Annotated in this window: 50 protein-coding genes and 1 tRNA gene (1 of these 51 only partly in view); 21 read left to right on the forward strand and 30 right to left on the reverse strand. The window is 52.1% G+C overall.

Annotated elements, in window-relative coordinates; all coding sequences use genetic code 11:
* The first annotated feature begins 390 nt into the window (after positions 1-390).
* On the forward strand, positions 391-1,152 hold the full coding sequence (locus H8L32_RS24170) for a substrate-binding periplasmic protein (RefSeq protein WP_186950241.1): 762 nt from the start codon (positions 391-393) through the stop codon (positions 1,150-1,152).
* 14 nt (positions 1,153-1,166) lie between these two features.
* On the opposite strand, the gene H8L32_RS24175 is transcribed toward H8L32_RS24170, so the two are convergent.
* The 6 genes from H8L32_RS24175 to H8L32_RS24200 form a co-directional block, all read right to left on the reverse strand.
* Entirely contained in the window at positions 1,167-1,784 is a 618-nt protein-coding gene (locus tag H8L32_RS24175; RefSeq protein ID WP_186950243.1) for a hypothetical protein, read from the reverse strand.
* Positions 1,785-1,986: 202 nt separating this feature from the next.
* Positions 1,987-2,124: a hypothetical protein gene (locus tag H8L32_RS24180; RefSeq protein ID WP_186950245.1), complete on the reverse strand. Its 138-nt coding sequence runs from the start codon at positions 2,122-2,124 to the stop codon at positions 1,987-1,989.
* 9 nt (positions 2,125-2,133) lie between these two features.
* A complete protein-coding gene (locus tag H8L32_RS24185) occupies positions 2,134-2,793 on the reverse strand; it encodes a hypothetical protein (RefSeq protein WP_186950246.1) in 660 nt (219 codons plus the stop codon).
* Between the two features lie 240 nt (positions 2,794-3,033).
* Positions 3,034-3,648, reverse strand: coding sequence for a DUF4337 domain-containing protein (locus H8L32_RS24190; protein WP_186950248.1), 615 nt, complete (start codon positions 3,646-3,648; stop codon positions 3,034-3,036).
* Between the two features lie 143 nt (positions 3,649-3,791).
* Positions 3,792-4,784, reverse strand: a complete 993-nt coding sequence (locus tag H8L32_RS24195) for an HAAS signaling domain-containing protein (protein ID WP_186950250.1) — start codon at positions 4,782-4,784, stop codon at positions 3,792-3,794.
* Positions 4,781-5,116 carry a PadR family transcriptional regulator gene (locus H8L32_RS24200; RefSeq protein ID WP_186950252.1) on the reverse strand — a complete coding sequence of 112 codons (336 nt, stop codon included), beginning with the start codon at positions 5,114-5,116 and terminating at the stop codon, positions 4,781-4,783. The genes H8L32_RS24195 and H8L32_RS24200 overlap by 4 nt, the downstream gene beginning before the upstream one ends.
* A gap of 245 nt (positions 5,117-5,361) precedes the next feature.
* On the opposite strand from H8L32_RS24200, the gene H8L32_RS24205 reads away from it, so the two are divergent.
* The 4 genes from H8L32_RS24205 to H8L32_RS24220 all read left to right on the forward strand — a co-directional run bounded on the left by H8L32_RS24205 (position 5,362) and on the right by H8L32_RS24220 (position 9,367).
* A complete protein-coding gene (locus H8L32_RS24205; protein WP_186950254.1) occupies positions 5,362-6,627 on the forward strand; it encodes a histidine kinase in 1,266 nt (421 codons plus the stop codon).
* Positions 6,620-7,390 carry a LytR/AlgR family response regulator transcription factor gene (locus tag H8L32_RS24210; protein ID WP_186950255.1) on the forward strand — a complete coding sequence of 257 codons (771 nt, stop codon included), beginning with the start codon at positions 6,620-6,622 and terminating at the stop codon, positions 7,388-7,390. Before H8L32_RS24205 ends, H8L32_RS24210 begins: the two co-directional genes overlap by 8 nt.
* On the forward strand, positions 7,390-8,793 hold the full coding sequence (locus H8L32_RS24215; RefSeq protein ID WP_186950257.1) for a DUF4407 domain-containing protein: 1,404 nt from the start codon (positions 7,390-7,392) through the stop codon (positions 8,791-8,793). Before H8L32_RS24210 ends, H8L32_RS24215 begins: the two co-directional genes overlap by 1 nt.
* 235 nt (positions 8,794-9,028) lie before the next feature.
* Positions 9,029-9,367: a hypothetical protein gene (locus tag H8L32_RS24220; protein ID WP_186950259.1), complete on the forward strand. Its 339-nt coding sequence runs from the start codon at positions 9,029-9,031 to the stop codon at positions 9,365-9,367.
* Positions 9,368-9,434: 67 nt separating this feature from the next.
* On the opposite strand, the gene pcp is transcribed toward H8L32_RS24220, so the two are convergent.
* From pcp to H8L32_RS24280, 12 genes are all read right to left on the reverse strand, one after another.
* Complete coding sequence (gene pcp / locus H8L32_RS24225; RefSeq protein WP_186950261.1) at positions 9,435-10,085, reverse strand: pyroglutamyl-peptidase I; 651 nt, start codon at positions 10,083-10,085, stop codon at positions 9,435-9,437.
* 48 nt (positions 10,086-10,133) lie between these two features.
* Positions 10,134-11,120 carry a DUF979 domain-containing protein gene (locus H8L32_RS24230; RefSeq protein ID WP_186950263.1) on the reverse strand — a complete coding sequence of 329 codons (987 nt, stop codon included), beginning with the start codon at positions 11,118-11,120 and terminating at the stop codon, positions 10,134-10,136.
* Entirely contained in the window at positions 11,117-11,878 is a 762-nt protein-coding gene (locus H8L32_RS24235; RefSeq protein ID WP_222619479.1) for a DUF969 domain-containing protein, read from the reverse strand. The genes H8L32_RS24230 and H8L32_RS24235 overlap by 4 nt, the downstream gene beginning before the upstream one ends.
* A gap of 133 nt (positions 11,879-12,011) precedes the next feature.
* Positions 12,012-13,361 (reverse strand): CDP-diacylglycerol--serine O-phosphatidyltransferase, encoded by a 1,350-nt coding sequence (gene pssA / locus H8L32_RS24240; protein ID WP_186950266.1) that lies wholly within the window; start codon positions 13,359-13,361, stop codon positions 12,012-12,014.
* 71 nt (positions 13,362-13,432) lie between these two features.
* Complete coding sequence (locus tag H8L32_RS24245; protein ID WP_186950268.1) at positions 13,433-14,458, reverse strand: patatin-like phospholipase family protein; 1,026 nt, start codon at positions 14,456-14,458, stop codon at positions 13,433-13,435.
* Positions 14,459-14,546: 88 nt separating this feature from the next.
* Positions 14,547-15,158, reverse strand: coding sequence for a methyltransferase domain-containing protein (locus H8L32_RS24250; RefSeq protein ID WP_186950270.1), 612 nt, complete (start codon positions 15,156-15,158; stop codon positions 14,547-14,549).
* A 13-nt stretch (positions 15,159-15,171) separates the two neighbouring features.
* The gene (gene ubiB, locus H8L32_RS24255) at positions 15,172-16,737 is read right to left on the reverse strand and encodes a ubiquinone biosynthesis regulatory protein kinase UbiB (protein WP_186950273.1); all 1,566 of its coding nucleotides are present in this window, start codon (positions 16,735-16,737) and stop codon (positions 15,172-15,174) included.
* A complete protein-coding gene (locus tag H8L32_RS24260) occupies positions 16,734-17,306 on the reverse strand; it encodes a ubiquinone biosynthesis accessory factor UbiJ (RefSeq protein ID WP_186950359.1) in 573 nt (190 codons plus the stop codon). The genes ubiB and H8L32_RS24260 overlap by 4 nt, the downstream gene beginning before the upstream one ends.
* A 320-nt stretch (positions 17,307-17,626) precedes the next feature.
* A complete protein-coding gene (locus H8L32_RS24265; protein WP_186950275.1) occupies positions 17,627-18,553 on the reverse strand; it encodes a Tim44 domain-containing protein in 927 nt (308 codons plus the stop codon).
* Between the two features lie 34 nt (positions 18,554-18,587).
* A complete protein-coding gene (gene ubiE, locus H8L32_RS24270; protein ID WP_186950276.1) occupies positions 18,588-19,322 on the reverse strand; it encodes a bifunctional demethylmenaquinone methyltransferase/2-methoxy-6-polyprenyl-1,4-benzoquinol methylase UbiE in 735 nt (244 codons plus the stop codon).
* A 64-nt stretch (positions 19,323-19,386) separates the two neighbouring features.
* Positions 19,387-22,443, reverse strand: a complete 3,057-nt coding sequence (locus H8L32_RS24275) for a glycosyltransferase family 4 protein (RefSeq protein ID WP_186950279.1) — start codon at positions 22,441-22,443, stop codon at positions 19,387-19,389.
* Positions 22,444-23,110: 667 nt separating this feature from the next.
* Positions 23,111-24,043, reverse strand: a complete 933-nt coding sequence (locus H8L32_RS24280) for a LysR family transcriptional regulator (protein WP_186950281.1) — start codon at positions 24,041-24,043, stop codon at positions 23,111-23,113.
* Positions 24,044-24,149: 106 nt separating this feature from the next.
* Between H8L32_RS24280 and H8L32_RS24285 the strand changes: the two genes are divergently transcribed.
* Complete coding sequence (locus H8L32_RS24285; RefSeq protein WP_186950283.1) at positions 24,150-25,184, forward strand: NADP-dependent oxidoreductase; 1,035 nt, start codon at positions 24,150-24,152, stop codon at positions 25,182-25,184.
* A gap of 4 nt (positions 25,185-25,188) precedes the next feature.
* Positions 25,189-25,884: a hypothetical protein gene (locus tag H8L32_RS24290; protein ID WP_186950284.1), complete on the forward strand. Its 696-nt coding sequence runs from the start codon at positions 25,189-25,191 to the stop codon at positions 25,882-25,884.
* 1,050 nt (positions 25,885-26,934) lie between these two features.
* Here the strand turns inward: H8L32_RS24290 and H8L32_RS24295 are convergent.
* The 5 genes from H8L32_RS24295 to H8L32_RS24315 form a co-directional block, all read right to left on the reverse strand.
* Positions 26,935-27,354: a gamma-butyrobetaine hydroxylase-like domain-containing protein gene (locus H8L32_RS24295; protein ID WP_186950286.1), complete on the reverse strand. Its 420-nt coding sequence runs from the start codon at positions 27,352-27,354 to the stop codon at positions 26,935-26,937.
* Complete coding sequence (locus tag H8L32_RS24300; RefSeq protein ID WP_186950288.1) at positions 27,351-27,779, reverse strand: HIT family protein; 429 nt, start codon at positions 27,777-27,779, stop codon at positions 27,351-27,353. The genes H8L32_RS24295 and H8L32_RS24300 overlap by 4 nt, the downstream gene beginning before the upstream one ends.
* A complete protein-coding gene (locus H8L32_RS24305; RefSeq protein ID WP_186950290.1) occupies positions 27,779-31,753 on the reverse strand; it encodes a DUF3683 domain-containing protein in 3,975 nt (1,324 codons plus the stop codon). Before H8L32_RS24305 ends, H8L32_RS24300 begins: the two co-directional genes overlap by 1 nt.
* Before the next feature lie 447 nt (positions 31,754-32,200).
* Positions 32,201-33,502 carry an HAD family hydrolase gene (locus H8L32_RS24310; protein WP_186950292.1) on the reverse strand — a complete coding sequence of 434 codons (1,302 nt, stop codon included), beginning with the start codon at positions 33,500-33,502 and terminating at the stop codon, positions 32,201-32,203.
* A 211-nt stretch (positions 33,503-33,713) separates the two neighbouring features.
* Positions 33,714-34,205, reverse strand: coding sequence for a YqaA family protein (locus tag H8L32_RS24315; protein ID WP_186950294.1), 492 nt, complete (start codon positions 34,203-34,205; stop codon positions 33,714-33,716).
* Between the two features lie 113 nt (positions 34,206-34,318).
* Between H8L32_RS24315 and ilvA the strand changes: the two genes are divergently transcribed.
* The 7 genes from ilvA to rapZ all read left to right on the forward strand — a co-directional run bounded on the left by ilvA (position 34,319) and on the right by rapZ (position 42,784).
* Complete coding sequence (gene ilvA, locus H8L32_RS24320; RefSeq protein ID WP_186950296.1) at positions 34,319-35,854, forward strand: threonine ammonia-lyase, biosynthetic; 1,536 nt, start codon at positions 34,319-34,321, stop codon at positions 35,852-35,854.
* Between the two features lie 65 nt (positions 35,855-35,919).
* Positions 35,920-36,765 (forward strand): NADPH-dependent 7-cyano-7-deazaguanine reductase QueF, encoded by an 846-nt coding sequence (queF, locus tag H8L32_RS24325; RefSeq protein WP_186950298.1) that lies wholly within the window; start codon positions 35,920-35,922, stop codon positions 36,763-36,765.
* Between the two features lie 119 nt (positions 36,766-36,884).
* Positions 36,885-37,469 (forward strand): hypothetical protein, encoded by a 585-nt coding sequence (locus tag H8L32_RS24330; RefSeq protein ID WP_230412395.1) that lies wholly within the window; start codon positions 36,885-36,887, stop codon positions 37,467-37,469.
* 154 nt (positions 37,470-37,623) lie between these two features.
* On the forward strand, positions 37,624-40,290 hold the full coding sequence (locus H8L32_RS24335) for a sensor domain-containing protein (RefSeq protein WP_186950300.1): 2,667 nt from the start codon (positions 37,624-37,626) through the stop codon (positions 40,288-40,290).
* A 103-nt stretch (positions 40,291-40,393) separates the two neighbouring features.
* Entirely contained in the window at positions 40,394-40,867 is a 474-nt protein-coding gene (locus H8L32_RS24340) for a PTS sugar transporter subunit IIA (RefSeq protein ID WP_186950302.1), read from the forward strand.
* A 91-nt stretch (positions 40,868-40,958) separates the two neighbouring features.
* A complete protein-coding gene (hprK, locus tag H8L32_RS24345) occupies positions 40,959-41,900 on the forward strand; it encodes an HPr(Ser) kinase/phosphatase (protein WP_186950363.1) in 942 nt (313 codons plus the stop codon).
* Positions 41,901-41,920: 20 nt separating this feature from the next.
* Positions 41,921-42,784: an RNase adapter RapZ gene (gene rapZ / locus H8L32_RS24350; protein WP_186950304.1), complete on the forward strand. Its 864-nt coding sequence runs from the start codon at positions 41,921-41,923 to the stop codon at positions 42,782-42,784.
* 26 nt (positions 42,785-42,810) lie between these two features.
* Here rapZ and H8L32_RS24355 read toward each other — a convergent pair whose 3' ends face one another.
* The 7 genes from H8L32_RS24355 to H8L32_RS24385 form a co-directional block, all read right to left on the reverse strand.
* Positions 42,811-43,974, reverse strand: a complete 1,164-nt coding sequence (locus H8L32_RS24355) for an ABC transporter permease (protein WP_186950306.1) — start codon at positions 43,972-43,974, stop codon at positions 42,811-42,813.
* Positions 43,974-44,804, reverse strand: coding sequence for an ABC transporter ATP-binding protein (locus H8L32_RS24360; protein WP_186950308.1), 831 nt, complete (start codon positions 44,802-44,804; stop codon positions 43,974-43,976). Before H8L32_RS24360 ends, H8L32_RS24355 begins: the two co-directional genes overlap by 1 nt.
* A complete protein-coding gene (locus H8L32_RS24365) occupies positions 44,801-46,312 on the reverse strand; it encodes an alpha/beta hydrolase (RefSeq protein WP_186950309.1) in 1,512 nt (503 codons plus the stop codon). Before H8L32_RS24365 ends, H8L32_RS24360 begins: the two co-directional genes overlap by 4 nt.
* A 78-nt stretch (positions 46,313-46,390) precedes the next feature.
* The gene (mutY, locus tag H8L32_RS24370; RefSeq protein WP_230412396.1) at positions 46,391-47,533 is read right to left on the reverse strand and encodes an A/G-specific adenine glycosylase; all 1,143 of its coding nucleotides are present in this window, start codon (positions 47,531-47,533) and stop codon (positions 46,391-46,393) included.
* A gap of 30 nt (positions 47,534-47,563) precedes the next feature.
* On the reverse strand, positions 47,564-49,501 hold the full coding sequence (locus tag H8L32_RS24375; RefSeq protein ID WP_186950314.1) for a dynamin family protein: 1,938 nt from the start codon (positions 49,499-49,501) through the stop codon (positions 47,564-47,566).
* Positions 49,502-49,603: 102 nt separating this feature from the next.
* A complete protein-coding gene (mutM, locus tag H8L32_RS24380) occupies positions 49,604-50,425 on the reverse strand; it encodes a bifunctional DNA-formamidopyrimidine glycosylase/DNA-(apurinic or apyrimidinic site) lyase (RefSeq protein WP_186950316.1) in 822 nt (273 codons plus the stop codon).
* Positions 50,409-50,624, reverse strand: coding sequence for a hypothetical protein (locus H8L32_RS24385; protein WP_222619476.1), 216 nt, complete (start codon positions 50,622-50,624; stop codon positions 50,409-50,411). The genes mutM and H8L32_RS24385 overlap by 17 nt, the downstream gene beginning before the upstream one ends.
* Before the next feature lie 13 nt (positions 50,625-50,637).
* Here H8L32_RS24385 and H8L32_RS24390 point away from each other — a divergent pair, with 13 nt between their 5' ends.
* The 7 genes from H8L32_RS24390 to ggt all read left to right on the forward strand — a co-directional run.
* Positions 50,638-52,389: a tetratricopeptide repeat protein gene (locus H8L32_RS24390; RefSeq protein ID WP_186950320.1), complete on the forward strand. Its 1,752-nt coding sequence runs from the start codon at positions 50,638-50,640 to the stop codon at positions 52,387-52,389.
* Positions 52,390-52,553: 164 nt separating this feature from the next.
* A complete protein-coding gene (gene lolB / locus H8L32_RS24395; protein WP_186950322.1) occupies positions 52,554-53,210 on the forward strand; it encodes a lipoprotein insertase outer membrane protein LolB in 657 nt (218 codons plus the stop codon).
* Positions 53,207-54,097 (forward strand): 4-(cytidine 5'-diphospho)-2-C-methyl-D-erythritol kinase, encoded by an 891-nt coding sequence (gene ispE / locus H8L32_RS24400; RefSeq protein ID WP_186950324.1) that lies wholly within the window; start codon positions 53,207-53,209, stop codon positions 54,095-54,097. The genes lolB and ispE overlap by 4 nt, the downstream gene beginning before the upstream one ends.
* A gap of 32 nt (positions 54,098-54,129) precedes the next feature.
* Positions 54,130-54,206, forward strand: a tRNA-Gln gene (locus H8L32_RS24405).
* 120 nt (positions 54,207-54,326) lie between these two features.
* Positions 54,327-55,289, forward strand: coding sequence for a ribose-phosphate pyrophosphokinase (locus H8L32_RS24410; protein WP_186950326.1), 963 nt, complete (start codon positions 54,327-54,329; stop codon positions 55,287-55,289).
* 112 nt (positions 55,290-55,401) lie between these two features.
* Complete coding sequence (locus H8L32_RS24415; RefSeq protein ID WP_186950328.1) at positions 55,402-55,989, forward strand: 50S ribosomal protein L25/general stress protein Ctc; 588 nt, start codon at positions 55,402-55,404, stop codon at positions 55,987-55,989.
* Positions 55,990-56,119: 130 nt separating this feature from the next.
* Positions 56,120-57,671 carry the 5' portion of a gamma-glutamyltransferase gene (ggt, locus tag H8L32_RS24420; RefSeq protein ID WP_186950330.1) on the forward strand. It continues 194 nt past the right edge of the window, so 1,552 of the gene's 1,746 nt are visible here — the first part of the coding sequence; its start codon is at positions 56,120-56,122; its stop codon lies beyond the right edge, outside the window.

The raw sequence follows: 57,671 nt of genomic DNA on the forward strand, positions 1-57,671 counted from the left end.
GGTAACCATGACCGCGACAGCATAAAACAGGAGGCGATAAGCCTCCTGTTTTTTATACAACGAGCCTGTCATTATTTCGTCAATATTTGCGCCTCTTCCGTCCATATCTGAGATTGCTCACCCAAAATAGAACAAATGGAAAAAATGGAACAAATAAAAAAAATGAAACGGAACAGATAAGCATCCACATCAATTTGCAACAAGCTCTGACAATGTTTTACCTAAGTCCCTACCGCTATTTCCATAACTGCTGTAAATTCAGATTACGCACTCCTCCCAGGAATCTGCGCACATCCGGCTGGTGATATTTTTTGCACAATAACATGGCGTTCAAACATGCTTGCTGCATCACTTCACATTTTTTCCTTACGTCTGCGTCATGCTTGCGCCATGCTGGCACTTTCCTGCACAGCTTGTCTGATACACGCCCAGGCTCAGGAACTGCAAATTCTTACTGAAGACTGGCCACCCATCAGTTTTGGCAATGGCAGCAAGGCCGAGGGTATGGCGGTGGATGTGGTGCGCGCCATGCAGGCACATATAGGCAGCAATCAGCCGATACAGGTTGTCCCCTGGGCGCGCGGCTACAAGGCATTACTGGAAGAACCGAATACGCTTTTATTTACAGTGGGCAGATCGGAAGAACGCGAAAAGCTCATGGTCCTGCTAGGCCCCATCGCCATTTCGACCACCTCTTTATATACCCGCAAAGGCAATGCTGCACGCTTGCACGGCATGGGGGATGAAATACAGAAACTCAAGGTCGGGGCTTATCGCTCCAGCATCTTTGCAGATACCGCACGCAAGAAAGGCTTTCAAAATATAGAACAGGCGCCCACACCACAAATCATCGCCAACATGTTGCTGGCCAAACGTTTTGATTTATGGGTCGAGGGCAGCCTGGTGGTTTCATCTGTGCTCAAGGAAATAGGGCACACTGCCGACGATGTTGAAAAGGTTAAAGTTCTCGACAGCCTGGAACTGTATCTGGCTTTTTCAAGCTCCACCTCCGCAGCCACTCTCAAGGTGTGGGAAGATGCCTTGCGCTGGCTGAAGAAGGAGGGTCACTTCAGCCGCATCCATCAAAAATGGCTGCCGAATGAGCCACCACCGATGGCGGTGATACGGCTTGATCCACCGGGGCGGCCTTAGAACCTGAAACAGGATCAGGCGTACTTGATGTTTTCCAGATGAAATGAAAACGGTTTGGAGTCGGCACCCGGGCCACCACCTGTCATCACGATATCTGCGCTGGCGATACCGAGCAGAGACAGCTCTGTATTGAGACTGGAAATAACCGCCGAATTCATGACATCGCCTTCTTCTATTTCTGACGCTGCGCCTATCCACAAGGTCGGTTCCAGCCTGAATGCTGCTCTTTGACCAGGGGCAATGGCGGTCTTGATCGCCAACAGCTTGCCACCCTTGAAGATATGCGCATTGATTGCGCCTTGCGTCAGATTATTACGCACCTGGATTTCTGATGCATTTGTTGCTGGTCCGGCATAAGCAAGGCCGTCGCCAGAGCCAGTCATCGTTGCCTCGAAAATTTGCCCATGCTCGGCTGCCAGTTGTGGCGTGTAATTACCCCAGCTGTCACTGGAAGACACTGTCATGCCAATAGGATAAGTAAAGGGATGGTATTCGTTTTGACCACAATTGCGGATGACCGTCCAGGCCACGGCCTTTTCGTCAAAATCTGCTGCGACATTTTTCTGGAAAATAACGACACTGGAATTATTCGTATCGTTGGATAAATTGCGGAAAGTAAGTTTTATATCCATCGCCTGCCCCCTTTTGCTTGATTCGTAAGAAATTGCCTCTGATATCGAATGCAAATAATCGATTGCAAATAAATTGCAATATTGCCATTTCAATAGTACATCGACAGACAAAGTATCACAAGAGAAATCAAGACAGGGAAAGGGGCAGAAAAGATAATCCAGACCGCAGATCAGCATCCGCAATCTGGATATACACAAAGAATCAGGACAGCATCGCCACCAGTGCTGCATCAGGATGGATATACAGATCAAATAAACCGGCAACGCCCATCAGCACACCAACGTCCGTAGCTACCAGAGTCCGAAATAAAGTCAGCGCTGCCTGACGAGCCGTTGCCAATGTCCAAGCTCAGGTCAGGTCAGACCCATCGGGCAAACCCTGAGCAGGGTTATATTGCATAACGACATTTTCCAATGAAAAAACAAAGGGGGAGGAATTGGCATCTGGGCCGCCACCTGTCATGACGATATCAGCACTGGCTACATCCTTCAGGGATAATTCTGTATTGATGTTGGAAATAATCGCCATGTTCATGACCTGGCCTTGCTCGGCCTCTGAAGCAACACCTATCCAGATAGTCGGTTTGAATTCGAACGTAGCTTTTTGCTGTGGAGCGACGGAGGTTTTGGTCGCCAGCAATTTTTCATTTTTATAAATGTGTACATTGATAGCGCCTCTCGGCAAATTATTCAAGACTTGCATTTGCTTGACGCTGGCGCTATAGCCATCACGAATCAATCTATCACCAGAATACGATAACTCCATCTTAACGAGCTGCCCGTTTTGTATTTCTAATCGCGATGTATAGTTACCATGGGAATCATTTACAGCAACATAATTTCCTAAGCTTAAATAGAAAGGATGATGATCACCTCTGCCACAGTTTTTGATGACCATCCAGGCAACGGGCATTTCATCATAATTTGTTGCCACATTTTTTTGGAAGATAACGATTTCCGAATTATTCAGATCATCTGATCGATTGACAAAATTCAGTTCAGTGCCCATGTCTGGTCCTTTGCTTGATTTGTAAGAAATTGCCTATGATATCGATTGCAAATAAATTGCAATATTGATATTTTTAATAGTACATCTTCACAGAAATCACTTCAAGAGAAATCAAAAGGGGGCCAATGCCTGGCGCGTGCCCTGCCGGACAATAGATGAAGTGGCAAAGGAAGGCTTATCCAGATAGCGGATTGCAGATCATCATCCGCAATCTGGATGAACAGGAAGAATCAGGAAGAATCAGGACAGCATCGCCACCAATGCATCAGGATGGATATGCAGACCCAATAAACCGGCCACGCCCATCAGCACGCCAAAGCCCGTCGGCACAAGGGCCAGGTAATACAGCCATTTCTGTTTGGTCAGGGCAGTCACTGCCAGCAAGGAGATGGCGATGGCCAGCAAGGCATCTGACAGATCGAACTGATCATCCTTGTAATTGGCGTTGTCGTAATCGACCTGGTCCTGCTCTGCCTGCTTCTTCAGTTCTTCTTTTTTCTCGCGCTGTTCTTTGGCGAGTTTGCTGTAAGAATCGATGGCAGCCAGGTATTCTGCCTGTTGTTCAGCGGGTGCGTTTTTTGACGACAACCGCAACTGCAATTCAGTCGCCTTGGCGACTTCTTCACGGATGTTTCTGGCCTGGTAAAACGCCCAGTGATCAATTTTATTGGCTTGCGACTGTTGCATGGCCTGGACGATATTATCGTCCTTGACCTTGCAGATGCCCATGAAGGTCGCCAGCAATGCAACGGTGATGGCAACCAGTATGTTCAGGTGCTGGTTGACCCTGTGCTGCTTGTTTTCTTCCTGCTCTTCCGTTAACTGTTCAACGGTTTCCATTGGATCAACTTCCATGTTCTACTCCATTCATTTATTCGTTCAAAAACGATTCAGACAACAGGCTGACGACGATTTTCCATTCAGCAGAAGACTAGCGCATTTAAAACCATTCCCGCTAGTAGCGCGGGAATATTTATTTTGTAGCATCATGTTACTGGCTACTGACTACTGATATGACTGAGGGTAGAGTCCCTGTCCAATTGCAGCCAGTGCCGCCCATCCCTGAAAACCTGGTAGAGGAGGTACAGCGCATAAGCCGCACAGGCGAAACTAACCGCATGATCAAGCCTGGGCAAGTCACGCAGTGTTGCCTGGCCCTGTGCAGTGGTCACAAAGCGGGTTTCGAGCTGGGCAAAGAGCAGGAACAAAACGGCATACAGCATATTTTGCGCGATGTTCAACATGAGTTTTTTCTTGTCCCAGCGTGGTTGCAGCACGCACCACAGACTGAATGCGATACTGCATGACAATAGCCCGGTCATCCACGGGAAATAGCTGGCCATCGCAGGCGAAAAATCAACAGGCAGGCCATTCAGACTTTGTGCCGGCATCCACCAGGCATGCCAGATCAGCAGCAGGGCAAAGCCGCAGTTGGCCAGGTCGGTGATGATGTCGGTACCGCGTATGGTCTGCCATTCATGCAGTTGGTCAGGCAAATCCTGCACCCGCCATTTCCCCTGCGTCAGCCAGCCAGAGCTGCCTGTCTTGGCTGCACGTACAGAAGCAGCATAAAACAGCAGGGTCACCACCACGAATACCTTTGCCGACTGATCAACAAGACCGGACAATAATTGCAGCAGGGCCTGCATGATCCTGAAATGCTCTGCCTGCAAAAAAGTCATGCCGCTTTTTAAGGATTGCAAGAGCAGGACAATCCCGAAACCGCTGAACAATACCTGCTGGTACAAGGGCATCAGCTCACTGTTGACCAGCGCAGTGGCAGGTCGGTAGCTGGCCGCGACTTTGCCGGGGTGACCCAGTTTTTCCAGCAGCGCAGCCAGTTCTTCCTGGTTGATGTCTCTGCCGAGTTGCTCGCGCTGGCTGTCGATCTGGTCGAGTATGTTGGCCTGCAATTCGCGGGCGATATCTTCACGCTGCGCTTCTGGCAATTCCCGTTTCACAGCGCTGATATAGTTTTGCAGCAGATTCATGTTGATTTCTCCAAGAGCCGGTCCAGAGGGCCGTTGAGCAGATGCCATTCCTGAGTGAGTTTTTCCAGCATGTCGAGTCCGGCAGCAGACAGGGTGTAATAACGCCTTTCCCTGCCTTCAGCCTGTTGCCATTCGCTGTCGAGCAAGCCCTGGTCTGCCAGCCGCCTGACCAGGGGATACAAGGTGCCTTCATCAATATCGATACCGTTATCGAACAGGGCTTTACGCAATGAATACCCATATTGCGGCTGGCGCAATGAAGCCAGTACCGCCAGCACCAGGGCGCCACGGCGCAATTCCAGACGCATTTTGTCCAGCCGTTCTTCTGACATGCGGTATTCCTTCCTGTTTTTTCACATACTGTGTGTTGCACAGCATAATACTATGCGACGCACAGTAAAAATACAAGCGCTCTTTTTCGCTGGCACCAGTGCATGCTTTACAGCAGCTGTCAGTCAGTTTTATTCCCTGTTATCTGCGATTCGTCAGAATTTTTTTGCTTTCGTCGGAAAATGCAAGACGAAAGCCGCGCAGGCAATTATTCTTGGCAACAATTACAAACAAGAAGGAAACAAGCATGTTCACAACTATCTGGTTTATCTTGCGTGCCAGTTTTGGCTGGAGCCTGCTGGTTCTGTTCAGCACCATATTTATCGTCAACGTGATTTTCAGGAATCACATGCCGGACGAAATCATTTTCCTGCCGATTACTGCGGTAGCACTGGTGATGGGCATCAGTTTTTCCCATGTGCGCCGGGTGCGCCTGATCGCCAGCAAGGTGGATGCAGGTACGCTCGCCAATCGCCAGCGCCGCCAGATAGAAATCCCGCTGGAAGCCAGCGAGGCATTTGAACTGGTAGATGCTGCCATACGTGAACTGCCCGGCGCTGAAGACACCGACAGTGCCAAAGACAGTTTGCAAATACGGGCCAAAATCAAACGCATAGATCCTTATCAGGCAAATTTCGTTGACGACTTGAAGATGCTGGATTTTCTGACGACCAAGCGTAACCAGATCCTGGCAACGATCACTCCCGGCGACGGAGTCGGCAGCTTGACCCTGATTTGCGAACCGGAACGCCCGGCCTGGACCGATTTATTCCTGGTCGACAACGGAACCAATCTAGAAAACGCAGAAGCCGTCACCCGCGCCATCACCCGTCGCATTGCCGAACGCAGACGCAAGGAAAAAGCCAGCGCGGCACAATCCGTCACAGAAAAAGAATTGACGGTAGCCAAACTGAATCTCTTGCATGCACAGGTAGAACCGCATTTTCTGTATAACACCCTGGCCAGCGCACAATTATTGACGCGGGCAGATCCGGCCGCAGCCGATCAGATGTTGGGCAACCTGATCACCTACCTCCGTCATTCACTGCCGCGCACTGAAGATACTGCTTCCAGCATAGGGGAAGAACTGGAACGGTCCATCGCTTATCTGGACATCATGAAGATACGCATGGGTGCACGTCTGAACATACAGATCCAGGTACCGGCAGAATTGAAAGCCCTGCCCTTCCCCATGATGATGTTGCAAACCCTGGTGGAAAACGCCATCAAACATGGCCTGGAACCCAAGACTGGCGGCGGCACGATATGGATCATCGCCAGACAGCATGAAGGCAATGTCGCCGTCACCGTCGCCGATGATGGCAATGGCCTGGGAGCAGAAATTGGCGGCACCGGCATAGGCTTGAAGAACGTTCGTGAACGTCTGCGCCTGGCGTATGCAAATACGGCCAGCTTTGTACTGGTTGGCAATTTCCCCAGTGGTGTGGCGGCCACCATTACGGTGCCGGTCATCAGAGAAAAAACTGCGGATAAAGGAGAGCAACATGCCTAAGTGTGTCATCGCCGAAGATGAAAGCCTGTTGCGCGAAGCCCTGCTGCAACAACTGAGTCTGGCCTGGCCAGACCTGGACATTGCAGCAGCCTGCGATGATGGCGGCAGCGCGCTGGAAGCGATAGCCACTCATCAGCCGGATGTGGTGTTTCTTGATATCCGCATGCCGGGTCTGAGTGGACTGGAAGTGGCCGCCGCCATGACAGAAGTCAGTCCGCGCAGCCAGATCGTGTTTGTCACAGCCTATAACCAGTACGCAATCGATGCCTTTGAAAAAGGTGCCGTAGACTACCTGCTCAAACCGATTACCCAGGAACGCTTGCTGGCCGCCGTAAAACGCCTGCAAATGCGTGCCCTGACCGGTGCCACTGACATGCAGGCGATTACCACGCTGGTACGCCAGTTAAGCGGCGGCCCTGCCGATGTGCCCAAACCGGCACCACTGGTATGGATTACTGCCAGTGTAGGCACAGAAACCAGACTGATCATGGTGGATGATATCGCCTATTTCCAGGCCGACAGCAAATACACCGTGGTCATGACAGCTGAAGGTGAATCCCTGCTGCGCAAACCCATACGCGATTTGCTGCAGGTATTGGACAACAGCATGTTCAGGCAGATACACCGGTCCACCATTGTGAATATGCGTGCCATCGCCTCCATCACCCGTGACGATGGCGGCAAGGGACTGGTCAGGCTGAAGACGCGCCCTGAAACCCTGAGCGTCAGCCAGCCCTTCATGGTCTTGTTCAGGAACATGTGATGACCATGCGATTCATTAATGGTCACGCCTGCTTGCAGGCAGGCAAATCCGTATTGGCCCTGTCGGCTGCTGTCAGCCTCAAAGTGCTAGACCAGCAGGACAGCAATGGCAACTACCTGTATGCGCGTGGCCGCCACAAGTATTTTGGCATAGGTGCGCTGGTGATCTTCTTCGCGCTGTTTTCCGGCTACGGCATGGCGCATATGCTGGCCAGCATGGTGAATGTCAGCAGTAGTGGTTCCATCATTGCTGGCTGCCTGTGGGCCATGTTCCAGTGGTGTCTGGAACGCCAGATGATCATGTCCATTCATTCTGACAGCAGTTGGGTCAGCAAAACCATCGGTATCAGCTGGCGCAGCCTGCTGGCCTTGCTGTCTGCCATCACCATGGTGTACCCGTTTTTTGTGGATAGCAACCGGGCCGAAATTGACGTCAAGGTCGGTGAAATGACACGCACGCGACTGATACAGAACCTGCAGACTGCCGAAGCAGCAACAGGTTTACCCGTACTGCAAAAGAGCAGTACAGACCTGGATGAAAAACTGCGCAAGGCAGAAGACGCCATACTGAGCGACCCGCCACAACTGGCAGAGATGCGCAAACAATTGCACAACTGCCGTGATCGTGCTCGTGAAGAAGAACGCAAAGGCATGCAGCAGATTGCAAGCTGGCAGCAGGCATTGTCAGGCATTGCATCCATCAATCCGGAAACGGCTCTGCTACAACAAAAAATCAGCGCAACGCAAAATCGCATCAAGGCTGGCAAAGCCCGGTGCCAACAGTACGAACAGGAAATCAACAATAGCCTGCTGGCATGGAAAAATGAAAAACTCGCAGACAAGACGCTGATAGCGACAGCATTGAAACAGACCCAGTCCAGCATCAGCAAAGCGCAGGAACGCAGCAATGTACTGGAACAAAAACAGACAGCAAAAATAGAAGCGGCCGCTGCGTCCGGCTTTGCCGCTGATTTTGCCGCCACCTGGCAGATGCTGCAAGATGACCAGCACCGTCGCCTGCAATTTATCTGGTGGCTGCTTTGGTTCCTGACGATAGAAATGGTCGCCATCATCATCAAGTTCAGCTCACACACCGATGTGGATGCAAAGCTCAATAGCGACGAAGAACTGGTCAAATTCGATATCAGTCAAAGTACACAGATGCGCCGCGCCGAACTGGCACTCAGGCAATTACATCATGCAATGAATATCAAAGGCCAGCAGGCCGCATTGCAAGCCGATGATGGCAAAAGTGCGGCAGCACTTGCCACCTTGCAGCGGCTTCATGAACTGGAAAAACAGGCAGAAACTGGTAGTGGCCTGTCTTTTGAATCGCAACAGATGCTGCAACAAACCATCAGCGCCATGCATGACAGTTTTGCAAGGCTGCTATTGGTGAAGTAAGATTTAATTCATTGATGCAGAATGATTCATTAAAAGCAATTGTGTCCGGTGTGTCCGCCAGTGTCCGGCCTACCCAGGAATAGCGGACAGTCCGGGGCTGAAAAAGTTCCGTCAACTTGCTGTTTTTATTGAATTTCTTTATTTCAGACCGATGGCACAATCCTTGCAAAAGCTGTAGACGGACACAAGTAGTCAATTGCCATAAAATTATTATTCTATTGGGGATGCAGGCAAAATGAAAACCATACTCATGCTCAAGCTGACATGTGCAACACTTTTGCTGGCTACCCTGTTGCCGGCATCTGCCCGCCAGCCCCTGCCGGTTACGCATCAGGATGCGCAATTGATTTCCTACTTCAGGTCGTATGCACCAGCCGCCGAAGTCATGATCAAGAAAACCGATAGTGGCATGCCAACAAATGGCGATGCCAGTGTTGATAAAAATGGCATACCCAGAAAGGCATCTGTCACAGGCAATCCAGCTGATGGCGATAAACAAAGCAGCCGGATGAATGAAGCAAATCAGCGTGATGACAGACTGGTGATGCCGCAAGCACCACAATTGCCGCAATAAATCACTCCCTCTGCACACCCTGCCCTGCAAGAGCAGGCTTCAATCTCTGGCCTTGACTGTAACTGCTTCAATGCGTGGCACCGCCAGCAATGACCATGTCTTTGCGGGTCTTCAATATTGTTTCCAGCACATGAACCAGACCCGTCTTCATCATGTCCAGCGGCATGCTGGCGGCACCCGGGTGGGCAATGGCCTGTTCAGGCAGATAGGGGATATGGATAAAACCGGCCGCCTGCACATAGTCCATCTTTTCTGCCATATGCATGAGACCGTAAAACACATGATTACAGACATAGGTACCAGCCGTCTGTGATACCCCTGCCGGTATGCCATTCTGTTGCAGATCATGCACGATGGCCTTGACAGGCAGGCGGCTGAAATAGGCTGCCGGGCCATCACTGAATACCGGCACATCAATCGGCTGGGCACCGGCATTGTCAGGAATGCGCGCATCATCCACATTGATGGCAATACGCTCTATGCTGATCTCGGCACGACCACCAGCCTGGCCCAGGGCCAATACAACGGCTGGCCGGTGCTTTTTCAGCGCAGCTTCCAGCGTCTGCAAAGAGCGATGAAATTCGCAAGGCAACAGAACGCTGACAATTTGATGCTGATCACCGATCAGCAAACCTTCCAGTTTGCGCACCACTTCCCATGATGGATTGTTCTGCTCGCCGGCAAAGGGATCAAATCCAGTCAATAGTATTCGCTTCATAAACACCTCATGGAGATGAAATTTCTGGTCGGAGATTCAGCCAAAAATTCAGGGAAAAACAAAGTAATGTATCAAAAGGATATTACACACCAGGACCAGCAAAGCCGTTGGTATCTGTGTCTTGATGACCAGATACTTGTCTTCCAGCTCCAGCAAAGCCGCAGGAACTATATTGAAGTTCGCCGCCATCGGTGTCATCAGGGTACCGCAATAACCAGAGAACATGCCTATCGCAACCAGTGCCGCCGGATGGGCATGATGCTGGTTAATCAGGAATGGCAAGGCAATCCCTGCCGTCATCACCGGAAAAGCTGCAAAAGCATTACCCATGATCATGGTGAACAAGGCCATGCCACCGCAATACATGACGATGAGGGTAAACCGGCTCTCCGGGTTGATGAAGAGATTGACGATGGCCTGTATCGATTGCCCTGTCTTTGCCACCACAAAGACACCGCCCAGCATGGCCAGCATCTGCGGCAATATCAGCGCCCAGCCTATGGCATCGATCAGGCGGCGTGATTCTCTTACCGCCTGCAAAGGTGTGCTGCGGGTATACCGGCAAGCGACAGCCAGGGCCACCAGGCAGGCCAGACAGAGCGATGTCAGCGTCAGATTTTTTTGATCCAGCAAATACCAGGCACCCAGTTGCCAGTCTTTTACCACGACGGTAAGAATAACGGTGATGACGGGTATGGTCAGTGCTGGCAAGAATATCCGGTTACCCAGTCTGCTAAGCGCAGCCAGACGCTGTTGCCGGTCTGTATCGGCATGACTGCCCTTGCCCAGCCAGTTCATGCCTGCCAGCACAGCCATTATGATGACGCCTGTACCTGTCACTTTATAGGTCACCGATTTACCCAGTGTCGCCAGCATCAGGTCACCAAACAAAAAACTGACGCCGAACAGACCCCAGAACAGTGCAGTCGTATAGCGGCGCGGATTGCTGTGATCGCGCAGCGCCATGTATGCCACCAGCATGACGATGATACCGATCAGGTAAAACACCAGATTGATGCTGAGAATAGCGTTCATGACGATACTCCCGCTTTGTCAACAACATCAGTAACATCAGTGACATCAGCAACATCGACAGCCTTGTTGCCTTGTTCCCTTGCACGCCAGGCATGGATGTCACGCGCAATCGCCGCATCCAGCCGCGACAGGCGAAACAGGTGAATGACCAGCGCGCACAGCGCTGTTGGTATACCCCACATGCCTATGCTCAGCGGTTCCACTCCCTGTATGCCGTTTTCCTTGAGGAAGGCACTCATCAGCAATACCGCACCAAAGGCAATGAAAATATCTTCGCCGAAGAACAGGGCAACATTGTCACAGGCGGCAGCATGGGCCGCTATACGCTCACGTATGGGTGCAGGTAAATCGCCATGCTGGTTGCTGGCCGCCGCTTCCGCCATGGGCGACAACAACGGCCGGACCGTTTGCGCCTGTCCACCCAGGCTCAACAAACCCATGGCCGCACTGATTTCACGCACCACAAAATACAGCATCAATATCCTGCCAGTGGTAGCACTGCGTATGCCTGCCACCCAGGCCTGCGCACGTTCCCGCAGACCGGCTCTTTCCAGCAAACCGATCACGGGCAATATCAGCAAGGCACTTGCCAATTGGCGGCTGTTCAGAAATTTCTCACCAAAGGTTTCCAGCAAACTGCCAAAGTCCATGCCTGTCGCCAGCCCCGTCACCAGACCGGCCACAGTCACCACCAGCAAGGGATTGAAACGCAAAGCAAATCCCAGAACCACCACTGGTATGCCTATCAACGGCAACATCAGCGACGACAATGACACCAGATCCATGCTTGCCCCTTTATGCAACTGATATGGAATATTTTTTAGGACTTACGCAAAATTGTCTCAACAAGGAGCTGCAACGCCTTGGGGCGGTTTTACGTAAGTCCTGATTTTATAGAACACGGTATGCCAGCCTGTCCAGGCGAGTGCGACTGAGGCGACTTAGCAATTTACGTACCGGATCGGGATAGTCCGCCAACTTTTCCAGCTCGCGGTAATGCCGGACCTGGCGGGTGTTTTCCATGATGCAGTGTAGTTCCTGTTGTCTTTGTGCCAGCAACTGCAATTGAGGATCATGAATCAGCAAGGCATTTTCCAGGTCCAGACGAAACGCCCTGGGGTTCAGGTTATTACCCGTCATCAGCGCATAATGCTGGTCTATCCACAAACCCTTGAGATGGAAACTGTTGTCGGCATCTTTCCACAAATGCAGTTGCAACTGCTGGCTGGCAATTTCGGCCTGATGGGCTTTGGCAAAGCGTCGCAGATTGACTTCATACAGATATGGCAAGGCAGCGATAACCTTGAAAGGCTGCTCAGGCGGGATAAAAAAATCATTGGCCGTTTTGTCACCGACAATGATGCTGATATGCACGCCACGCTTTAGCGCACGATTGATTTCGCGTGTCACCGCCAGCGGGAAATTGAAGTACGGGGTGCAGATGATGATCTGTTTTTTGCTGGCTGCCAGCAACTGACATATCACCTTGTTCAGGGGATTGTTTTTCCCTACCCCCACCAGCGGAGTGACGCTCAATTGATGTGGGCTGATTTCTGCATCAGGCACATGGCAGTCATAACGTGCACGCTTCAGCTTTTCACGGAATTGCTTAATTTCGCGTCGTATGCTGCGCGTAGCTGGAATCTCTGGCACATCCAATCTGTGCACGGCCGCTGACGACAGCAGGTGTTCACGGATAAACTGCACCATGCAATTGGCCAATGCCTTGTTATGTATCAGCAGATAGCGGTCATGCCGGTATTTATCCTGTTTGTGCAGGTAGACATTATTCAGACTGGCGCCGCTATAGATGACTTCATCATCGATAACAAAGCCTTTCAGGTGCAGAACGCCGAATAACTCTCTGGTCTGTACCGGGATACCGTATAGCGCTACAGCATAATGATTGGCCTTGCTGATGGCCTGATACCAGGCCGCATTGCCGCCACTTTTGCCGGCACCGATCAAACCTCTTTGCGCCCGGTGCCAGTCAATCAGCACGGCAATATCCAGTGCTGGCCTGGCGGCCTTGGCTGCATACAGTGCCTGCAAGATTTCCGCCCCGGCTTCGTCATCCTGCAGATACAGGCTGCACAGATAAATCCTGTGTTTGGCACTGGCAATTTTTGCCAGCAATTCGCTACGGTATTCTGCCGCTGTATGCAGGGTACGTACAGATTCTGCCTGCAAAGGAATGCCAGTCAGGTAAGTGAAATCAGAAGCGGATTTTAATAAGCGCATGGGTATCAATTGCTGCCAGTGAAAAACCTGATGATGGTAACACCAGGGCCTGCTAACAACAATTAAGGGGTTTAACGAAACAGATGTGCCATCCTGAAGGTAGAGCCTCGTCCCAGTTGTTCAAAGCTTTCTGCCAGCCATGCGTCAGCACGCAAGCGACCTTCTGCTTGCAGGCTATGCAGGAAGGCCGGGCTCGCATTCATTTTACTGTGAGAGCTTAACTGGCTCATCAGTTCTGGTGCAGCAATCATGTGCATGTTCAGGTGACGCAAACGCCGCTCCAGTTTGCCCAGCGCCAGCCAGCCGCGTTCAGCCTGGCGTTTGGCCAGCATCAGACCCTGCAGCTCGGTATGGAAGGTTGAACTGAAACCCATTTCTGTCAGGCGTTGCCAGATCTCTGACGCCGATGTCGGTGTATGCGATTGCGCCTGCGCATGCAACAAAATGGCCACGATGTCGCGCGCCATGCATTGATGCACCAGTGGAAACAGGGGTGGATTGGAAGTCAGCCCGCCATCCCAATACGCTTCACCGTCAATTTCTACCGCCCTGTGCACCATGGGCAGGCAGGCCGATGCCAGGAGTACGTCCAGGCTTAGCTGACGGTTACGGAACAGTTTCAGGCTGCCGGTGCTGACCTGGGTCGTGGCGATAAACAGTTTGATGCCGTCCTGTCTGCGCAACGCATCAAAATCAATCTGGGCGGCCAGAATATCGCGCAGGGGATTGATATCAAAGGGATTCAGTTGTGAAGGCGAAAAGAAGCGCGTCAGCCCAAACAAATGCTTCATGCCGGCCGAGATATCGGATTGCGCGACAATATCCTGCATGAAGCCGTATTCTTCATAAGACCGGCTGAAAGGGGAACTGCTAGCCACACTTTCCCAGAAAACTTTCAGAGCCTGCCTCGCACCTTCGCGCCCACCCTGCAAATAACCATGCGCCAGTACCACGGCATTCATGGCCCCGGCGCTGGCACCGCTGATGGCTTCTATGCTGATGCGCTCATCTTCCAGCAGGCGATCAAGCACGCCCCAGGTCAAAGCGCCATGCGAGCCGCCACCCTGCAATGCCAGTGAAACCAGTTTCTTTGTCAAAGTAACTCCCGTCAAGGTCGTAACATGGAGCAAGATTAAAACAGCGAATTGACTACACTATGACGGATGAAGAAGTTGCCAGCAAGGTTTAAGAACGCCGACGCCAGATTTGCCAGCGTTCCCTGCCCTCAAAGACGGAAATCGAGTCGCTGACTGGGTTGTCTTCCAGCATGTCAAAAAAAGGGGCCATCAATTGACGAAATTCATTGCTGTTGATGGTGAAAGGCGGTCCCTTGGTCGATGCATTCTGTGCATCGTCATGAAAGAAATACCCTGCCAGCAAGGCACCGGCCGGTAACAGCCTCGCCCAACGCTTAATGATGTCAGGCCGCATTTCTGGCGGCAAGGCACAAAAGAAGGCACGTTCATAAATCAGCCCCAGCGGCTGCGCGGGCGTGTAGCTAAAAAAATCGGCCTCAATGACATGCCTGCCCCATACACCTATGGCAACCCTGGCGCTTTGCACAGCAGCAGGAGAAAAATCTATCGCAGTCACATCCCACCCGGCCTGAGCCAGATACGCCGCTTCATAACCGTTGCCACATCCAGGGATCAATGTATGCAACGGCTGTGTGGCGGCCTGTACGAATGCCTGTAGTGCGGCAGGCACATTGCCCTTGTCCCATGGCATGAAGTTTTTTTCAAAGCGCTCATCCCAAAAATCCGGGTGACGCGGGTCGCGGGTCAGAAATGTCGCCATTCTAAAAAACTACTCAGCCACTGAAATAAAAATGCAATAACAGTTGCGCGACGATGATGCCGGAAAACAGGCCTGCACCAAAATACACAATGGTACGCAACATGCGGTTGGTACGCCGCTGTTCGCTCAACAGTGCCATCAGCATATCGTCACCGCGGGAAGGTTCACCGGCACGTGTCAGGGCCTGATGGGCAAGACGTGGCAACTGCGGGAAGATATGGCTGTAACGTGGCGCTTCTGCCTTCAGCTTATCCAGCAGGCCGCGCCAGCCTATCTGTTCACTCATCCAGCGTTCCAGATACGGTTTCGCGGTTTTCCACAGATCCAGGTCCGGGTCCAGTTGACGCCCCAGGCCTTCGATATTCAACAGGGTTTTTTGCAGCAGCACCAGTTGCGGCTGCACTTCTACATTGAAACGGCGTGAAGTCTGGAACAGGCGCAGCAAGACCTGGCCGAAAGAAATATCTTTCAGGGGGCGGTCAAAGATGGGTTCACAACAGGCGCGTACTGCCGCTTCCAGTTCATCGACACGGGTTTCTTTGGGTGCCCAGCCGGATTCGATATGGGCTTCTGCCACGCGCTTGTAATCGCGCTGGAAGAAAGCCAAAAAGTTTTGCGACAGATAATCCTTGTCGAAATCATTCAGGGTACCGACGATGCCAAAGTCGAGCGCGATATACCGGCCCAGTGTGGCTGGCGCAGTCGATACCAGGATATTACCCGGATGCATATCGGCATGAAAAAACCCGTCCCGGAACACCTGGGTAAAAAAGATGGTCACACCATCACGCGACAGCTTTTGCAGATCAACACCGGCTTCGCGCAACTTGTCCAGTTGCGAAATCGGTATACCCTGCATACGCTCCATCACAATGACCGACGACGAGCAATAATCCCAGTACATCTCGGGTACCAGCAGCAAATCAGAATCCGCAAAATTGCGGCGCAACTGGCTACCATTGGCAGCTTCGCGCATGAGGTCAAGTTCGTCATGCAGATACTTGTCAAACTCGGCCACGACTTCTTTGGCCTTCAGGCGTTTGCCATCAGCCCACAGGGCTTCCAGCCAGCCGGCGGCAATTTGCATCAGGGCGACGTCATCATCAATGGCTTCTTTCATACCGGGACGCAGTACCTTGACGGCAACTTCGCGGCCATCCTTCAATATCGCAAAATGCACCTGGGCGATGGATGCCGATGCCACCGGTACACGCTCGAAACTGGCAAACAGCTGGTCGGGATGTGAACCCAGGGATTTCTTGATTTGAGCTATTGCCAGATCCGGATCGAAGGAAGGTACACGATCCTGCAAATGCGCCAGTTCATCAGCAATATCCGGCGGCATGAGATCACGCCGGGTAGACAGCACCTGTCCAAATTTGACGAAGATGGGTCCGAGTTCTTCCAGCGCCTTGCGCAGGCGCTCGCCACGCGGTGCCGACAGATCACGCCAAAACAGCAAGAGGTCAATAAAACGAGCGGTACGCGGAACGGACAGGCCAGAAATCGCAATTTCATCGATGCCATATTTAATGGCAATACGAATAATCTTTGCCAGTCTGAGAAACTTCAATATCATCCGCGCATCCTTTCCAGTTTTTCGATGCGCTTGATCAGACGCTCGACATCATCCCGCGTCTTGCTGACTTCGGTACTCATACCCTGCACGGCCACAGGCCTGACCAGCATGGGGTTTTCTTCTAAAAAATATTCTGCCAGGTTTTCCTGGATTTTCTGATGGGTTTCCAGCGCCGTCTGGTGTATGGCTTTGGCCAAGCCGACCATGCGCACGGCAGCAATATCGCCAAACAGCTTGCTCAGGTCTTCTTCTGCTTCCCAGCGCAAATTCTGGCTCACGCTGGAAATGGTATTGGCAAACTCGGCATCGCCTTCTATGCGGACATAAGAAAATGCGCGTTCGCGGTTTTGTGCAATCAACGGTAAATCACTGAGCTTGATATGGATGGTGACCTGAGGTACAACGTCAGCCCCGGCAGCTTCCAGCAAACCATCGGCACCAACTTTCAGGCGCACCTGCATGGTCTGCAAGTCTATGCAGGCGATATGGCCGGCATGCGGCAAAAGCTTGTCTCTGGCCCAGCTTTCCTGTGCCAGCAAATGATTGATAAAGGGGGCGATGGGGATCATGTTCAAATCAGGGCTGTCACAAAATAATCCTGCAATGGCATGGCTTGATTGACCAATCAGCTTACCAGCTAAGGTGCCAATAAAGGTGCCAATAAAAAAGCCGTCCAGCAAATGCGGACGGCTTCCAGTTTAACAGCTTATCGCAGCAAGCATGGCTGCGCAGCATCAAACTTGCTCAAAACCTGTTTTCGATCTGTAGCGAGCGAGCGTCAGCGGGTGTGAAGAGCAGCGCAAAAAGCGGAATGTACTCTAGTACATGAGCATTTTGAGCAGCACATGAGCCCCGATCACGCTAGCGCAGTAAGATCGCAAACAGGTTCTTACATTTGTTGAATACCTGCAAGAACCCAACCACCCTGACCATTGACTGGTTTGGACAGATTCCACACTTCCGTAAAGGCTTCTGCCGGTGCAGTTTGGGATTCCTTGATCATGCCGGTAAACTTGATGCTGGCCAAATGATCTGCACCAACGGTCTCTACACCCAACAAATCTGCATTCAGGGTCACGACATCAGTCACATTGGAAGATGCACCACGCTCCTGAATCTGCAATTTCAGTTCAGCATACATTTCTGCCGTTGTGAATTCACGCAGGTCATTGATGTCGGCTTTGTCCCATGCGGCTTGCAAACGGATGAAATAGCCTTTTGCATTGCGCAGGAAGCCAGGTACATCAAAGTCGGCAGGCACAGTCCAGTTGGTATTCACGTCATTGGCATTCGTGTCAGCAGCAGGCGCAGCATTACCCTGGAAAGCCATAGGCTGCTGGCGTGAGCCGATTTCCGGTGTGCTGTTCGATGGCATACCGGCATACGCAGTCTGGTTAAAACCAGGTGCAGCACCCTGATTATTCTTGTTACGGAACAGACGGATCACAAAGAAAATAGCGAAACCTATCAAGGCAAACGTCAGCAAACTACCTAACATGCTGGCAACTGCGCCACCCAGGCCAAAGTGCGACAAAGCTGCGCCCAGCAAGGCACCGCCGATAAGGCCGCCGACTATGCCCTTCCATGGGGAAGCCGGTTTAGGCGGGATAGCCGCAGCCGGTGCTGCCGCAGGGGCAGCCGGTTTTGCCTGGTTAAAGTTGCTTGTATTCGCTGGCGGTGTGGCTGCCTGACGCGAAACATTATTTGACTGACGCCCGATAGAACCACCGCCGCCCAGGCGTTTGGCTTCCGCGTCAGAGACGGTCATTGCCATCGTACTTGCTACGACCAGCATTGCGATCAGAAATTTTTTCATCATCCGACTCCTGTTGTTTCAAGTTTTATTTGCATCAAAGTTTGATGCCGGTGTGTAATGCGGCCACACCTGCCGTCAAATTAAAATACTGCACTCTGTCCAGTCCTGCCGTTTCCATCATCGTTTTCAGGGTTTCCTGATCCGGATGCATGCGTATCGATTCAGCCAGATACTTATAACTCTCGGCATCGCCAGCAATTTTTTGTCCCATCCATGGCAAGACCTTGAAAGAATACAGGTCATACGGCTTTTGCAAGATTTCCGGTACCTTGGAAAATTCCAGCACCAGTAATTTGCCCCCCGGCTTCAGTACACGCTGCATTTCTGCCAGTGCCTGGTCCTTGTGGGTCATATTGCGCAAACCGAATGCCACGGTCACTCTGTCAAAGTAATTGTCCTGGAAAGGCAATTTTTCCGCGTCACATAGTAAAGTGGGGGTGATCAGGCCTTTATTCAAGAGACGGTCACGCCCTACCCTGAGCATGGATTCATTGATGTCGGTATGCCAGACCTCGCCAGTCTTGCCCGCCTGACGCACGAATTCCTTGGTCAGATCACCCGTACCACCAGCAATATCCAGCACCCTGAAGCCAGGGCGCACACCGGCCTGCGCCACAGTGAATATTTTCCATACCCGGTGCAGACCAGCCGACATCATGTCATTCATGACATCGTATTTAGCCGCAACCGAATGAAATACCTCGGCAACCTTATGGACTTTCTGGTCTTCTTCTACGGTTTCATAACCAAAATGAGTGGTATTTTTCATATTTTCTGGCTTAAGTATCTGATCAGCAACACAATGCCGGACATTTTCTCATTTTTGCATTGTATTAGTTATCTATCACGGCGCGTTGAATAAATTCAAGTCGCTCACTAATTCGCTGCCCTATTACTGCCGGACTAAATTCTTCCTGCATGGTTTGTCTGGCTGCCTGGGATATCCGGCTTCTGTATTTTTCATCACTAACCAGCAAAGCCATTTTTTCCGATGCATCTGCACAATCTGCTTCTGCCCATTTCTGTCCGGCACGATAAACACCGATGTCTTCCTGTATGGTTACCAATTTGTAATTGACCAGGCAAGAATTATCGGCACGCATGAATTCTGTATTACCAGACCAGTTTGTTGCCACCACAGGCTTACCCAGGAACATGGCTTCTGCCGGTCCCAGACCAAAGCCTTCAGAGCGGTGCAAGGATATCAATGCATCGCACACCGATTGCAGGTCATACACTTCCTGTCTGGATAAAGTCTTGTTAATCCAGATGATATCCTCCCGCGCGGCTATGCGCTTGCGCAAGGCATCTGCATCCGCCTCATGGTGATGCGCATTCTGGGTCTTGATGACCAGAATGGCATTCATGCCATATTGCGAACAAGCAAGCTCAAACGCCTGCAAAGCAGCCTGAGGATTTTTTCTGGCTTGATAAGAAGAAAAATCATACATCATCAGGAAAATAAATTTACCTTCTGGCAAGCCAAAAGATGCGCGGCTTGCCGCCTCACTGACCTCAAAACTGACTGCATGCGGAATCCGGACCACGGGAATAGCCGAACTTTTTGCAATGGCTTGCTGGACAAAACCAGTCGGCACCCATATTTCGTCCAGTTCACCAAAACCACCAAAATGCTCTTCCTGCATGTCTGGCAATTCCCAGTGCCAGTACCCGATATTGTAACGAGAGAAGAAATGCGAAGGCAGGCTGGCGCGTGCTTCAGGCATTTGATCCGCATTGATATGGAAAACATTGATACGGTGCACCGGTTCATCCACCAAGCGTTTCTCGACGCTACTGTCTTGCACACGGCTGAAATTATTTTTATTGAAATCTATGATTGCCGCATCTATGCCTGCTGCATCAGCCGCCAGCGTAAATTGACGTAAAGACTGCCCCACGCCGTGTTCAGAGCGCGCATAGCCAATCACGTTTACCCCCGGTGGCAAATTGGGTTTGGCCGGTTTGGTATGCGGATCTTTGGCATTAAAGACATTCAGTTCTCCAATATCTATCGATGCCAATTGCAATGACAGGTGCCGGGTATCATCACTGATGCCCAGTTCTGCCGGAACGAAGCTGTGTTCGGCTACGATATGCAATGTTGCCGGCCATTGTTGCGGAATCTCATCGAGCGTCAGACTGACATCAAATTCCCCGCTCTGCACCAACAGCGGATAACTTTTCCCGTCATTCAGCGACACACTCAGTTTCAGTTGCGACTGACCGTGTGCACGCTGATGCAATTCACCCATGTGATGGCCGCGAATTCGCAGTATCGCAGACGAAAATTCAGGAACGGAAAATTTCGCCTTCGCGCCCATCCATAAATAATCTCCTCCTGATTCTATAAAAACGCCGGAATGCTGTTCTATCAGGCGATGTCGTCTGGAAGGATTTTGCGTTAAACGTGGCACATGAGCGACACGGCTACGCAAGGGATCAAAGCGCTGTGCATCATCAGATTTCTTCAATCCCATGCGCCCTGCCAGCCTTGACTGACGAAATTGCCGATATCCTATTTTCAGAAAATCGCCCGGTCCACGCACACTTTGATATTGCATCAGGCGTGCTGCACCGAGCGCACCACCGGTTGCCCGTTTGTGCGCATAAATCAATCCCCTGGCCCAGATCGACACGTCTTTGCCAACGATATCAGTCGAATATGCGTTGAAATCACCGGTTTCAACCAATTCTTTCAAGGCCCATTTGACGGCCTGTACATACTCATCAGGAATACCAACTTCTACCGCACCCGATTCAGTAAACCAGCGGTAATATGCTTCCCGTGAACTGGCAAGAGGATCTGGAAACGCGTGCTGCAAATGGCTATGCTGCATCCAGAGAGCACGTAAAATAACAGGCAGACCACCCATCATGCTGGCGACAAAAATCCCGCTGTCATGAAACGGATTGGCACCTGCCCGGGTGCGTAACTCTTCTACATCACGGTACATGGCCCTGATTTCTGCGGGAATACCAACACCGTCTTTGAACACGCCAAAAGCGTAGGGATGTTGCCGATACTCAGTGTGTCCATGCTTCAGAACCAGAGCGGCATATTCGAGCGCAAGTTCACTCGCCTCGCCTATATTGGCCATGGTATAACGGTTTTGATGCTTGGAAAATGGCTTGGGATTCAGAGGATTGAAGCCACTGAAATGGAAGAAGCGTAAAGGACGACCGGCAGCGAACCAGGCACCATTCTCGCGTGTGACCGGGCGATGGTTCAGATTCCAGTACGCCACGTTATAACCGGTGTCTCTCAGAATGGCAAAACCACCAAACATGCCAGGCGCGAGATCCACCCATTTTTGATCAGTGAACAAGCCACGGGCAGGGTCAGATACTGCGCCGTATTCCAGTTTTTCTTGCCACCACTTGATGAAGGCATCCGATTCAGGCTTGTCACCAATAGCCAGAAATCCAAGATTATAGGCACCGGCCCGCATAATTTCGAGCTCGCCCGGCATCAGGCCATCATCCAGCGCTGCAGTAAGATGTGGCGTAACGACAGCCGCAGCCCCCTGGTCCAGCAAAGACTCGACATCTACCAGGCGATCAATCACCAGAATATCCGGGTCTATATAAACAACGCGCTCATAGCCCTGTTGGCGCAAATGCGCAAACATCCAGGGCTTTGCTGCTGTATTCAATTCCATAATGCCGTATCTGAACAAAAATTCATTCATTTTTGGCAAAGGCAATTGCTCAATGGTCAAACTTGAGAACAGCTCACCTCCAAAATTTTTAACATCTTCACATCGGTCAACCAACAAAACATGCCTGTCCCATTCAGGGTGTACGCTGGACAGGGATTCCATCAAGGTTTTGGCAAAGGCTCCGTAATTGAGCGAAACGATAGTAAATACAGCTGTTTTTTTTGTCATTTCTAAACGTGTTTAATGTAAATTCTTTAATGTAGATTGATGAGCCACCCGCATTTTATCGTTTTATCAAAACAAGAGAATGCTCTTACATTGATTAGTCGCAGGTATTGCTACGGAAGTTGAGTCTCGCCTGTATAGAAAGCATCAACTCGAAAGCATCAGGTCGAAAGTATCAAAGGCATATTACTTTCGCCAATGCCTCGTAGAACCGGGTTACGATCTTAATTACGGTCTTAATCGCGTGCGCAATCAGAGTCCACGCAGGGCCCATATGCCGCTCAAAATGCGCATGTACACAGAGTACATGTCACTTTGCGCGCTGCGCCTGGTTGCCCTGAACACTGCCCTGACCCCGCTGACGCATGCCCGCTAAAGATCGTAAACAGCTTCTGGCGAAATCTCCGAATATATCCTGAAGCACCTTACCATTTTTGACGTACTTGCTAGTTTTCAGGCAGACAACATTTTTCCATTCAATTGAAGATTTTGAGGAAAATTATATTGGTTGTTTCATTTCATGATCGACAAGAGTTGTGATTGCAGGACATTCCGGTTTGAATAAATAATCGCCCGCTATAGTAGTTCAAATCATCTTTTCAGGCACAAAAACTTCTCGATCCATCATGTCAGAAAGTACAATTTTCATTCCTGACGGCATCTCAAATTCTCATTTGAATTTTGCATTTGTATTAATTTTTCCAGACAAAGTACAGGCCAGATTATTTAACCATACAGGTGCATTCCTGGCGTTCCACACGAAACAAACTTCTTCACGACATTGAAAACCGCAATCACTGACTTCGAGCCTGACCAATTCAAGATCATTCAGAGCAAAGTCTGGCAAGTAAGCCAGTGCTTTGCCGGATTTGACCATCATCAGCAATAACTGCAGATCATCTATCCAATACCTGATCTTGCGTGGCAGTTGATCGTCACGCCACCCATCAGAACGGCCGCCCCTGCGTTCACCGCAAAATAATGAGCGCGAGGGGCTGACAAAATCACACTCCAGCACCTGGGCTGCGCTAAGCTGTGGAATCTGTCCTTTCTCGTCACGCCTGGCTAGCGGATGCTGATAACCGGCAAGCAATTGCAAATCCAAAGCACCAAGCTGTATGGTCTGCCAGTCAGCCTGCCAGTGTTTGCTGCGTCCATTGATCACTTCCCCGGTGACCATGGCAGCACTTGCTTCGCCACGTTCAAGCGCAGCCAGTGCATCTTCTTCAAACAAAGAATCAAATTGCAATGTCACGCCCCCGTAACTGGACATCGCCTGTGTAATTTGCTGGGCATGACGCCACAACAACACAGCAGGCCCCGCAATCTTGCAGGCAAAACTGGCTCGTTCCCCGCCCATGTCCGCTTTCATCTGATCCGCCATGGACAACATATTGCGGGCAAATTCCAGCATGCGCTGACCGCCTGCATTCAAACTCAATTGCTTGGCAGAACGATCAAACAGCAAGGTATCCAGATCAGCCTCCAGTCTGCGCAAGGCTTTGGATACGGCAGATGGTGTCAGGTGCAGTTCCTGCGCAGCAGCGCCCAGTGAAGGTTGTCTGGCGACGCAAGCAAAAATTTTCAGGTCTGTCAGGTTCATTTCAACTTACATTTCCAAATTGGACATTAAAAGTGAATATATATTGCTTTACTGGACATTTTATCAGGTCTAGCATGATGCTACTTTCTTCTATCCCGCCTTCATCATGCCTATTTCTGAAAACCTGCTGCACCAGCAATGGATATACACCAGCCATCCAACTGGCATCGTCACTGACGCACATTACGAATTACGCAGCCAAGCGCTTGAAACCACACTCGATCGCGACGAAGTATTGATCGCCGCCCGTTATATCAGCGTCGACCCTTATATGCGTATCAACCAGTCATCCAAACCGACCTATAACCCGGAACCACATCCTCTCAATGCCGTGCAGGCCGCCGGTGTGGTCGGCCAGGTATTGGCATCGAATGCCACCAGTCTCAAGGAAGGTGACTGGGTATTTGGCATGACAGGCTGGCAAAGCCATGCGCGCGTGCATGTCAGTGCGCTGACCAAGATAGACCCGACCATTGCACCTGTCAGCACCGCGCTGGGCGTACTGGGCATGCCGGGCCGCACCGCCTGGTTTGGCCTGACTGAAGCTGGTAAGCCGCATGCGGGTGAAGTCGTCGTGGTATCTGGCGCAGCAGGGGCAGTTGGTTCGCTGGTCGTGCAATTCGCCAAACGTCATGGCGCAAAGGTTTTAGGCATCGCCGGTGGCGCAGAAAAATGTGCATGGCTGAAAGACAAACTCGGCGCCGACTGGGCGCTTGATTACAAGACATTCAGCAATGACGAAACACTGAGCCAGGAAATCCTCAAACTCACAGGCGGTGTTGACGTATATTTCGACAATGTAGGCGGCATGGTCACCGATGCCATCATCCCCATCATCAAACGCCGCGCCCGCATCATTATCTGCGGCCAGATCAGCCAATACAACGGCGGCCTTGACGTGCCAGAAATGGGCCCACGCCTGCTGCAACACATGCTTTACCAGCGCGCCACCATCCAGGGCATACTGGCCCGCGATTACCTGCACCGCATGGACGAAATGCTGGCTATCGTCGCGCCCTGGGTCAAAGCAGGTGAACTGATATTTGAAGAAACCATCATCGACGGCTTTGAACAATTACCAAAGGCATTGAATTCATTATTCACAGGCGAGCATCGCGGCAAATTGCTGGTGAAGGTATAAAGCAATGAGACGCTTATTATCTTTATTCCTGCTCAGCTTTTGTTGCATCTTCAGCGCTCATGCCGAAAACAAACACGGTCCCACCTGGGGCGTACATGGCATGCTACTGTTCGGCAACAGCGAAGGCATGTATGTCTCGCACCTGCCCATGTTCCACGCACCGCATGATTACCAGGTCGTATTGCAGATACGCTGCCTTGATCAACAACTGGATGCAGCCATCAAAGCCAGGCTGGAACAAAAACTGGTCTTGTGGACCATGGAACCAGAACAATTCGAGATCGCCAGACTGGCCGCAGACAGCAAGCTGCCACTGAAACAGTTCAAGGCAAACATCGTGCTTGGTCATTTTGAACAGGGTGGCAAGCTCGAGTACAAGGATGTGCCAGTAGTCGTAGAAAAGACGCTGATCTTCCGTCAGTTATCGCCACAAATGCGCGAGAGCAAGCAAGCTGTTTATCATCAGATAGGCAGCGGCACGCAACGTTTCCTGTTGAAGGAAATTGATAGCAGGCCTGACTTTGATCATATGCTGGCGATCAGTGTGCCTGCGAACGCGGCAATGTCGGATGTGGTGATGAAGAAGACGGGATTGCAGGCGGTGAGTGATGCGGAGTTTTTACAGGTCTTGCAGGGCAAGGTGGATAAACGAACTAGAGTGAAGGGAACGATTTATCTTGATCGGGCGGATTTGGAGTAAGTGGACAAGCTGGACACGCGTCACCCACCAGCACACATATTAGCGTCGGTTTTGAAGTTGCGGTTGCTTTTGACTTTTGCAGTTCCCATGTGTCGACGCCGTTTGTGCGGTACAGAAAATGGAAAGAGAAGGGCCGGTGTTTGAGCCGCAGGCGAGTTTCGGACCTTCCCATTTTTTGTACCGCACAAACGGGAACCCCGCAGGGGCGACGACGCCTGGGTCGCCTTTTTGGCATCCCTTTTTGGCGAAGCAAAAAGGGATGTAGCTGCCGGTCTACCACCGGCCTGCAATCTTAAATAACCTATGCACGTATTTGAAAAGCTAATTCTCAAAGTCATACGATTATGGCGTTAATAAGCTTCACGGCATACCACGAACGTCACTGGATTCCAGCCAAAAGCACGCTGGAATGACGTTAATCAGTGCACATATTAGCGTCGGTTTTGAAGTTGCGGCTGCTTTTGAAGTTGCGGTTGCTTTTGACTTATGCAGTTCCCATGTGTCGGCGCCGTTTGTGCGGTACAGAAAATGGAAAGAGAAGGGCCGGTGTTTGAGCCGCAGGCGAGTTTCGGACCTTCCCATTTTTTGTACCGCACAAACGGGAACCCCGCAGGGGCGACGACGCCTGGGTCGCCTTTTTGGCATCCCTTTTTGGCGAAGCAAAAAGGGATGTAGCCGCCGGTCTACCACCGGCCTGCAATCTTAAATAAACGTGTGCAGGTAGTTAAAAATCGAACTCAGAAATATCGCTTCGTTTTCTTGAACATACGTTGATCGAAGGCTGAGTGTTGGGCTGATGAAACGTAGCCCAACCTACGAATTTTCCCTGGCGTGCAATCGTAAATTAACGAATGCAATCATCATAAAATCGACTCACAAAATCGCACGATACTGACATTAATAAACTACACGGCATACTACGAACGCCACTGGAGCGCCAGCCCGGTGGATTCCTGCCTGCGCAGGAATGACGTTAATATAATCACGGCTTATCAAAAGACGGCAGTGCTAGTCTACACCTGAGACGTGAAATCTGAGATAGGGGCTCATTCAATGTTTAGTCCCACAACTCCCCCCACCCTTCACCTGCATAGGCGCATCCCGCCCAGTCTCCCCGGCAAACCCCGCCGCCTGCAATTTTTCCAGATATTCCTGCCATACCTGAACCTGGTTTTCACCCAGCCAATACAGATAATCCCAGGTAAAAATCCCCGAACTATGCTGATCAGAAAAAATGGGCTTGATCGCGTAATTACCAACTGGCTCTATGCCAACCACACCAACATCCCGCTTGCCAGTCTGTAACGTTTCCTGCCCCGGCCCATGGCCACGTACTTCAGCTGATGGTGAAGACACACGCAGCAATTCAAACGGCAAAGAAAACTCCTTGCCATCATCAAAAGCGACTTCAAGTACCCGCGATTGTGTGCGGGCGTTCAGCGAAGTTGGTTGTGGTTTGCCTATGCTCATGACGAAAAATTCGAAATAATGGTTTGCCTCAACTGCGGCAATAACAGGTGACGTGCGTTCAGTGCAGGCTGCTCAGCCGCATCGCTGCGCGCAGCAGCCCAGATCGGGTTAGGGAAATGCGCATCATCGGTATAGCGCGGAATCAGATGCCAGTGCAGATGCGGCACCATATTGCCCAGGCTGGCGACATTCATCTTGTGCGGTTGCATGACTTCACGCAGCGCAGCTTCTACCTTCCAGACTGCCTGCATGAAAACGGCTCTTTCCGACTCAGACAAATCCGTCATTTCCTTCACATGCGCATTCCAGATGACGCGACAAAAGCCGGGGTAGTTTGCATCATCAACGAGGATGACGCGAAACTGATCGGTGCTGACGAGGATATCGCCAGCACCGGCATCACATAATTCACAAGCAATGGTCATTACACCAGCACCCTTTCTATACCGCCGTTATTGGCTTTGGCGACATATTCCGGCATCCAGTTTGGTCCCAGGATATGCTTGGCCATTTCGACGACGATATAGTCTGCGGTCGTGCCAGAATCTTCATCGTAACGCGTCAAGCCTTGCAGACAGGCCGGGCAGGATGTCAGGATTTTGACGTCACCTGTAAAGCCATCAGCACGCAGTTTGTCTGCGCCCTTGTTCATTTCTTCTTCTTTGCGGAAACGAATCTGGGTAGAGATATCGGGACGCGACACCGCCAGCGTACCGGCCTCACCACAGCAGCGATCATTCTTCTCTATCTTCACATCATCAACCGTGGTGATCAGCGCATTCACCGTTTTTAACGGGTCCTGCAATTTCATCGGCGTATGGCAAGGGTCGTGATACATATAGCGCGTGCCATTCACCGCAGCCAGCTTGACATCTTTTTCCAGCAGATATTCATGGATATCGATGATGCGGCAACCAGGGAATATCTTGTCGAATTCATAGCCCTGTATCTGGTCATAACAGGTGCCGCAAGAAACCACCACGGTTTTGATATCCAGATAGTTCAGGGTATTCGCCATGCGATGGAACAGCACGCGGTTGTCGGTGATCATCTTCTCGGCTTTGTCGAACTGACCGGCACTGCGTTGCGGGTAACCGCAGCACAGGTAACCTGGTGGCAGCACAGTTTGCACGCCTACATTCCACAACATCGCCTGAGTTGCCAGGCCGACTTGTGAGAACAGCCTTTCTGAACCACAGCCAGGGAAATAGAACACGGCTTCAGTATCTGCCGTCGTCGTCTGCGGATTGCGGATGATGGGCACCATCTTGTCATCTTCAATATCCAGCAAGGCACGTGCGGTCTTCTTGGGCAGATTGCCCGGCATTTTCTTGTTGATGAAGTGAATCACCTGCTCGCGTATGACAGGCTTGCCCAGGCTGGCCGGTGGTGCCTTGGTCTGCTTTTTGGCGAGCTTTTTCAATACCGTATTGCCCATGCGCTGTGCCGCCACACCCCAGCCAAAAATCACCTGACGCGCCGCCTTGATGGTGGCCGGGTCTTTGGCATTCAAAAAGAACATGGCCGATGCCGTGCCGGGGTTGAACGACTTCTTGTCCATCTTGCGCAAGAGATTGCGCATATTCATCGACACATCACCGAAGTCGATATCAACCGGACAGGGGGTCACGCATTTATGGCAGACCGTGCAGTGGTCAGCCACATCTTCAAACTCTTCCCAGTGCTTGATGGAGATACCACGGCGCGTCTGTTCTTCATACAAGAAGGCTTCGACCAGCAACGATGTCGCCAGGATCTTGTTACGTGGCGAATACAGCAAATTCGCACGTGGCACATGGGTTGCACAGACAGGTTTGCACTTGCCGCAACGCAGGCAGTCCTTGACGCTATTGGCGATCGCACCGATATCGCTTTGCTGCATGATCAGCGATTCATGGCCCATCAGGCCAAATGAAGGCGTATAGGCATTACGCAGATCAGCAGCAAACTCAGGCAGGTTCAGCAACTTGCCCTTGTTGAATCGGCCTTCAGGATCGATACGTAGCTTGTACGAACGGAAATCCTTGATTTCATCTTCAGTCAAAAATTCCAGTTTGGTGATACCAATGCCATGCTCGCCAGAGATAACGCCGTTGAGCGAACGGGCCAGTACCATGATGCGGGCAACGGCATGATGCGCCACCTGCAGCATTTCATAATCATCAGAATTGACCGGCAAGTTGGTATGCACATTGCCATCACCCGCGTGCATGTGCAAGGCGACGAAAACGCGGCTGCGCAAGATTTTTTTGTGCACGGCCACGCATTCATCAAGTATCAGCTTGAAGGCACCGCCATTGAAAATCTGACGCAATTGTGCGCGTATTTCTGTCTTCCACGATACCCTGATTGTCCTGTCCTGAACGATGGAAAACACGGTCGCATCCGGCTGAATCTTCAGTCTTTCATCGAGGACAAATTCGAGCTTGTCCAGGCCCAGGGCCAGCAGTTCTGCTTTCGCTGCGCTCAGGGGCTTGTCCAGATTATTCAGCAAATACGTCCAGCGTACTTCTGCTTCCTGCAACAGAGCGTCAGCCTGGTTGACGCGGTCTTCCAGCAGTTCAGATGCAGGGATATCATCGCCAGCGGCATCTTCACTCTTGCCCAGCGGCAGATTACGCCTGGCGAAAAAGCCCTTCAAAGCATCCAGCAGGGCCAGCTTGTTTTGTATCGATAATTCGATATTGATGCGCTCTATGCCATCGGTGTATTCACCCATGCGATTGAGCGGTATCACCACGTCTTCATTGATCTTGAAGGCATTGGTGTGTTTGGAAATCGCTGCCGTCTTGGCGCGATCCAGCCAGAATTTTTTGCGTGCTTCCGGGCTGACGGCAACAAAGCCTTCACCAACGCGAGTATTGGCAATGCGTATGACTTCAGACGCGGCCTGGGCCACGGCGTTTTCATCATCACCAACGATGTCGCCAAACAAGGCCATCTTGGGCAAGACACCGCGTTTGGATTTGGTCGTATAACCAACTGCGCGCAGATAACGTTCATCCAGATGTTCCAGGCCCGCAAGGATGGCGCCACCCTTGCGGGTCTCGCTGTCGAGATAATCCTTGATTTCAACGATACTCGGTATAGCATCACGTGCCTGGCCGAAGAATTCCAGGCAGACGGTGCGGGCAAATTTCGGCATCTTGTGCAGGATCCAGCGCGCCGACGTAATCAAACCATCGCAGCCTTCTTTTTGCACACCCGGCAAACCCGCCAGGAATTTATCGGTCACATCCTTGCCCAGACCTTCTTTGCGGAAGACGCGGCCCTTGATGTCTAGCTGCTCGGTCTTGAATGGCTGCTTTTCGCCCGGATGTGTCCATTCCAGCTTGAACTTGGCCATTTCCACATCATGGATTTTGCCCAGGTTATGCTCAAGGCGTGTGACTTCCAGCCAGTCACCATTCGGGTCCACCATGCGCCACGAAGCCAGGTTATCCAGCGCCGTGCCCCACAATACCGCCTTCTTGCCACCTGCATTCATGGCGACATTGCCGCCTATGCACGAAGCTTCGGCAGATGTCGGGTCAACCGCAAACACAAAACCTGCTTTTTCAGCCGCATCCGACACCCGTTTGGTGACGACACCGGCACCGGAATAAATCACCGCATAATCACGGTCCACACCGGGCAGGCGTGTCATTTCCACAGCACCCAGCTGTTCCAGTTTTTCGGTATTGATGACAGCCGACAAAGGCGTCAGTGGTATCGCACCACCGGTATAACCGGTGCCGCCGCCACGCGGGATGATGGTCAGACCCAGTTCGATACAGCTTTTGACCAGACCAGCCATTTCATCTTCGGTATCCGGCGTCAATACAACAAACGGATACTCGACACGCCAGTCAGTCGCGTCAGTGACATGCGATACCCGGCTCAGGCCATCGAACTTGATATTGTCTTTTGCGGTAAAACGCGCCAACAGCCTGTTGGCTTTCTTGCGCAAATCATAGGTATCACGGAATTCTTTGGAAAATGCAGCCACGGCCTTGCGTGCGCCCTGCACCAGCATCTCTACGCTATTGCTGCGCTCGGCATCGGCATCATTGGCAGTGCTGAGGCGGCGTTTTTCAACTTCGGCCAGCCTGTGGTTCAAGGCATCAATCAGATCCTGACGACGCTTGGGATTATCCAGCATATCGTCTTGTAGATACGGGTTGCGACGTACTACCCAGATATCACCCAGCACTTCATACAGCATGCGTGCAGATCGCCCTGTCTGGCGTTTGCCGCGCAATTGATCAAGCAATTGCCACGCATCTTCACCCAGCAGGCGGATGACGATTTCGCGGTCAGAAAACGAGGTGTAGTTATAAGGAATTTCCCGCACGCGGGTAGGAGTGGCACCTTGGGGCGTGTCAGCAAGCAGGGCCTGGATTTGGGCTGGAGCGTTCATCAGTGACGTGGTTGGACGGATTTTTAAACGTCCATTCTAACTTATTGCGATGCACCACGCTCCAACAGCCTTGAAGTTTATACGGTAATGAATGGTGTTTCTGGCAATTTTCCAAATGGAATTTGGCAAAAACCGCAAGAAGTAGCGCAAAAACGGCTATCTTTGCAAATTCATCACAATTGAGACCATGCAGAAGCCAGGTGGATAAATTTGATTTACATCGTTTGTCGTATTTTACACTTACCTGCAAGCCAGACTTGATCGTTTTTTACCAGAACTCATTTCATCAATACGTCAACAGGGATGAAATGAGTTCTGCATTCATTCTGGTATCAAATCGTGACATGACTCTGGCTTCTCCAAAGCCAGCAAGCAGAGCCAGAACCGCAAAAAGCATGGTAAGGTTCTGCGACAGCACACCACAATCAAGCCACATTCAAACCACAATCAGCCCAGCATCGCTGGCGCAGTCTTACCGTATTTCAATGTGGTTTCCACTGGCAACCAGTTACCTGTCGATTCCTGGCGACCTTGCAGCAAAAAGCGCGGATGCGCTTCTTTGGCGGCATCGGCAGCCGCCTTTGACAATTCACCGATTTTACCTTTTTTCAGACGGTTCACGACCAGGCCGATTTCTGTTTCTGTGAAATCGCGCAACATGTCGTAATCTCCATCGCTGTCACCAGCGACAAATACCGGGCCATAGCCTTTTTTGGCAACCAGCTCGCGCTTGATGACAACAGATTTTCCTGGTCCCCAGTTCAAAGGCCAGTCTTTGCGGTAGGCGTTTTTGTAGACATCGCCGTTTTGCTCAAGACGCAGGCCCAGGACGTTTTCACGTTGTACGTGGTAGCCATATTTTGGATTGGTCGCGAATACGGCAACCACATCTTCCAGCGAAGCGGTGCTGACATACACGTCGAAACCATTTTGACGGAAAGTGTTCATCAGTGTTGCCACTTCTGTGCACAGGCGTATGCCATGAAAGTGGGCTGTCGTGATGACGCCAGCCACACCAGGCAGCGATGACGGGCTGCTGTATTTGGTCTTGGTCAGGCTCATGCCCAAATTGGCATCATTCGATGCTTCTGCCAGGGCGCTGACTTCGCCGACTGTCATATTGGCGAAGAAGTAGATGACCCATGGGTAACCGACATTCACGCCATGCGTGTCATTGACTGCTTCGTACAGGAAGTAAAGCTTGGCGCGGAAATCCTGGAACTGGGCTGTTTCTACAATGTCTTCCAGGCTGCGGCTACCAGCCATGCCTTTGTAGTTACCATGCAGATAAGCGTAGTCACTGTCGAGATCGGTGCAAATGCTTTCCAGGTCCAACTGCTTGCCTGCGGCATTTTTGTAGTCCGCAGTAAAGTTACCAGCAGGTACATTCTGACGGATGATGGCAGAAAACTCTACAGGCGTCAGTTTGAATGCCAGGTGATTGATCTGGTACATCAGCAGCGCTTCTTCGCAGTCATTCATGATACTGGTGTTATCCCAGTCAAACACGGCGTAAGGCTTGCGCTTGGCAGAATAGCTTTTGCTGGCACTGCCATGGCGCGTGATCAGGGCCGCGACCAATTCACGGTTGCGTGGTGACCATTTTGCGGCATCCAGATATACATTGCTTGCTGGTGCGGCTGGCTTTGCCAGTGCTGGCCCGGCCAAGGTGGCAGTTGCTGCTGTGGCCACCAGACCATGCAAAAATCCACGACGTGCTGGCTGGTTTGCTGATTTGCTATCTTGCATTTGATTTCCTTGTTATCGATATGCCTGAGCAAAAAGCTACGGCGGCCAGCCTGAAGGCTTTCAGGCAGACTAAAAGCATATTTTTTATTCTGTGAGAGAATCATGGTAAGCAGGAATTGTGACAAGCCTGTAAAACGGAGGTTTTTTTTGGAAAAAATCTATTAGAACTCACTTCATCAATAGGGGTGAGTTCTCAAGTGAACAAACCCAATCAGACAATGTAATTGGCAATGCTGCGCCAGAAGCCGTCTGGCAGTTTCAGCAGCAGCCAGGTAATGAGGATGTAGCGCAGGCACTTGCCTATCGCCATATACATGACACTGGGCCAGAACGGCATTTTCAGCCAGCCGGCCAGAGTGCAGATGGGGTCGCCGATACCAGGCAGCCAGGACAGCAGCATGGTTTTTGGTCCAAAATGCTGTAACCAGCGGTACCAGTAGCGTTCTTGTTCCTTTTCAAAAGCCTTCTTGGCGGCATAACCCATGCCATAGTCAACCACACCGCCCAGGGTATTGCCCACCGTTGCCACCAGAATCACCAGCCAGAAAATACCGGGATTGGCTTTGATGACGGCAAAAACCGCCGGTTCCGATCCCAGTGGCAATAAGGTTGCCGAGATAAAGCTGATCAAAAAAACCGATGTCAGGCCGATTTCAGGCAGGGCCAGAACGCTCAATAACCAGTGTATGCCTGCTTCTATCATCGTGGTTTGTCATGTCTGTAAAAGGCATCCATTATAATGGCGCCGGTAATTTCAATTAAGTAAGCATCAAATTAGGCATCAATCCGTCATTTTTAACCATAAATAAGACATCCATGAGCACCGATTATCTGAAGAAGATCCTGACAGCGCGCGTCTATGACGTCGCATTTGAAACCCCGCTGGAACTCGCATCCAGTCTGTCGGCACGCATGGATAACCGAATTTACTTCAAACGCGAAGACATGCAGAGCGTGTTCAGCTTCAAGTTGCGTGGTGCTTATAACAAAATTGCCCATCTCACCCCGGCGCAACTGAAACGTGGCGTCATCTGCGCTTCTGCCGGCAACCATGCGCAGGGCGTGGCCCTGAGTGCCAGCAAAAAGGGTTGCAAGGCTGTCATCGTCATGCCAACCACGACGCCGCCGGTAAAAATCGATGCCGTGCGCACCCATGGCGGTGATCTGGTTGAAATCGTGCTGTTTGGTGATTCGTACACCGATGCCTATGGCCACGCACTGGAACTGGAAAAAAAACGCAAGCTGACCTTTGTCCACCCCTTTGATGATCCGGACGTGATTGCCGGCCAGGGCACCGTGGGCATGGAGATTTTGCGTCAACATGCCGAACCCATCCATGCGATTTTTGTTGCCATCGGCGGCGGCGGCCTGATCTCTGGCGTGGCCGCTTACGTCAAGGCGGTACGCCCTGACATCAAGATCATCGGTGTGCAGACTACTGATTCTGACGCCATGGCACGCAGTCTGAAGGCTGGCAAGCGCGTTACCCTGAATGATGTTGGACTGTTTTCAGATGGCACGGCTGTCAAGCTGGTCGGTGAAGAAACCTTCCGTCTGGCCAAAATGTATGTGGATGAAGTCATTACTGTGGATACCGACGCCGTTTGCGCCGCCATCAAGGATGTATTCCAGGATACCCGCAGTATTCTGGAACCCGCCGGTGCGCTGGCCGTGGCCGGTTGCAAGGCCTATATAGAACGTGCCAAGGCCGACAAAAAGCCGCTGAAGAACGAGGCCCTGATCACCATCGCCTGTGGTGCCAACATGAACTTCGACCGTCTGCGCTTTGTCGCCGAACGTGCTGAAGTCGGTGAAGCACGCGAAGCCGTGTTTGCAGTGACCATCCCGGAAGAGCGCGGCAGCTTCCGCCGTTTCTGTGAACTGGTGGGTGCACGCAATGTGACGGAATTCAATTACCGCATCAGCGATGAAAAAGCCGCCCATATTTTTGTCGGCATACAAGTACACGACAAGCAGGAATCTGGCAAAATTGCCAAGAATTTCGATAAACACGGCTTTCCCACGCTGGACCTGACCCATGACGAATTGGCAAAATTGCATATTCGCCATCTGGTGGGTGGCAAAAGCAGCCTGGCAAAAGATGAATTACTGTACCGCTTTGAATTCCCGGAGCGTCCGGGCGCGCTGATGCGCTTTTTGAACAGCATGGCACCAAACTGGAACATCAGTTTGTTCCACTATCGTAACCACGGTGCCGATTACGGCAGAACTTTAGTTGGTTTACAGGTTCCAAAGAAAGAAATGAAAGCATTTCGTGAGTTCCTGGCAACATTGGGTTACCGCTACTGGGATGAAAGCAAGAATCCCGTTTATCAATTATTTTTGGGCTAATTATTTTTAGGTTAATGCGGTTTGATTTAGCCTGAACAAGCAATAGCAACAACGAGCAAGACACTATGACAGATTCCATACCAGGCACGCCTGAACATTCTTTACTGGGCAAGCCCGCGACTTACAAGTCCGACTATGATGCCAGCCTGCTGTTCCCGATTTCCCGTAGCGGAAAAAGGGAAGAAATCGGGCTGACCGGCAGCCTGCCGTTTTTTGGCGTGGATATCTGGAACGCCTATGAAGTGTCATGGCTGAACCTGCGCGGCAAACCACAGGTGGCGATTGCCGCCATCACGGTACCGGCAGATTCACCCAATATCATCGAATCCAAGTCTTTCAAGCTCTACCTGAATTCGTTCAACCAGACCCGTCTGGCAGGCACCGATGCCCTGATCAGCCTGTTGCAGGCTGACCTGTCCGCCGGCTTTGGTGCAGCGGTACAAGTCAAAGTGACGACACCGGATCAGTTTGAAAAACTGGCCATGCATGAACTGCAGGGGCATTTGCTGGACAGGCTGGATATTGAAGTCGACAGCTATACCCCAAACCCGGCACTGCTGAACGCCAATTTTGATGATGCGCCGGTAGAAGAAACCCTGATCTCGCATCTGCTGAAATCCAACTGCCTGGTCACCGGCCAGCCGGACTGGGGCAGTGTGCAAATCCATTATGTCGGCCCGCAAATCGATCAGGAAAAACTGTTGCAATACCTGATAGGCTTTCGCGACCACAATGAATTTCACGAACAGTGTGTAGAGCGCATCTTTGTCGACATCCTGCGTCAGTGCAAGCCACAAAAACTGTCTGTCTACGCGCGCTACACGCGACGTGGCGGTCTGGACATCAACCCCTGGCGCAGTAATTTCAGTTCCGGCCAGGGCCCGGATAATCGCCGTAATGGACGCCAATAATGCACGCCAGTAATGCACCCCAATAAGCACACAAATAAGCACGCCAGTAAGTCAGCTACCGGCAATGGTTTTGCCAGGCTGGTGTGCACTTTTATTCATCACCATTTCAATATCTATTTATGCTGAAGTTCAAAAAATTTTCCCTGCGCGCTGCGCTATGTTTTTCCGGCCTGTTAGCCTGCCTGTCGTCTCAGGCACAAACCAGCAATCAGGATGACATGGGCTGGTGGGACAGCTCCAAAGCCAAGGCCAACAAGATCCTTGACGAAGGCGGGCTGCAACTGATGGTGGCTGGCTACACCCATCATGGCCGTGGCACCTATACCGCTGCCAGGATCGCTGAATTGAATGAGCGTACCTGGGGCATGGGCTTTTCCAAAGCCATACGTGACAAGGTTGATAATGAAGAATTCCTGTATGGCATGGCCATTTCAGATTCCCATTACCGTCCACAGTTGATGGCTGGCTATGCCTATCAGTGGATGAAACCCCTGGGTGACAAAGTCGAAGTAGGTGGCGGTTGGACGGGCTTGCTGATCAGCCGTACTGATTACTTCAGCAGCTTCCCCTTCCCTGTTATCCTGCCTGTCGCCTCCATCGGCACCCGTAGCAGCAAGCTGATGGCAACCTATGTGCCACGTTTTTCCAAGAACAAGGGAAATGGTGACGTCCTGTTCCTGTTTGCGCGCTTTGACCTGAATTGAGTAGACAAATGAGCGGACAAATGAGCAGGCACGGAAAGACATCATCAGACTGATCGTTTGATATATTTTTAATATGCTAGCTAATTGCCATCATTGTCCTTGACAGTTGCTTGATGTAAAGTACCCAGACTTATTACCCATTAAGATTGTCGTCGTGATATCACCGATACCGTTTTCCACCAGTAGCATGCGCGAGCATATCGTCAGTGATGACTGGCATATGGCATTGCTGGAAAACAATCCGGACGCGATGTATGTCCTGATAGACGACAATCTGGTGTATGCCAATCCCGCCGGTACGGAACTGATGCGGGCGGCAGATCAGCAACAATTGATAGGCTTGAAACCGGAAGCCTTCCTGCATGGTCAGCACCATGAAGGTGCCAGGACCATATTGCAAAAGCTGCGCAAAGAAGGCGCGCAAAGCAAGCATGTCTGCCAGTGCATACGGCTGGACGGCCAGTTGCTGGACATAGAAGTGCGCGGCACCCAGTTCAGCTTCAACAAGCAGACGGCCATCCTGCTGACAGCACGCGAAATCAATACCCGCCACGGCACCACCGTCACCGCTTTGCCGGTGACCGACCAGGTACGCTATAAATCCAGCCGCGTGCACGAAGCCCTGCATCACGAGAAAGAAATTCTCGAGATGATCGCGCTCGACAAGCCGCTGGCCGATATCCTGGAAGATGTCTGCGACCGCATGGAAAGGCTGCTCGACAACGGCGCCCTGTGCGCGATTACCCTGTATGACAGCAGCAGCCAGCAATTGAGCCTCGGGGCCGGGCCTTCGCTGCCAGACGGTTTTACGGCACTGCTGAGTAATCTCCCCGTCAATACCAGTTCAGGTTCGGCATCGGCGGCGATTTTTTATGAGCGCACCACCATCGTCCAGGACATCGCCGTCAGCCCCTTGTGGAAAAACCTGCGCGAACCGGCGCTGCGCCACGGCTTGCGTTCTTGCTGGTCACTGCCGATCACCACCGCTTTCAACAGCCTGCTCGGCACCATTGATGTGTATCACCAGATGGTGCATAGCCCGAATGAAGACGAACGCGCCATGATCATGGATGCCTGCGATCTCATCGGCCTGGCCATCGATAAAAAGAATATGGAACAAAGCCTGGAGGAAAGCGAAGAACGCTATCGCTCCGTGGTGACCAATCTCAGCGAAGGTATCATGGTGATAGGCCCGCACGGCCAGATCCTGACCTGCAATCCCAGTGCCCAGCGCATCCTGAAGATAGAAGACATCAACACCGTAGGCCGGCGCCATCGCTACTTCCGCAATATCCTGGGTGATGAAGGTCAGTCGATACGCATGGGTGATGACCCGGCATCGGTCGTCTTTCGCAGCAGAACCCCTATCCTGAACCTGTCCATGGGTGTGGAGCTGCGTGATGGCTCCATCGTCTGGTTACTGGTCAATGTACTGCCTATCAACAAGAAAAGCAGTGCCTCGGTATCGGCCGTGCTGATTTCGTTCACCGACACCACCGAAGTCCGCGAAACGCAAAAGCAGTTGAATTTCATGGCCTCGTTTGACGCCTTGACAGGTTTGCCCAACCGCCACCAGTTAAACCAGCGCCTGGTCAAGGCCCTGTCGAGCGCCAAGCGCACACAGCACCGTCTGGCCCTGCTCTTCCTAGATCTGGATCGCTTCAAGAACGTCAACGACACAGCCGGCCATGCAGCCGGTGATACCCTGTTGCGCGACGTCTCATCGCGCCTCAGTTCCTGCATACGCACCAGCGACATGCTGGCCCGCCTGGGTGGTGATGAATTCGTGATTGTGGCAGAAGCCTTTGAAGATGCAACCCAGCTCAAGGACCTGGCCGAGCGCGTGCTGGCCCGCATGCGCGATCCCTTCGTCATTGAAGGCAATGAATACCATCTGGGTACCTCGATAGGCATCGCCGTGTATCCGCATGACGGTGAAGATGGCCCGACGCTGATGCGCTGCGCCGATTCGGCCATGTACCATGCGAAAGAATCCGGACGCAACAACTACCAGTTCTTCACCACCGAACTGAATGTGCGCGCCCAGCACCGTTACGCGCTGGAAACCAATCTGCGCCGTGCACTGACAGAAAATGAATTCCTGGTGTATTACCAGCCCAAGATATCCCTCAGCACGTCGCGCATAGTCGGTGCTGAAGCCCTGATGCGCTGGCAGATGCCGGATGTAGGCCTGGTGCCACCGAATGAATTTATCCCCATCTCTGAAGAAATCGGTCTGATTTTGCCATTGGGTCGCTGGATATTGCGCCAGGCCTGCCTGCAGACCCAGTTATGGAGGCAACAGTATTCGCCTGACCTGGTCATCAGCGTGAATATCTCGCCCAAGCAATTCCAGGACCCTGGCCTGCCCAAATACATAGAGCAGGTGTTGCAGGAAGTCGGTTTGCCGCCTACCGCCCTGCAACTGGAAATTACCGAAGGCTTGCTGATGGGGGATATCGACCTGCTGTTGCCGGTCTTTGACGCCATCAAGAAGCTGGGCATCAGTATTTCGCTTGACGATTTCGGCACAGGCTTTTCTTCTTTATCCTATTTACAACGTTTCCCTATCGACAACCTGAAGATAGACCGCTCCTTCATTCGTGAAATTCCGGACAACCAGGATTCTGTCATCCTTACCCATGCCATTATCGCCATGGCGAACGCACTGGGCATGAGCGTCACAGCAGAAGGTGTGGAAAAAGCGGACCAGATGTTCTTCCTGGCTGACTCTGGTTGCCAGGAAATGCAGGGCTTTTATTTCAGTCAACCCTTGCCTGTAGATAAATTCGAAAAATTGCTAAGTGACAATGTTCGGTAAAAGTGTTCGTCAAGTTTTACGCATAGCAGCCAAAAGAAGCCTATAATTTGTCAAAACCCAACTTTGTGCACTGCACCATTCTGCTGTAAACCGATCTTGCACCATGACGAATATTGCAAAAATCCTGCCTCTCAACAACGTACTTCTGGATTTGGAAGTCTCCAGCAAAAAAAGAGCATTTGAACAGGCCGGGCTGTTATTTGAAAACAATTGCAGCATAGCGCGCTCCGTTGTTTCCGATAATCTGTTTGCCCGTGAACGCCTGGGCTCCACTGGATTGGGGCATGGTGTGGCAATTCCTCATGGTCGCATCAAGGGCTTGAAAGCCCCGATCGCCGCGCTGGTCAGGCTGAAAGAAGCCATCCCGTTTGAATCGCCCGACAGCCAGCCTGTCAGCCTGCTGATTTTCCTGCTGATGCCGGACAATGTCACCCAGCAGCACCTTGAAATCCTGTCAGAAGTGGCGGAAATGCTGTCCAATGAAAGTTTCCGTGATACGCTCAATACGGAAGCCAGTGCTGCCGCCATTTATGAAAGAATCATGGCATGGCGGCCTGACTTGCCAGAAGCGCCCTGATTTCACCTACAAGTGACCACGGCAAGTCCGTTTGGCCGGCCAGTTTGGTCATGCTTTTGCTGAAATCCTGACACAGACAGCCCATATCGCCATGCCATCACTGACAGAACTAACCGTACAAAAAATCTACGACGACAATCGTGACACCATGCAGCTGGGCTGGTTTGCCGGCTTTTCTGGTGCCGACAAGCAGATTACCGGCGACGCCTCTTCATCTGCGGATCAGGTGGGGCATTTGAATCTCATCCATCCGGGCCGGATTCAAGTCCTGGGTCATCAGGAATTATCGTATTACAACCGCCTGTCAAATGCCTCACGCAACAACCTGATGCGCGAACTGGTGGCAGGTGCGCCGCCAGCACTGATCGTCGCCCAGGGGCTGGATTCACCACCGGCCTTTCTGACGACTTGCGACGACAATAATATCCCGCTGTTTTCCACCCCTTACCCATCCGCTCAGGTCATTGATTACCTGCGTGTTTATCTGTCCAAAAAACTGGCGCAGCGCATCACCATGCATGGCGTGTTCATGGATGTGCTGGGGGTAGGTGTGCTGATCACCGGTGAATCCGGTCTGGGTAAAAGCGAACTGGGTCTGGAACTGATTTCACGCAGCCATGGGCTGGTAGCCGATGATGCCGTCGAGTTTTCGCGCATCGCCCCGAATATGATAGAAGGCCGTTGCCACGAGCTGTTGCAAAACCTGCTGGAAGTACGCGGCCTGGGCTTGCTGGATATCAAAACCATTTTTGGTGAAACCGCAGTACGCCGCAAGATGCGTCTGAAACTGATCGTGCATCTGGTCCGGCGCAGCACGCTGGAAGAAAATTACGAACGCCTGCCCATCGATTCACAAACCGAAGAAGTACTGGGTTTGCCGATCAGGAAAGTGGTCATCCCGGTTGCCGCCGGTCGCAATATTGCGGTGTTGCTGGAAGCGGCGGTACGCAATACCATCTTGCAATTACGTGGTATAAATACTCTGGAAGATTTCATGGAACGTCAGCGACGTGCCATGGAAAACGGTGACTGAATATCCACTAAGTACACTCTATGGAAATCCTGCTTATCTCCGGCATATCCGGCTCGGGCAAATCAGTCGCCCTGAATGTGGTAGAAGATGCCGGTTTTTATTGTGTCGACAACCTGCCGCCCAGCCTGCTGGCCGATCTGGTCACCACTCTGATGCGGGAAGGCATACCTTCCGCCGCTGTCGCCATCGATACCCGCAGTGCCCATTTGCTGACCAACCTGCCGCAAGCCATACAAACCCTGCGCGATCAGGGGCATGATGTCAAAGTCCTGTTCCTGACGGCCAGTACCGAATCACTGGTGGCCCGTTTTTCAGAAACCCGCCGCAGCCATCCTCTGTCACATCGCCTTGGACTTGACAAGGAACCTGGCGACAGGCTCAGCCTGACTGAATGCATACAGGAAGAACGCGAGATACTCTCAGGCATACAAGTGGTCGCCCATGTCATCGACACCAGCGATCTGTCTGCCAACAAACTGCGCGCCTGGGTCAAGGATGTCATACAGATAGGCCATACACCGCTGACACTGATGTTTGAATCCTTTGCCTTCAAGATCGGCGTGCCGCTGGATGCTGATTTTGTTTTCGATGTCAGGATGCTGCCTAATCCGCATTACGACCCCCAACTGCGCCCTTTGACTGGCCGCGACGAACCGGTGATCCAGTACCTGAAAGAGCAAGCCATGGTGCACGAGATGTTTGCGGACATCAGCCAGTTCATCGCCAAATGGCTACCCGCCTTCAAACGCGATAACCGCAGCTACCTGACCGTTGCCATAGGCTGCACCGGTGGCCAGCACCGGTCTGTGTATATGGTGGAAAAACTGGCAGAGCACTTCAAGGCACAAGAACAGGTTCTGGTCAGACACAGACGTCTGACTTAAACCTGCACCATGCCGTAGCCAAAGCCTCAGTGCATCACCACCCTGCGCATTTTTTGTGAGATATAAGCCAGACTGAACAGACTCATCAGCGCACATACCAGAAAGGCGATGCCGACCGCCAGCGGACTTAAAGTTTCGCCCTTCAATACCTGGTTCATCATCTGGTTTTGCGCCAGTACCGGCACCCACTGAAACCATGCCGGTTCCCGGCCCGGAAACAGGATGGGCACCAGGGAAACGAAGGGAATGAACATCGTCACCAACTGGTTGCGTACCTGGGCTTCCTTGTAACTTTTACAATCCAGCGAAACGGCAATCTGTATCGCTGCCATGCTCGCAGCCAGTGGCAGCAGCACAAACAGAAAGCCCATGGCATCTTTGAAATTGAACTGAAATTCAGCACGCAGGGTTTCATTGTGGATCAACCATTGCGAGGGAAAGAAGCTGAAGATGGTCAACACCACCACCCCCATGCCAACAATGGCGACCGCCCCCCATTTGCCTATCGTCAGTTGCCAGCCATTGACGGGGTTCATCATCAATGGTTCCAGCGAACCGCGTTCGCGCTCACCGGCAGTGGTATCAATCGCTGCATACATGCCACCCAGCACAATCGCCATCAAGACCATCATGGGCAACATGGTGGTCACCGTGGCCTTGCGTTCATCCGGCTTTTTCAAATGCCGTTCACGGACATCGATACGCTGCAATAATTCGATAGAAACCCCACGCATCAGCAGACCCATGGTAGCAGTCTCTTGCGCATAGGCATCCAGCAGGCGGCGCAAGGGGCGCACACCAAATTCGGCTGGACGGTTCGAAGTGTCATAGGCAATTTCCACCGTGGCTTTATCGCCTGCGGCCAGCTTGTCATCAAAATCATCCGGGATCAGCAATACCGGCTGATCGAGTTCTTTGCTTTGTGATTTCGCTTCGTAGTCAGCAGGTGCCGTTTTCAGCTTGTAGCCCTGGCGGGCAATAAAGTTTTCCAGTCCCCGTGCATGTTCAATGCCGATGACCATGACAGAACGTTTTTCTTCCTGCGATTCGACCTGCGACAAGACCACAGAAAAAATCAGCAACATCAAAGGCACACCAAGCAGGGAACTGATGAGTGCCACCAGCAAAGTGCGGCGGTCCCGCAGGGCATCACGCAGCTCCTTGCGCAAAATAGCTAAGCTCGCTCTCATCAATTTACTCCTGACTGAGATGGTTGAGGATGCAGGAACGCCAGTTTGACGAATGCATCTTCAAAATTGTTTTCGCCAGATTGCTGCAGCAATTCTTCTACCGTGCCATGAGCCACATCCTTGCCCTGCGCAACAATCACTACCTGATCACACAGGCGTTCGACTTCCTGCATGATGTGGGTAGAAAAGATGATGCATTTGCCACCGCCTTCGGGTGAACGCAGGAAGCGTAAAAACTCTCGCAAGGCACGTGTCGCCACCACGTCCAGACCATTGGTCGGTTCATCCAGGATGATGTTTTTCGGGTCATGCACCAGTGCCCGTGCCAGCGCGGTTTTCATGCGTTCGCCCTGGCTGAAACCATCGGTGCGCCTGTCCAGCAGAGCCTGCATGTCCAGCCAGTGAGACAGTTGTTGTGTGCGCTGTTCGGCCAGGCCCGCATCCATGCCATGCAACAGACCGTAGTAGAGGATATTTTCCCTGGCAGTCAGACGCGGATACAGGCCACGCGCGTCAGACAGCACCCCCATCTGCGATTGCGTGGATGATGTACCGGCCTTGACAGCAGTACCATCGACCATGATCTCACCCTTGTCGGCCTGCAACAGGGCGGCGATCATGCGCAGGCTGGTGGTCTTGCCGGCACCATTCGCCCCCAGCAGGCCGGTGATGCAGGCATCATTCGCAGTAAAGCTGACGCCATCAACAGCCCGTACCACTTCGCTGGATTTTTTCATCAGGCCCAGGCTGCGCGCGACATTGGTCAGGGCGCTGCCGGATGATTTGCCCATGCGTACAAATTCCTTGTGGAGATCTTTGACAATAATCATGGTTTGGGCTCCTCTTTGAGCTTCTCCTTGGGCCCGGCCTTGTCTGCGTTTTTGTCAGCGGCCTTGTCTACAGCTTTATTTGTCTTTGCCGCTACGGGTGACTGCCATGCCAGCGCCCTTGGTATCTGGCGCACACATTTGGTGTCGACCTTGAGGGCCTCATCCTCTTCCTTGGCATTCAGGAAGCGATGTACAACATCACGCACACAGCCCTGTGCCAACAAACCATGGCCGGCATTTTCTATCTGCACATGGCGTGCCTTTGCGCCCAATGCTTTGGCAACGGCTTCGCCATGTCTGACCGGCGTTACTGGATCAAGGCCGCCACTCAACAGCAAGACCGGCGACGCGCTCAGCGGGATGGTAAAAAACGCAGCAGGAATCTCGGCACGTGGCCATTTTTTACAAGTCTGGGTATACATCTCTGCCATCAGTTTTTCAAAGTCATCATTCGCAGGCAAGCTGCCTCCCTGTGCAAAAGCCTCACCACACCAGACAGAAAAATGCATACCGTAGGCGATACCACCCGGCCCCGGCAGGCTGGTGGCACCGCTCATGGTAATCAGTGGAGCATAGTTGCCCTGCTCAGCCTGCGTCAGTGCATACGGCAAAGCCGACAGGGAAGTCGGGCTGTACAGGGTTTTGTGCACCAGGCCCAGCAAACCATCACGCGTCATCTCGAATTTAAGTGGTGTGCCCAGACGCGGATGCGGCATACTGACTTTTTGTGGCTGGCTGGCCAGCAATTTTTTCCAGCGCTGTGCCAGGTCGGGGTAACTGGCATTGCAGGCTGCTTCTTTCACGCAATCCCTGAACAGCGCATCCAATGCTTTTTGTGCGTCGGAACTGGCCAGACGCATATCGGGCGGTACCACACCATCGAGCACGACGCGACGCACTGATTGTGGAAACTGACGCAGATATTCCAGACCGGCACGCGTGCCATACGACGCGCCGACCAGGTTGATACGGCCATAGCCTTGTCGCTGGCGCACCGCTTCCAGATCCTGCACGGCGATGCTGGTACTGAAATACTGCAAGTCGCCATATGGCAAAGCCTGTAACTGGCGCAGGCAATCATCGGTGAGCTTGACTTTTTGCTCGGGCGACAAGACTTCATCCGCTTTTTCCAGCGCCGGACATTCCAGCGGCGCACTGCGTCCGGTACCGCGTTGATCAACAAACACCAGGTCACGGCGACGGTTCATGCGGGCCAGTAAACCATTCGCCCAACTGGCGACATTGATGGCACTCTGCCCCGGCCCGCCAGCGAGCAGGAACACCGCATCCTGCAATTTATTCCTGTCCTGAGAAGGGATGACAACATAATGAATGTCTATCTTTTTGCCACCCGGCTGTGCCGGGTCCAGTGGTCTTTGTATCTGACCACATTGCACTTCCTGCGGAAAATCCGGCAGGCGGCAAGGTTTGGTCACAGCGGCATGGGCTGCCACTGACGTACACAGGGCAAACCCGGACAAAAGTCTGAGTATCAAACGTTTCGACAAAGCAGTCTCCTGACTAATTTTGATTTCTACAGAGGTACAGATACAGGGTATACACATCCACAGATTAATGACTATACGTTATTCATCCATACCGATAGTATCGAAAGCCAGGCTGGCTTGCGTACCAAGGGACATCAACAGGTTTTTTATGGGGGCAGGCAAGGCCAGTTGTCCGGCATCACGCAGGTTTTGCCAGCTATGATCATCTTCTGAAATCATCGCATGGCGTTCAGACAATTGCACCTGCACCGGTAAAATCTGTAATTTGAAATGGGTGAACGCATGGCTGACCACAGGCAAAACCCGGATGCTGGAAATCACGCCAAAACGGCCAGCCTTTTGTTTCAGTTCAGCCATTTGCGCATCGACAGAAATCATGTCATCGCCATATTCCTGCATGCCGGCCAGTTCTGGCAAGGACAGCAGGCCACCCCAGATACCGGTCGGCGGACGGCGCTCCAGCAATACCTGCTGACCATCCTGCACCACCAGCATGATGGCCTGTTTTTCTTTCTGGGCTTTTTTGGGTTTGCGTTCAGGCAATTCTGCAGTCCTGCCCTGTGCGTACGCCTGGCAGCGATCCAGGAACGGGCATTGCGGGCATTTGGGGCTGCTGCGGACACAGAGTGTCGCTCCCATATCCATCAAACCCTGAGTGTAGGCTTGTATGTCTTGCGCCGGCAACAAGGCCTGCGCCAGTTTCCACATCTGGTCTTCAACCGGCTTGCTGCCAGGATAGCCATCAATGGCAAAGACACGGGCCAGCACGCGCTTGACGTTACCGTCCAGAATTGCCGCTACCGTGCCGTATGAGAATGCCGTAATGGCAGCCGCTGTGGAACGACCTATACCAGGCAATTCCTGCAACAGTGCGGGATCAGCGGGGAACTGCCCTTGGTATTTTTCCACCACCTGTTTTGCACACTGATGCAGATTGCGCGCACGGGTGTAATAGCCAAGGCCGCTCCAGTGCTCCATGACCTCTTCCACCGGGGCGGCAGCAAGCGCAAACACCGTAGGGAATGAGCTCAGGAAACGCTGATAGTAAGGAATGACCGCCGTTACCTGGGTCTGCTGCAACATGATTTCAGACAGCCAGACGCGATAGGCTTCATGGCTCTGCTGCCACGGCAGGCCGTGCCTGCCATGCTGCTTTTGCCATGCAATAAGACGGGAGGAAAAATCGGGGTCAGGTGCGACAGGATGGCTTTCTGTCGCCATCCTGTTTGCTGATACAGTAGACTTCATCTATCAGGCAGCGACCCTGAGTGCACTCAGCTCTGCAGTCAGTGCATTTTTGAGATTCTCTTCAAGTGCAGTCAGTGAAGTTTTTTGTGCGTCAATATCCGCCTGCATGGTCTCGAAAGACTTGATCTTGTCTTCCAGGCTGTCAGTCGCCACATGTATTCTCTGTATCGACTGCATGCGGTTTTTCAACTGGCTCTTGTGTTCACGGATCTGTGCTTCCAGCGGTGCCATGACGACTTTCTGCCAGGCTTCAACATCGCGATTGGCCTGCAAAAAGCTTTGCTTGACCCTGGCAGCAACCGAATCAAAGAATTTATGCATGAGCACGACTTGCGGCGTGGTCAGCATGGTCGCGGTACTGAACTGTTTCTGGTACACAGCTTCAATCGCTTCGACTTCTTTAATGTATTTGTCGAGCGAGAATGGCATAGGTGCGGACAATGCCAGGCCATGTTCGGTTGAGAATTTGCGGTACATGATGGTCATCATTTCCGAAATTTCATCAGTCTTCTTGTTCGACGTCAGCAGGTTCAGTTTAACCTGCGAAAAGAAATGCTTGACCGAATCACGCAGGCCGATAGAGAACTTGCTTTTTTCCATGGCTTCACGCGATTTGCGTATTTCTTCCCGCAGGATGTCCATGCCCAGGCTGGTGTACACCTCGGTAGACAGGCGTGTGAATACCGAGCGTGTGCCCTGCATGCGCAAGAGACTGGCATCAAATTCTTTTTTCTCGGCATCGATACGCTTCATCATGTGTTCGATGACGTTCATGTTCTTGCCGCGCAGGCTTTTCAATTCCAGCATCTGTTCAACCACACTGCGGCTGCGGGCAGAAATGATGGCCTGCTGACCGCTGGTGATTTCATTCACTTCAGAAGTCAGTTGGGCACGGATGATGTTTTGCTTGGCAGGGATCAATTCCTTGGACAGGGCATATTCCAGCGTCGGCAGGCGGCTGCGGGCCAGTAAAGGCGCATCTTTGTTGATCTTGGCGACCAGGCCTTTTTGCGCAGAAATCGGGAATACCTGCTTCTCTTCAATTGCCAGGGTATGCGCAACGGTGCTGATCTGGCGCACGATCTGGGCTTCCACTTCTTCCGGTGTGCGCAACTCGTCCCACATGCTGTCTATCTTGTTGAGCACCACCATACGGCCAGGGCCATTGCCGATATGATTACGCCAGACATCGATATCGCTCTTGGTCACGCCAGTATCGGCTGCCAGGATAAACAATACTGCATGCGCATTCGGGATCAGGTTCAGCGTCAGTTCAGGTTCGGTACCGATGGCATTCAGACCAGGAGTATCGACAATGATCAGACCTTCCTTCAGCAGCGGATGCGGGAAATTGATAATGGCATGGCGCCATTGGGAAATTTCAACCAGCCCATCTTCATCTACTTCCAGCGCAGCATCAGGATCGTTTTCATCAAACAAACCATAATATTTTGCCAATTCTATGCTGACTTTCTTGGTCTGGCTCACCTGTTTGAAGGCTTCCAGCATGCCGTCACCGGAATTGATATTCAGGGGCAGCACGGTCCAGACATGGCTTTGGCCCTTGTATTCGCTGGTGGACTGGGCTTCGGCCCGGGTTTCTATAGGCAGCAGGCGTATGCAGGGCGGAATCGTATCGTCATACAATAATTCGGTCGGGCACATGGTGGTACGGCCGGCGGATGATGGCAAAATGCGCTGACCGTAGTCAGCAAAGAAAATCGCATTGATCAACTCTGACTTGCCGCGTGAAAATTCTGCAACAAAAGCGATGGACAGCTTGTCGTCAACCAGCCTTTCCATCAATCGCGCAATACGCTGGTCACTGGCGGCATCGGCCATATCCGATCCATGTATCCACGTGCGATACTGCTCCAGCGCTTTCACCACTCCTTTGCGCCAGTCGCTGTACTCCTGGAATTTCTGAACCAGATTGCTCATGTTCCCCTCAGTTAACTTTTTTAATTTTCCAAGTATATATGGAAGCTCTGAAAAAATACGCGTAAATTGAATTTTGACTACATTTCAGACTGTTTGACGGGCTTATTTCTGACATTTTGCGCAATAAAAGCTGCTGCGCTGCCCCTGACGTATCTGTCTGATAGCCTGTCCACAGATTTTGCAGGCCTCTCCAGTTCTATCATAGACGAAATAAGACTGTTGGAAATAGCCGCTTTGACCATCCACACCCAAAAAATCCTTCAGTGTGCTACCGCCCTGCTCGATAGCAGCGGCCAGGGTTTCCCGGATGGCTGCTGCCAGCAAAGTATAGCGCGCCAGACTAATGCGTTTGGCCGAGGTTTTAGGGTTGATACCAGCCTTGAACAGGCTTTCTGATGCATAAATATTACCAACACCCACCACAATATCGCCCGCCAGCAGTACCTGTTTGACTGGCGCGCTGCGTTGGCGTGTCTCGCGATACAGTAATTCCGGGCTGAAACCAGGCTCCAGTGGCTCCACGCCCAGTTGGCGCAAGAGCAGATGCTCGTCAATATCACCATCAGCCGCTGCATGCCATAGCACCGCACCAAAACGGCGCGGATCGGTCATGCGCAAGGCCATGTCGCCGATGACAATATCAATATGATCATGTTTGGCTGGTGGCACATCTTTTTGCAAGACCCGCAAATGTCCCGACATGCCAAGATGAATCAATACGCAGCCGTGCTGAAAATGCAATAAAAGATATTTGCCGCGCCTGCCCGTGGCCAGAATGCGCTGGCCAGTCAGCAATGCAGGCAGGTCTGGCGGGAAAGGCCAGCGCAAACCTTCTCTGCGCAAGATGACCTGACTGACGGTTTTACCGGTCAGGTGAGGCGCGACGCCGCGTCTGGTAACTTCTACTTCAGGTAATTCTGGCATGGGCGGGAACTTTTACCATTACAATTTGACACAGTGTAATAACATGGCTGAACCCACAGCTTTTCAGCTTCAGCGTAAAATCAATCATCTTTTCTGTTAAATCCGGGCTCGTTTTGAAAACATTTCCAGCATTACTTCCTACTTCTATTGTATCCGTTCTGCGGCCGGCATCATGGCTATTGAGTGCGGCACTGGTCACGGGATGCGCGTCCATGGGCCAGCAGGGCACAGATTCCACCGGCGATGCCAAGCACGCCAACGATGCCGCACAGGCTGCCCTGTCAGCAGAAAAAACCCTCAACGGGGTAACGGCGGATGTCTCGCTGCCTGAAGACAAATTGCCTGAAGTAGCACTGTCTGAAGAATTATTTTACAAGATCATCACTGCTGAAATCGCCTATCAGCGCGGCAGTTGGCAGGGTGCGTATGTGACGCTGTATTCAGTTGCCCAGCAAACCCGTGATCCGCGTGTCGCCCGTCGCGCAGCAGAAATCGCCCTCAGTGCCAAGCAGGCAGGCGAAGCGCTGGCGGCCATACGTCTGTGGCGTGAATTTGCGCCCAACTCCAATGAAGCCACCCAGTATTACCTGGGCTTTATGGTGATGAATAACAATCTGGCAGAAATCCAGAGTGTATTTACAGAAAAACTGAAAACTGCCGATCCCAAAATGCACGGCATACTGATGTTGCAGGCCCAGCGCCTGCTGTCCCGTGCACGTGACAAGAACGCGGCCTTTGACGTTCTGGAAGAAATTCTCTCGCCTTACAAAAACAGCCCGGATGCCCACCTGGCACTGGCTCAGGGCGCTTATACCAAAGGTGACAACAAGCGCGCCGTGAGTGAAGCGCAAATCGTGCTGGACACCAAGACTGATTCACAACTGGCTATCCTGACCATCGCCCAGGCTTCGTCGCAACAGGATGCAGCCAAGGCCATGACGGCCTTTTTGCAAAAAAACCCGACCGCACGTGATGTCCGCCTGGCTTATGCCAGCATCCTGATCGACCTCAAGCAACTGGATAAGGCCACCAAAGAATTCGAGCAAATCGCCCGCGACAGGCCGGATGACAACAACGCCACTTATACGTTGGGCGTGTTGTTCATGGAAAGAAACCAGCCTGCGGAAGCAGAAAAATATTTCGTCCAGTATCTGAAAACCCTGGAAGCCAGACCAGGTGAAGAACGTGACCCGACCAATGCCCTGGTCAATCTGGCGCGTATCGCCGGTGAGCGCAAGGACTATAAGGCTGCGCAGGACTGGTTGTCCCAGGTGGAATCGTTTGATGGTCGCAACACCGCCTGGTTCAATGTACAGATGCGACGCGCCTTCCTGTATGCCAAAGAAGGCAAACTGGATGATGCAAGGCAGTTCCTGCGTACCGTAAAAGCCTCGAATGAGGCTGAACAGACCCAACTGGTACAAACCGAAGCACAATTGCTCAAGGACGCTGGTCAGCCCGATCAGGCCAAAGCCATTTTGCAAGAAGGCATACAGCAACAACCCAACAATCCTGACCTGCTGTACGATTTTGCCATGCTGGCAGAAGCCCAGAAAGACATCAGCAGCATGGAAACTTCACTGCGCAAGGTGATAGAGCTCGCACCCAATAGCCAACATGCCTACAATGCGCTCGGCTATTCATTTGCCGACCGCAATATACGTCTGGATGAAGCATCCACGCTGATAGAAAAAGCCAACCAGCTGGCGCCGGATGATCCATTTATTCTTGACAGCCTGGGCTGGGTCAAGTTCCGCCTGGCCAAATACGATGAGGCTGAACAGGCATTGCGTCGCGCCTATGAATTGCGGCCTGATGCCGAAATCGCCGTACATCTGGGCGAATTGCTGTGGACCATGGGACAGAAAGATGATGCAAAAAAAATCTGGCGCGACGCCCAGAAAAAAGACCCTGAAAACCAGACCCTGAAAACCACGCTGGACAGACTGAAGGTCAAACCCTGAGCCTTGCATGTCGCACCTGGTTGGGCTTGGTTGATCTGAACTGGATTGATTCAGATTGATTTTGCCCAACACGCGACATGCCGATAAAAAACTGCGCCGGGCACGCTAACCATGACAGCGCCCTGGCGTAGCGACCCTACACGGACTATGGACTACGGACAACGATGCATAACAAGACACGCTTGCCCCAGCATATTGCAGCCTGTGCCTGCCTGCTATTCAGCAGCGCCTGCACCAGCCTGCCCCAGCAACCGATAGCGACAAACAGCCCACCCGTCACACCGACGGCTCCAGCAGCACAAACCACCCAGCAAACAACTGCCAGCACTGCCCGCATCTATCAGCAACAAATCCAGATCAGTGGCCGCATCACCGTGCTGTACCAACAGGCTGACAAGCCACAAAGCATGCCTGGCAGTTTTGAGTGGGAACAGGACAGGGACAGTATACGCATCACCCTGATATCCCCTTTGGGGCAAACCATGGCCAGAATCACTCAGACAGCGCAAGGTGCCCGGCTGGAACAGGATGGCAAGGAAACCCGTCAGGCTGCCGATCTCGATCTGTTATTGCAAGATACCCTGGGCTGGTCCCTGCCAGTAGCCGGTCTGCGTGACTGGTTGCAAGGCTTCGTGGCAAAAGATGGCAAAACCGCCATGTCATTGCAAGCTCAGGACCAGACTATTGACGCCCAGGGCTGGAAATTGCGGTATGCGGCCTGGCATGAACAACCCAGCTTTCCAAAACGTATCGATTTGCAAAGATATACCAGCCAGGCTGGCGATATCTCCATCCGTATCGTCGTCGACCAATGGAAATGATACGCACACTGAAGCAGTGTCCGGCACCGGCCAAACTCAATCTCTTCCTGCACGTGACGGGCCGTCGGCCAGATGGCTACCATCTGCTGCAGACTGCCTTTCAACTGATAGACCGCTGCGATTATCTGGATGTCGAAGTGCGTGACGATGGGCTCATACATCGCTGCAATGACATACCCGGCGTGCCTGCCGACAGCGATTTGATTGTCAGGGCAGCCAGATTATTGCAGGCGCATGGCGGCAGTAGCCTGGGAGCCAATCTGACCCTGCACAAGCAACTGCCCATGGGCGGCGGCCTGGGCGGCGGTTCTTCAGACGCTGCAACCACCTTGCTGGCGCTGAATCATTTATGGAATACCGGCCTGACACGCGCAGAACTCATGCAACTGGGTCTGCAACTGGGTGCCGATGTACCCTTCTTTTTGTTTGGCGAAAACGCCTTTGCTGAGGGAGTGGGTGAAGAATTGCAGCCATTGAACACCGCTGAAGACTGGTTTGTGGTGCTGGAGCCCGGCGTACAAGTCCCCACACCGGCAATTTTTTCGGCAAAGGAGTTGACAAGAGGCACAAAGCCCGTCAGAATAGCGGACTTTTCCAGTGATGCAAAAATTCATTGGAAAAACGATCTGCAAACAGTTGCCTGCGCATTGTTCCCGCAAGTTGATGCAGCCATACAATGGCTCTCACAATACGGACAAGCGAAGATGACGGGATCAGGAGCTTGTGTTTTTTGTGCCTTTGCCGACGAAACGGCAGCAGACACAGTATTAAAGCAAGTGCCGGATCGCTGGACATCATGGAAAGCAAAAGCACTGAGTCGCCACCCGATGGCGCAGAAATTGGGATCGAAAAACATTTGGCTTGAAGCTGGTTTGACGCTAAAATAGCGGCGAACTTGGAAACAGGCAAACGGTTGTGTAGGGGAGTCGCCAAGCTGGTTAAGGCACCGGATTTTGATTCCGGCATGCGAAGGTTCGAATCCTTCTTCCCCTGCCATTAAATTAAAGCCGCCGCATAGATTGTGCGGCGGCTTTTTCAGTTTTATCAGCGGCTAGTTTTGTATAAAACCCATGCAAAATAAGCCAGACCCACAATCTCAGCCGATAGGTCCCAGCCATGGCAAATGCGCGCGCAAATGACAACATGATGGTTTTCACTGGCAACGCCAATCCTGCACTGGCTGCCGGTGTTGCCAAGCAACTCGGCATCCCCCTCGGCAAGGCAGACGTTTCCAAATTCTCTGACGGCGAAGTAATGGTCGAGATCAATGAAAACGTGCGCGGTAAAGATGTTTTCGTTTTGCAATCGACTTGCGCACCAACCAACGATAACCTGATGGAAATCATGTTGATGGTTGATGCTCTGAAACGTGCTTCCGCTGGCCGTATCACTGCAGCTATCCCCTATTTTGGTTATGCCCGTCAGGATCGTCGCCCACGCTCTGCGCGTGTTGCGATTTCTGCCAAAGTGGTTGCCAATATGCTGGAAGAAGCCGGTGTAGACCGCGTGCTGATCATGGACTTGCATGCCGATCAGATCCAGGGTTTCTTTGATATCCCTGTCGATAATATTTACGCTTCGCCAATTCTGCTGGGTGACCTGGTCGCCAAGAATTACGAAGACCTGCTGGTCGTTTCCCCTGACGTGGGTGGCGTGGTACGCGCCCGCGCTTTGGCAAAACGCCTGGGTTGCGACCTGGCCATCATTGACAAACGCCGTCCAAAAGCGAATGTCTCTGAAGTCATGAACATCATTGGTGAAGTCGAAGGCCGCAATTGCGTGATCATGGATGACATGGTTGACACTGCCGGCACGCTGACCAAAGCAGCTGAAGTATTGAAAGAACGTGGCGCCAAGAAAGTATTGGCTTACTGTACCCACCCTGTCCTGTCTGGCCCTGCGATACAACGTATTTCGCAATCGCCGCTGGATGAACTGGTAGTGACAGACACCATTCCACTGACGGAAGCAGCCCGTGCCTGTCCGAAGATTCGTCAATTGTCTTGTGACAGCCTGCTGGCCGAAACTTTCCGCCGCATTACCAAGGGCGAATCGGTCATCTCCCTGTTCACGGACTAAAATTTTCCGGCACTGCCATCTTCTTGATGACAGTGCTTTTTTCTGGGCCCCTGGTCGCGGGGGTTCAATACCGCAAAACAAATAAATGTTTTGCATTTTTTGGAGTAACACCATGAAAGTAATCGCATTTGCACGCAAAGAACAGGGGACCGGAGCGAGCCGCCGCCTGCGCAATGCTGGCCAAACACCTGGCATCATCTACGGCGGTACAGAAGCACCGGTCGCCATCACTCTGGATCACAATGCGCTGTACCATGCATTGAAAAAAGAAGCATTCCACTCTTCCATTCTGGACCTGGAAGTGGATGGCAAATCAGAAAAAGTATTGTTGCGCGACTTCCAGGTCCACGCATACAAACAACTGGTTTTGCACGCTGATTTCCAACGCGTAGATCCTAACCAGAAAATCCACGTTAAAGTGCCTCTGCACTTCATCAACGCTGACGTTTCCCCAGCAGTGAAACTGTCCGCAGCGGTCATCAGCCACGTTGCTGTTGAACTGGACATCTCCTGCCTGCCAGCAGAACTGCCAGAGTTCGTTGAAGTTGACCTGTCCAAACTGGAAGCTGGTCAATCCATCCACGTATCTCAACTGACATTGCCAAAAGGCGTGACAGCTGTTGTACACGGTGGTGACGCAACTGTTGCTATCGCTGTTATCCCAGCCGGCGCAACCTCTGCAGAAGCTGAAGCAAAATAATTTGCATTTTGCAAGTTGATGAAAGCCGCCTCCGGGCGGCTTTTTTTATTTTCTGCGAGCGGGATACTTTGCCCCATCTTCATGTCAGAATCAGTCATATCGTTTTAACCCGATTTACGGAGTTCTACGCATGCCCTCATTCTCCCGCCGCAAGCTATACCTGAGTCTGTTCATCCCCCTGTGTTTCAGCCTGGTCAGCCCTGTCAGTCAGGCACAGTTGGCAGCGGGCATCAAATACGACACCAGCTACCCCATCATCAGCCCGGTATATGCTAAACAGGGCATGGTGGCGACTGAGCAGGCACTGGCCAGCCAGGTAGGCCTGGACATACTCAAGCGCGGCGGGAATGCCGTGGATGCTGCCGTAGCAGTTGGCTTTGCCCTGGCAGTCGTCTTGCCGAACGCAGGCAATATCGGTGGTGGTGGCTTCATGGTCATCCATGACAGCAAATCGGGCAAGGATATCGCTCTCGATTTTCGTGAACTGGCACCAGAAAAAGCCACGCGCGACATGTACCTGGATGCGAATGGCAAAGTCATTTCCGGCAAATCCCTGTTCAGCCATCTGGCGGTCGGCGTACCTGGCACGGTAGCAGGCATGGATCTGGCCCTGCGCAAATATGGCAGCATGAAATGGAAGGATGTCATCGCCCCCGCCATACGTCTGGCCGAACAGGGTTTTGAGATAAGCCCGCATCTGGCAGAGGTGATCGATTCAAGCAAAAACCAGTTGGGTAAATGGCCTGCCAGCCGTGCGATTTTTTTTAAAGCTGATAAGCCGATACAGGCTGGTGAGCGCCTGCTGCAAAAAGACCTCGCACAATCGCTGCGTCTGATTGCCGAGCAAGGCGCAGTGGCTTTTTATGAAGGTGCGATCGCCAAAAAGATCGTCGCCGAAATGCAGCAACATCAGGGCATGATCTCTGCCAGTGACCTGAAGAATTACAAGGCAGTAGAACGCATCCCCGTGCGCGGCAATTATCGCGGCTATGAAGTCGTCTCCATGCCACCACCGAGTTCGGGGGGTGTACACATCATCCAGATGCTGAACATGCTGGAACATTTCCCCCTGAAAGAACAGGGTGCCAACAGTGCCCAGACTTTGCATCAGCTCAGTGAAGTGATGAAACTGGCCTATGCCGACCGTTCCGAATTTTTGGGTGACCCGGATTATTACAAAGTACCTACCAAAGGCCTGACTTCGCGCGCCTATGCCGATGAATTGGTGAAGAAAATACAGCCAGACCGTGCCACACCCTCTGCCGATATCAAGCCCGGCAAACCCCTGCCCTATGAAAGCGACCAGACCACGCATTATAGTGTCGCGGACCAATTCGGCAATGTGGTCGCCACCACCTATACCTTGAACCTGAACTTTGGCAGCGGCATTGTCGCCAGTGGCACCGGCATCGTGCTGAACAATGAAATGGACGATTTCTCGGTCAAGGCCGGCGTACCGAATGCCTTTGGCCTGCTGGGTGGTGACGCGAACGCAGTACAGAGCTGGAAACGGCCTTTGAGCTCGATGTCACCCACTATCGTACTGAAGGATGGTAAACCCTTCCTGGTGACTGGCAGCCCCGGTGGCAGCCGCATCATCACCACGACACTGCAAACGATATTGAATGTCATCGATCATGACATGAATGTCGCCGAAGCCACAATTTCACCGCGCATCCATC

Origin of the sequence: Undibacterium hunanense, from assembly GCF_014284335.1 — a bacterium.
Taxonomy (GTDB): domain Bacteria; phylum Pseudomonadota; class Gammaproteobacteria; order Burkholderiales; family Burkholderiaceae_D; genus Undibacterium; species Undibacterium hunanense.

Coding starts and splice junctions, on each gene's coding strand:
- H8L32_RS24170 (WP_186950241.1), top strand. CDS start 391: ATGCTGGCACTTTCCTGCACAGCTTGTCTGATACACGCCCAGGCTCAG.
- H8L32_RS24175 (WP_186950243.1), bottom strand. CDS start 1,784: ATGGATATAAAACTTACTTTCCGCAATTTATCCAACGATACGAATAAT.
- H8L32_RS24185 (WP_186950246.1), bottom strand. CDS start 2,793: ATGGGCACTGAACTGAATTTTGTCAATCGATCAGATGATCTGAATAAT.
- H8L32_RS24190 (WP_186950248.1), bottom strand. CDS start 3,648: ATGGAAGTTGATCCAATGGAAACCGTTGAACAGTTAACGGAAGAGCAG.
- H8L32_RS24195 (WP_186950250.1), bottom strand. CDS start 4,784: ATGAATCTGCTGCAAAACTATATCAGCGCTGTGAAACGGGAATTGCCA.
- H8L32_RS24200 (WP_186950252.1), bottom strand. CDS start 5,116: ATGTCAGAAGAACGGCTGGACAAAATGCGTCTGGAATTGCGCCGTGGC.
- H8L32_RS24205 (WP_186950254.1), top strand. CDS start 5,362: ATGTTCACAACTATCTGGTTTATCTTGCGTGCCAGTTTTGGCTGGAGC.
- H8L32_RS24210 (WP_186950255.1), top strand. CDS start 6,620: ATGCCTAAGTGTGTCATCGCCGAAGATGAAAGCCTGTTGCGCGAAGCC.
- H8L32_RS24215 (WP_186950257.1), top strand. CDS start 7,390: ATGACCATGCGATTCATTAATGGTCACGCCTGCTTGCAGGCAGGCAAA.
- H8L32_RS24220 (WP_186950259.1), top strand. CDS start 9,029: ATGAAAACCATACTCATGCTCAAGCTGACATGTGCAACACTTTTGCTG.
- pcp (WP_186950261.1), bottom strand. CDS start 10,085: ATGAAGCGAATACTATTGACTGGATTTGATCCCTTTGCCGGCGAGCAG.
- H8L32_RS24230 (WP_186950263.1), bottom strand. CDS start 11,120: ATGAACGCTATTCTCAGCATCAATCTGGTGTTTTACCTGATCGGTATC.
- H8L32_RS24235 (WP_222619479.1), bottom strand. CDS start 11,878: ATGTTGCCGTTGATAGGCATACCAGTGGTGGTTCTGGGATTTGCTTTG.
- pssA (WP_186950266.1), bottom strand. CDS start 13,361: ATGCGCTTATTAAAATCCGCTTCTGATTTCACTTACCTGACTGGCATT.
- H8L32_RS24250 (WP_186950270.1), bottom strand. CDS start 15,158: ATGGCGACATTTCTGACCCGCGACCCGCGTCACCCGGATTTTTGGGAT.
- ubiB (WP_186950273.1), bottom strand. CDS start 16,737: ATGATATTGAAGTTTCTCAGACTGGCAAAGATTATTCGTATTGCCATT.
- H8L32_RS24260 (WP_186950359.1), bottom strand. CDS start 17,306: ATGATCCCCATCGCCCCCTTTATCAATCATTTGCTGGCACAGGAAAGC.
- H8L32_RS24265 (WP_186950275.1), bottom strand. CDS start 18,553: ATGAAAAAATTTCTGATCGCAATGCTGGTCGTAGCAAGTACGATGGCA.
- ubiE (WP_186950276.1), bottom strand. CDS start 19,322: ATGAAAAATACCACTCATTTTGGTTATGAAACCGTAGAAGAAGACCAG.
- H8L32_RS24275 (WP_186950279.1), bottom strand. CDS start 22,443: ATGACAAAAAAAACAGCTGTATTTACTATCGTTTCGCTCAATTACGGA.
- H8L32_RS24280 (WP_186950281.1), bottom strand. CDS start 24,043: ATGAACCTGACAGACCTGAAAATTTTTGCTTGCGTCGCCAGACAACCT.
- H8L32_RS24285 (WP_186950283.1), top strand. CDS start 24,150: ATGCCTATTTCTGAAAACCTGCTGCACCAGCAATGGATATACACCAGC.
- H8L32_RS24290 (WP_186950284.1), top strand. CDS start 25,189: ATGAGACGCTTATTATCTTTATTCCTGCTCAGCTTTTGTTGCATCTTC.
- H8L32_RS24295 (WP_186950286.1), bottom strand. CDS start 27,354: ATGAGCATAGGCAAACCACAACCAACTTCGCTGAACGCCCGCACACAA.
- H8L32_RS24300 (WP_186950288.1), bottom strand. CDS start 27,779: ATGACCATTGCTTGTGAATTATGTGATGCCGGTGCTGGCGATATCCTC.
- H8L32_RS24305 (WP_186950290.1), bottom strand. CDS start 31,753: ATGAACGCTCCAGCCCAAATCCAGGCCCTGCTTGCTGACACGCCCCAA.
- H8L32_RS24310 (WP_186950292.1), bottom strand. CDS start 33,502: ATGCAAGATAGCAAATCAGCAAACCAGCCAGCACGTCGTGGATTTTTG.
- H8L32_RS24315 (WP_186950294.1), bottom strand. CDS start 34,205: ATGATAGAAGCAGGCATACACTGGTTATTGAGCGTTCTGGCCCTGCCT.
- ilvA (WP_186950296.1), top strand. CDS start 34,319: ATGAGCACCGATTATCTGAAGAAGATCCTGACAGCGCGCGTCTATGAC.
- queF (WP_186950298.1), top strand. CDS start 35,920: ATGACAGATTCCATACCAGGCACGCCTGAACATTCTTTACTGGGCAAG.
- H8L32_RS24330 (WP_230412395.1), top strand. CDS start 36,885: ATGCTGAAGTTCAAAAAATTTTCCCTGCGCGCTGCGCTATGTTTTTCC.
- H8L32_RS24340 (WP_186950302.1), top strand. CDS start 40,394: ATGACGAATATTGCAAAAATCCTGCCTCTCAACAACGTACTTCTGGAT.
- hprK (WP_186950363.1), top strand. CDS start 40,959: ATGCCATCACTGACAGAACTAACCGTACAAAAAATCTACGACGACAAT.
- rapZ (WP_186950304.1), top strand. CDS start 41,921: ATGGAAATCCTGCTTATCTCCGGCATATCCGGCTCGGGCAAATCAGTC.
- H8L32_RS24355 (WP_186950306.1), bottom strand. CDS start 43,974: ATGAGAGCGAGCTTAGCTATTTTGCGCAAGGAGCTGCGTGATGCCCTG.
- H8L32_RS24360 (WP_186950308.1), bottom strand. CDS start 44,804: ATGATTATTGTCAAAGATCTCCACAAGGAATTTGTACGCATGGGCAAA.
- mutY (WP_230412396.1), bottom strand. CDS start 47,533: ATGGCGACAGAAAGCCATCCTGTCGCACCTGACCCCGATTTTTCCTCC.
- H8L32_RS24375 (WP_186950314.1), bottom strand. CDS start 49,501: ATGAGCAATCTGGTTCAGAAATTCCAGGAGTACAGCGACTGGCGCAAA.
- mutM (WP_186950316.1), bottom strand. CDS start 50,425: ATGCCAGAATTACCTGAAGTAGAAGTTACCAGACGCGGCGTCGCGCCT.
- H8L32_RS24390 (WP_186950320.1), top strand. CDS start 50,638: ATGGGCCAGCAGGGCACAGATTCCACCGGCGATGCCAAGCACGCCAAC.
- lolB (WP_186950322.1), top strand. CDS start 52,554: ATGCATAACAAGACACGCTTGCCCCAGCATATTGCAGCCTGTGCCTGC.
- ispE (WP_186950324.1), top strand. CDS start 53,207: ATGATACGCACACTGAAGCAGTGTCCGGCACCGGCCAAACTCAATCTC.
- H8L32_RS24410 (WP_186950326.1), top strand. CDS start 54,327: ATGGCAAATGCGCGCGCAAATGACAACATGATGGTTTTCACTGGCAAC.
- H8L32_RS24415 (WP_186950328.1), top strand. CDS start 55,402: ATGAAAGTAATCGCATTTGCACGCAAAGAACAGGGGACCGGAGCGAGC.